The organism is Streptomyces sp. NPDC051041 (assembly GCF_044456065.1).
Taxonomy (GTDB): domain Bacteria; phylum Actinomycetota; class Actinomycetes; order Streptomycetales; family Streptomycetaceae; genus Streptomyces; species Streptomyces glaucus.
Genome location: NZ_JBITFM010000018.1, coordinates 85,872 through 133,547, shown reverse-complemented (window position 1 = coordinate 133,547; position 47,676 = coordinate 85,872). Strand labels below are relative to the sequence as shown.

The 47,676-nt window shown below is 73.3% G+C and carries 34 protein-coding genes, 6 tRNA genes and 1 riboswitch (1 of these 41 cut by a window edge); of the genes, 15 read left to right on the top strand and 25 right to left on the bottom strand.

Translation table 11 applies throughout. The features are described from left to right. Positions 1–365: 365 nt before the first annotated feature. Positions 366–914, bottom strand: coding sequence for a MarR family transcriptional regulator (locus ACIBAI_RS24220; RefSeq protein WP_344607777.1), 549 nt, complete (start codon positions 912–914; stop codon positions 366–368). 145 nt (positions 915–1,059) lie between these two features. On the opposite strand from ACIBAI_RS24220, the gene ACIBAI_RS24215 reads away from it, so the two are divergent. Then, the gene (locus tag ACIBAI_RS24215; protein ID WP_399037320.1) at positions 1,060–2,337 is read left to right on the top strand and encodes an MFS transporter; all 1,278 of its coding nucleotides are present in this window, start codon (positions 1,060–1,062) and stop codon (positions 2,335–2,337) included. A 33-nt stretch (positions 2,338–2,370) separates the two neighbouring features. Here the strand turns inward: ACIBAI_RS24215 and ACIBAI_RS24210 are convergent, their stop codons facing one another. Both ACIBAI_RS24210 and ACIBAI_RS24205 read right to left on the bottom strand, forming a co-directional pair. After that, on the bottom strand, positions 2,371–4,020 hold the full coding sequence (locus tag ACIBAI_RS24210) for a SpoIIE family protein phosphatase (RefSeq protein ID WP_399037304.1): 1,650 nt from the start codon (positions 4,018–4,020) through the stop codon (positions 2,371–2,373). Positions 4,021–4,182: 162 nt separating this feature from the next. After that, the gene (locus ACIBAI_RS24205; protein WP_399037302.1) at positions 4,183–5,562 is read right to left on the bottom strand and encodes an NAD(P)/FAD-dependent oxidoreductase; all 1,380 of its coding nucleotides are present in this window, start codon (positions 5,560–5,562) and stop codon (positions 4,183–4,185) included. 375 nt (positions 5,563–5,937) lie between these two features. Here ACIBAI_RS24205 and ACIBAI_RS24200 point away from each other — a divergent pair, with 375 nt between their 5' ends. Further along, on the top strand, positions 5,938–6,699 hold the full coding sequence (locus ACIBAI_RS24200; protein WP_399037300.1) for a TetR/AcrR family transcriptional regulator: 762 nt from the start codon (positions 5,938–5,940) through the stop codon (positions 6,697–6,699). Between the two features lie 732 nt (positions 6,700–7,431). On the opposite strand, the gene ACIBAI_RS24195 is transcribed toward ACIBAI_RS24200, so the two are convergent. Further along, complete coding sequence (locus ACIBAI_RS24195) at positions 7,432–9,519, bottom strand: asparagine synthase-related protein (protein ID WP_399037298.1); 2,088 nt, start codon at positions 9,517–9,519, stop codon at positions 7,432–7,434. A 681-nt stretch (positions 9,520–10,200) separates the two neighbouring features. Here ACIBAI_RS24195 and ACIBAI_RS24190 point away from each other — a divergent pair. From ACIBAI_RS24190 to ACIBAI_RS24175, 4 genes are all read left to right on the top strand, one after another. Then, positions 10,201–11,625 (top strand): MFS transporter, encoded by a 1,425-nt coding sequence (locus ACIBAI_RS24190; RefSeq protein ID WP_344607768.1) that lies wholly within the window; start codon positions 10,201–10,203, stop codon positions 11,623–11,625. 91 nt (positions 11,626–11,716) lie between these two features. Beyond that, positions 11,717–12,919 carry an L-2-hydroxyglutarate oxidase gene (lhgO, locus tag ACIBAI_RS24185; protein ID WP_399037296.1) on the top strand — a complete coding sequence of 401 codons (1,203 nt, stop codon included), beginning with the start codon at positions 11,717–11,719 and terminating at the stop codon, positions 12,917–12,919. A 168-nt stretch (positions 12,920–13,087) separates the two neighbouring features. Further along, on the top strand, positions 13,088–13,921 hold the full coding sequence (trmB, locus tag ACIBAI_RS24180; RefSeq protein WP_399037294.1) for a tRNA (guanosine(46)-N7)-methyltransferase TrmB: 834 nt from the start codon (positions 13,088–13,090) through the stop codon (positions 13,919–13,921). A 182-nt stretch (positions 13,922–14,103) separates the two neighbouring features. Further along, positions 14,104–15,432 (top strand): PrsW family intramembrane metalloprotease, encoded by a 1,329-nt coding sequence (locus ACIBAI_RS24175; protein ID WP_399037292.1) that lies wholly within the window; start codon positions 14,104–14,106, stop codon positions 15,430–15,432. A 7-nt stretch (positions 15,433–15,439) separates the two neighbouring features. Here the strand turns inward: ACIBAI_RS24175 and ACIBAI_RS24170 are convergent, their stop codons facing one another. The 9 genes from ACIBAI_RS24170 to ACIBAI_RS24130 form a co-directional block, all read right to left on the bottom strand. Then, positions 15,440–16,384, bottom strand: coding sequence for an aldo/keto reductase (locus tag ACIBAI_RS24170; RefSeq protein WP_399037291.1), 945 nt, complete (start codon positions 16,382–16,384; stop codon positions 15,440–15,442). 97 nt (positions 16,385–16,481) lie between these two features. Next, complete coding sequence (locus ACIBAI_RS24165) at positions 16,482–17,519, bottom strand: M23 family metallopeptidase (protein WP_399037289.1); 1,038 nt, start codon at positions 17,517–17,519, stop codon at positions 16,482–16,484. 12 nt (positions 17,520–17,531) lie between these two features. Continuing rightward, positions 17,532–17,689: riboswitch (cyclic di-AMP (ydaO/yuaA leader) on the bottom strand. Between the two features lie 482 nt (positions 17,690–18,171). Then, positions 18,172–18,245, bottom strand: a tRNA-Met gene (locus ACIBAI_RS24160). Between the two features lie 317 nt (positions 18,246–18,562). Further along, entirely contained in the window at positions 18,563–19,693 is a 1,131-nt protein-coding gene (locus ACIBAI_RS24155; RefSeq protein ID WP_399037287.1) for a dihydrofolate reductase family protein, read from the bottom strand. Positions 19,694–20,161: 468 nt separating this feature from the next. Continuing rightward, a tRNA-Lys gene (locus ACIBAI_RS24150) sits at positions 20,162–20,234 on the bottom strand. 152 nt (positions 20,235–20,386) lie between these two features. Continuing rightward, positions 20,387–21,922, bottom strand: a complete 1,536-nt coding sequence (locus ACIBAI_RS24145) for an amino acid permease (RefSeq protein ID WP_399037285.1) — start codon at positions 21,920–21,922, stop codon at positions 20,387–20,389. 355 nt (positions 21,923–22,277) lie between these two features. Then, a complete protein-coding gene (locus ACIBAI_RS24140; protein ID WP_399037283.1) occupies positions 22,278–24,425 on the bottom strand; it encodes a DEAD/DEAH box helicase in 2,148 nt (715 codons plus the stop codon). Positions 24,426–24,686: 261 nt separating this feature from the next. Next, a complete protein-coding gene (locus ACIBAI_RS24135; protein ID WP_399037281.1) occupies positions 24,687–25,244 on the bottom strand; it encodes a hypothetical protein in 558 nt (185 codons plus the stop codon). 113 nt (positions 25,245–25,357) lie between these two features. Beyond that, a complete protein-coding gene (locus tag ACIBAI_RS24130; RefSeq protein ID WP_399037279.1) occupies positions 25,358–25,708 on the bottom strand; it encodes a metallopeptidase family protein in 351 nt (116 codons plus the stop codon). 84 nt (positions 25,709–25,792) lie between these two features. On the opposite strand from ACIBAI_RS24130, the gene ACIBAI_RS24125 reads away from it, so the two are divergent. From ACIBAI_RS24125 to ACIBAI_RS24110, 4 genes are all read left to right on the top strand, one after another. Further along, a complete protein-coding gene (locus tag ACIBAI_RS24125; RefSeq protein WP_399037277.1) occupies positions 25,793–27,373 on the top strand; it encodes a metallophosphoesterase in 1,581 nt (526 codons plus the stop codon). Positions 27,374–27,453: 80 nt separating this feature from the next. Further along, positions 27,454–27,526 (top strand) — tRNA-Glu (locus tag ACIBAI_RS24120). 52 nt (positions 27,527–27,578) lie between these two features. Next, positions 27,579–27,653: transfer RNA gene (locus ACIBAI_RS24115), tRNA-Asp, on the top strand. Between the two features lie 24 nt (positions 27,654–27,677). Beyond that, positions 27,678–27,754: transfer RNA gene (locus tag ACIBAI_RS24110), tRNA-Phe, on the top strand. A gap of 56 nt (positions 27,755–27,810) precedes the next feature. Here ACIBAI_RS24110 and ACIBAI_RS24105 read toward each other — a convergent pair. Next, entirely contained in the window at positions 27,811–28,845 is a 1,035-nt protein-coding gene (locus ACIBAI_RS24105) for an ABC transporter permease (RefSeq protein WP_399037275.1), read from the bottom strand. Between the two features lie 75 nt (positions 28,846–28,920). Here ACIBAI_RS24105 and hrpA point away from each other — a divergent pair, with 75 nt between their 5' ends. The 3 genes from hrpA to ACIBAI_RS24090 all read left to right on the top strand — a co-directional run bounded on the left by hrpA (position 28,921) and on the right by ACIBAI_RS24090 (position 33,590). Beyond that, entirely contained in the window at positions 28,921–32,874 is a 3,954-nt protein-coding gene (gene hrpA, locus ACIBAI_RS24100) for an ATP-dependent RNA helicase HrpA (RefSeq protein ID WP_399037274.1), read from the top strand. A gap of 93 nt (positions 32,875–32,967) precedes the next feature. Continuing rightward, positions 32,968–33,042 (top strand) — tRNA-Asp (locus tag ACIBAI_RS24095). A 356-nt stretch (positions 33,043–33,398) separates the two neighbouring features. Further along, entirely contained in the window at positions 33,399–33,590 is a 192-nt protein-coding gene (locus ACIBAI_RS24090) for a DUF6274 family protein (RefSeq protein ID WP_399037272.1), read from the top strand. Between the two features lie 490 nt (positions 33,591–34,080). Here the strand turns inward: ACIBAI_RS24090 and bldC are convergent, their stop codons facing one another. Both bldC and ACIBAI_RS24080 read right to left on the bottom strand, forming a co-directional pair. Beyond that, positions 34,081–34,287: a developmental transcriptional regulator BldC gene (gene bldC, locus ACIBAI_RS24085; RefSeq protein WP_003949541.1), complete on the bottom strand. Its 207-nt coding sequence runs from the start codon at positions 34,285–34,287 to the stop codon at positions 34,081–34,083. A gap of 559 nt (positions 34,288–34,846) precedes the next feature. Then, positions 34,847–35,698: a hypothetical protein gene (locus ACIBAI_RS24080; RefSeq protein WP_399037270.1), complete on the bottom strand. Its 852-nt coding sequence runs from the start codon at positions 35,696–35,698 to the stop codon at positions 34,847–34,849. A 237-nt stretch (positions 35,699–35,935) separates the two neighbouring features. Between ACIBAI_RS24080 and ACIBAI_RS24075 the strand changes: the two genes are divergently transcribed. Together ACIBAI_RS24075 and ACIBAI_RS24070 are read left to right on the top strand one after the other, a co-directional pair. Then, positions 35,936–37,024, top strand: a complete 1,089-nt coding sequence (locus ACIBAI_RS24075; RefSeq protein ID WP_399037268.1) for a Leu/Phe/Val dehydrogenase — start codon at positions 35,936–35,938, stop codon at positions 37,022–37,024. Between the two features lie 301 nt (positions 37,025–37,325). Then, positions 37,326–37,574 carry a DUF3073 domain-containing protein gene (locus ACIBAI_RS24070; RefSeq protein ID WP_344607738.1) on the top strand — a complete coding sequence of 83 codons (249 nt, stop codon included), beginning with the start codon at positions 37,326–37,328 and terminating at the stop codon, positions 37,572–37,574. Between the two features lie 69 nt (positions 37,575–37,643). Here the strand turns inward: ACIBAI_RS24070 and purM are convergent, their stop codons facing one another. The 9 genes from purM to purS form a co-directional block, all read right to left on the bottom strand. Continuing rightward, positions 37,644–38,726, bottom strand: coding sequence for a phosphoribosylformylglycinamidine cyclo-ligase (gene purM / locus ACIBAI_RS24065; protein ID WP_399037266.1), 1,083 nt, complete (start codon positions 38,724–38,726; stop codon positions 37,644–37,646). Positions 38,727–38,770: 44 nt separating this feature from the next. Next, the gene (purF, locus tag ACIBAI_RS24060) at positions 38,771–40,300 is read right to left on the bottom strand and encodes an amidophosphoribosyltransferase (RefSeq protein WP_399037264.1); all 1,530 of its coding nucleotides are present in this window, start codon (positions 40,298–40,300) and stop codon (positions 38,771–38,773) included. Positions 40,301–40,362: 62 nt separating this feature from the next. Then, positions 40,363–41,133, bottom strand: a complete 771-nt coding sequence (locus ACIBAI_RS24055; protein WP_399037262.1) for an META domain-containing protein — start codon at positions 41,131–41,133, stop codon at positions 40,363–40,365. 36 nt (positions 41,134–41,169) lie between these two features. Further along, the gene (locus ACIBAI_RS24050) at positions 41,170–41,967 is read right to left on the bottom strand and encodes a sterol carrier family protein (RefSeq protein WP_399037260.1); all 798 of its coding nucleotides are present in this window, start codon (positions 41,965–41,967) and stop codon (positions 41,170–41,172) included. A 90-nt stretch (positions 41,968–42,057) separates the two neighbouring features. Next, complete coding sequence (locus ACIBAI_RS24045; protein WP_399037258.1) at positions 42,058–44,085, bottom strand: esterase-like activity of phytase family protein; 2,028 nt, start codon at positions 44,083–44,085, stop codon at positions 42,058–42,060. Beyond that, a complete protein-coding gene (locus ACIBAI_RS24040) occupies positions 44,082–44,510 on the bottom strand; it encodes a hypothetical protein (RefSeq protein ID WP_399037256.1) in 429 nt (142 codons plus the stop codon). Before ACIBAI_RS24040 ends, ACIBAI_RS24045 begins: the two co-directional genes overlap by 4 nt. Positions 44,511–44,694: 184 nt before the next feature. Then, on the bottom strand, positions 44,695–46,953 hold the full coding sequence (purL, locus tag ACIBAI_RS24035; protein ID WP_399037255.1) for a phosphoribosylformylglycinamidine synthase subunit PurL: 2,259 nt from the start codon (positions 46,951–46,953) through the stop codon (positions 44,695–44,697). Beyond that, entirely contained in the window at positions 46,950–47,630 is a 681-nt protein-coding gene (purQ, locus tag ACIBAI_RS24030) for a phosphoribosylformylglycinamidine synthase subunit PurQ (protein ID WP_344607722.1), read from the bottom strand. The genes purL and purQ overlap by 4 nt, the downstream gene beginning before the upstream one ends. Next, on the bottom strand, positions 47,627–47,676 hold the 3' end of the coding sequence (gene purS / locus ACIBAI_RS24025) for a phosphoribosylformylglycinamidine synthase subunit PurS (protein WP_006133353.1). It continues 214 nt past the right edge of the window; only the last 50 of its 264 coding nucleotides appear in the window; its start codon lies beyond the right edge, outside the window; its stop codon occupies positions 47,627–47,629. Before purS ends, purQ begins: the two co-directional genes overlap by 4 nt.

Here is a 47,676-nt window from a genome sequence, read left to right as displayed (position 1 = left end):
TTTCCCTTTCCGGCGGTTCCGACTTTATCAGATCCTTCCGGGCCTGACCCCCAGTCAGCGGGGTTCGTCCTCGCGGCCGTTGGGCCGTTCCGACGTCTCCAACCTTAGCGCGTCCTCTCGGCGATTCCAAAATCGGAGCCGGCCCCGAAGACCGAGTCCCGACGGAAATTGAATTCGGGCATGCCGAAATCGACCCCGTCAGGAGATCTTGCTGATGGTTGGTTGCCGCTCGTGCGGCGGAAGGCGCTGTCGCAGAACCGTTACGGCTCCGCGGCAACCCGAAGAACTTTACGGATCCGGCAGGGGGCTGTCAAGCGATCCTTGTCAAGATCTTTTGCGGTCCGTGCGGGCCCGCCCCGGCGGCCTCAGTCGAGGTCGCTGAGCCGGCCCCCGGCGTCCGGCTGGGCGTGTTCCACCCGGCGCAGGAGGCGGGTGAGGACCTCGCCCAGGGCCGTCCGCTCCTCGGGGGACAGGTCCTGGAGGAGGTCCTCCTCGAAGACCGAGGCGAGGCGCATGGCCGCCAGCCACTTCTCGCGGCCCTCGGCGGTGAGCTCGACGATGACGCGTACGCGGTTGGACTCGTCGCGTTCCCGGGTCACCAGCCCCTCGGCGACCATGCGGTCGATCCGGTGGGTCATCGCGGCCGGGGTGAGACCCAGGCGCTTGGCGAGGTCGCCGGGGCCCATGCGGTAGGGGGCGCCGGAGAGGACGAGGGCCTTGAGCACCTCCCACTCGGCGTTGCTGATGCCGAGGGCGGCGGTCTGGCGGCCGTAGGCGACGTTCATGCGGCGGTTCAGACGGGACAGCGCCGACACGATCTTCTCGACCTGGGGGTCCAGGTCCTGGAACTCGCGCTGGTAGGCGGCGATCTGTTCTTCGAGTGTCGGCTCGCTGAGGCCGGGGGTGTCGCCCATGCGGCGAAGTATCGCACGGGGCGGCTTTGCCTTGAAGTCCTTCACCATGTACTCTTTAGCTTCGAATTTTAGTTTCGAAGTCTTCACTCCTAACTTCGATCCCGGCTGACACGGAGAACAGAGAGAGGTGAACGTGACCAGGGCGATGGGCGCAGCGATGCGCCGGATCCACGTGGGCAACGCGCTCAGCGCGTTCGGGCTCGGCTTCACCGTCCCCTACCTGTACGTCTATGTGGCGCAGGTGCGGGGGCTGGGTGCCGTGACGGCGGGTCTCGTACTCGCCGTCTTCGCCGTGGCCGCGCTGGTGGTGCTGCCGTTCGCCGGGCGGGCCATCGTCCGGCGGGGGCCACTGCCGGTGTTGCTCGCCGCTCTGGTCACGGCCGCGCTGGGGGCGCTGAGCCTGGGGGTCGCGAGCGGGGCGGCGGCCGTACTGCTGTCGGCGTCGGCGCTCGGGGCCGGGCAGGCCGTGATGCAGCCGGCGCTCGCGACGATGATCGTGGACTGCTCGTCGGCGGAGACGCGGTCGCGGGCGTTCGCCATGCAGTTCTTCCTGCAGAACCTCGGGCTCGGTGTCGGCGGGCTCATCGGGGGGCATCTGGTCGACACGTCGGACGCCGCGTCGTTCACGCTGCTGTTCGCGATCGAGGCGGCGATGTTCCTGCTGCTGGTCGTGGTGATGGCGACGGTGCGGATGCCGCACGCGCCGCGGCTGGAGCAGACGCCGGGGCGGTCGGACCGGGGCAGCTGGAAGCAGCTGCTGGGCAACCGGGCCATGGTGCAGCTGTGCGTGCTGGGGTTCGTGCTGTTCTTCGCCTGCTACGGGCAGTTCGAGTCCGGACTGAGCGCGTACGGGGTCGAGGCCGCCGGCATCTCGACGTCCGCGCTGGGGACGGCGCTGGCGGCGAACACGATGATGATCGTGGTCGCGCAGTTCGCGGTGCTGAGGTTCGTCGAGCGGCGGCGGCGGTCGCGGGTAATCGCGGCCGTGGGGCTGGTCTGGGCCGTGGCGTGGGCCGTGGCCGGGTACGCCGGGCTGGGGCACGGGAGCCAGGCCATGGCGACGGCCGCGTTCGTGTCGACGTACGCGCTGTTCGGGCTCGGGGAGGCGATGCTGTCGCCCACGGTCGCGCCGCTGGTGGCCGATCTGGCACCGGAGGGCATGGCCGGGCAGTACAACTCGGCCTTCGCGCTGGTGAAGCAGTTGGCGCTGGCCGTCGGGCCGGCGGTGGGCGGGCCGCTGGGGGCCTCGCTGCACGCGCCGTACATCGTGGCGTTCCTGTTGTTCTCGCTGGGGGTCACGGTGCTGGCGCTGCGGCTCGGGCGGCAGCTCACGGAGGTGCAGGACCGGCCGTGGCTGGCGCGCAGCCGGGTGGTGGCGCAGGGGGGCGCCTCGTCGACGGGGCAGGCGCGGGCGCGCGCCTGACGCGTACGCCCGGGGGATCGCCCTGCCGGCGGGTCATCTCGCCGCCGGCAGGGCGAACTCGCACCACACCGCCTTGCCGCCGCCCGGGGTGCGTCTGCAGCCCCAGTTCGAGGCGATGGTGGCGACGATGGCGATGCCCCGGCCCGACTCGTCCGCCGGTTCCGCGCGGCGGCGGCGCGGGAGGTGGTCGTCGCCGTCCGTCACCTCGACGATCAGGCGGCGGTCGGTGCGGCGCAGGCGCAGCCGCATGGGGGGCGTGCCGTGCCGGAGGGAGTTGGCGACCAGCTCGCTGGCGGCGAGGACGCCCAGGTCGTGCAGTTCGGCGGGGAAGCGCCAGCTGGTCAGGACGCCCGAGGCGAAGGCACGCGCGCGGGGGGCCGCCTCCGTCCCGCCGAGGAGCTCCAGGGCGGCGTTGCGGAAGAGCTCGCTCTCCGGGCCGGTGCGGGCCGGGTGCTGGAGGACCAGGACCGCCACGTCGTCGTCGTGGCCCGCCGTCACGCCCGCCGAGCGGACCAGGCGGTCGCAGACGACCTGGGGGGTGCCGGTGGCGCCGGCCAGGGCGCGTTCCAGGGCCGCGATGCCCTCGTCCAGGTCCTCGCCCCGGCGCTCCACCAGGCCGTCCGTGTAGAGGACGGCGGTGGAGCCGGGGCTCAGGGGCACCGAACCCGAGGTGTACATCCAGCCGCCGGTGCCCAGCGGCGGGCCGGTCGGCCCGTCGGCGCGCAGGACCTCGCCGTTCCCGTCCCGGACCAGGACGGGCAGGTGGCCGGCGGAGGCGTACACCAGCCGGCCCTCGTTCGGGTCGTGGACGGCGTACACGCAGGTGGCGATCTGGTGGGGGTCGATCTCGACGGCCAGGCCGTCGAGGAGCTGGAGCACCTCGTGCGGGGGCAGGTCGAGGCGGGCGTAGGCCCGGACCGCCGTGCGGAGCTGGCCCATGACGGCCGCGGCGCGCACGCCCCGGCCCATGACGTCGCCGATGACCAGGGCGGTGCGGCCGCCGCCGAGGGTGATCACGTCGTACCAGTCGCCGCCGACCGCGGTCTCGGTGCCGCCGGGCCGGTAGGTGGCGGCGATCCGCAGGTCGTCGGGTTGTTCGAGTTCCTGGGGGAGGAGGGAGCGCTGGAGGGTGACGGCGGTCTCGCGTTGGCTGCGTTCGCTGGCGCGCAGGCGTGCGGCGGCCTCGGCGTGGTCGGTGACGTCCGTCGCGAAGACGAGGACGCCGGGGCCGCTGTCCCTGCCCTGGGTGACCGGGGTGCAGGTGAAGGTGTAGGAGCGGCCGTCGGGGGTCTTGCGGGACTTGACCGTGCGGGGCCTGCCGCTGCGCAGGACCTGGTCCAGGAGCGGGAACAGGCCGAGTTGGTCGAGTTCCGGGAGGGCTTCGCGGGCGCGTTCGCCGAGCGGGCGTGCGCCGAAGGCCGTCGTGTAGGCGTCGTTGACGTAGGCGATGCGGTGGTCGGGGCCGTGAACGAGGGCGACGAGGGCCGGGACGCGGTCCAGGACGTCTCTGGCCGCCAGTTCGTCGACGGCGGACACCGGGGGCGGTTCGTCGGTCGGTTGCTCGGCGCGGGCCGCGGGCACGGATCCTTCTCCCCGCCGGTCCGGCGCCACCGTCGTGTCGGTCCGTGCCGCGGCGCGGCGCTGTGTTCCGGGGAGTCGGTGGCTCCAGCGCGTGAAGTTCACGAATCCTTGCCTCGTGTAGTCGTCGGCGGCCGGTGCGGGACCGGCCGGAGCCGCGCGGGGGTGAGCGGTGGCCCGCCCCTGGTGGTGGACCAGTCTGGCAGTGCGCCGACCGGGCCGGCATCCGTCAGACGCCGGGCCGGCCGGTGGAGTTCCTGGGTCCGGTCAGGACGACCCCTTCGGGTCCCCGGGAGGCTCCTGAGAAGGTTTTCCCCCGGCCGCGAGTTCGAACTCCGCCCTGGGGTGTTCGAGTGACCCCAGGGAGACGATCTCCCGTTTGAAGAGCCCGGAGAGGGTCCATTCGGCGAGTACGCGTGCCTTGCGGTTGACGGTGGGGATCCGGCTGAGGTGGTAGGCGCGGTGCATGAACCAGGCGGGGTAGCCCTTGAGCCGGTGTCCGTAGACCTGGGCGACGCCCTTGTGGAGGCCGAGGGAGGCGACGGAGCCGGCGTACCGGTGCGCGTACGTCCGGAGCGGTTCGCCGCGCAGGGCGTGCACGATGTTGTCGCCGAGGGCCCGGGCCTGGCGCAGGGCGTGCTGGGCGTTGGGGGCGCACTCCGCGCCGGGTTCCGCGGCGGTGACGTCGGGGACGGCGGCGGCGTCGCCCGCGGCCCACGCGTGCGGGGTGCCGTCGATCGTCAGCTGGGGGGTGCACTTCAGCCGTCCGCGCGCGGTGCGGGGCAGGTCGGTGGCGGCGACGAGCGGATGGGGCCGGACGCCGGCCGTCCACACGACCGTACGGGTGGGGAAGCGGGCGCCGTCGCTGAGGTGCGCCACCCGGCCGGCGCAGGACTCCAGGCGGGTCCCGAGGCGTACGTCGATGTTGCGGCGGCGCAGTTCGGTGACCGTGTAGCGGCCCAGTTCCTCGCCGACCTCGGGCAGGATGCGGTCCGTGGCCTCGACGAGGATCCACTTCATGTCGTCGGGCCGGACGTTGTGGTAGTAGCGCGTGGCGTAGCGGGCCATGTCCTCCAGCTCGCCGAGGGCCTCCACGCCGGCGTAGCCGCCGCCGACGAAGACGAAGGTGAGGGCGGCGTCGCGCAGGGCGGGGTCGCGGGTGGAGGAGGCGATGTCCATCTGCTCGATGACGTGGTTGCGCAGGCCGATGGCCTCCTCGACGGTCCTGAAGCCGATGCCGTGGTCGGCGAGACCGGGGACGGGCAGGGTGCGCGAGACGGATCCGGGGGCGAGGACGAGTTCGTCGTACGACAGCCGCCGCGCGCCCGCGCCCTCCTCCTCGGTGGCGAGGGTGGTGACGGTGACGGTGCGCCGCGCGTGGTCGACGGCCTCGGCCTCACCGATGATCACGTGGCACCGGTCGAGGACCCGGCGCAGCGGCACGACGACGTGGCGGGGGGAGAGGGAGCCGGCGGCGGCCTCGGGGAGGAACGGCTGGTACGTCATGTACGGGTCGGGCGTGACGACCGTGATCTCGGCCTCGCCCCGGTTCAGTTCCCGTTTCAGCTTCCGTTGCAGACGCAGTGCCGTGTACATCCCGACGTAGCCGCCGCCGACAACGAGAATGCGCGCACGTTCCTTCACCATCCCATGACGCACCCGGCGCTTGCGTTTGTCCACAGGCCCGGCGATTCGTATGACCGGGGACCGGGGGTGCGCAGGGTTGGCCGAATTACCGAGCCGGGAGGAATCAGCGCAGGTCAGCACGTGTGCTCCGGGAGGCGGCAGCGGGCGCATTCGGGACGTATGCGACCCGTGCTCCGATCGAGGGGCGCTCCGTGCGGAACCTGCCCCTTCTGAATTGACCCGGCCTCAACTATGTTCGTGTTCCTACGGGGTGTAGGGGGATGCGCTCTTCGGGCCCGCGACGGGCGGGGCCGGCAGCCGGGCCCGTTCCGCTCGCCCCGATCTCGATGGCGGGGAGAGTCTCCGGGGGGAGACGTCATTACCGGGGGAATGCATATGCATGTTCAGGGCTCTCATTGGTCGTCCGCGTCCGCCGTCACAGCGGGCGGCGCGACGATGAGCGCGGCGGCGGGCGGCGGGCGCGGGGACGGAGCGCGGACGACGCCGCTGCGGGTGGACGCACAGCGCAATCTGGAGCACGTGCTGCGTGCGGCGCGCGAGGTCTTCGGCGAGCTCGGGTACGGGGCGCCGATGGAGGACGTCGCGCGGCGCGCGCGGGTCGGCGTCGGCACGGTGTACCGGCGCTTCCCGAGCAAGGACGTCCTGGTGCGGCGGATAGCCGAGGAGGAGACCTCCCGGCTGACCGACCAGGCGCGGGCCGCGCTCGGCCAGGAGGACGAGCCGTGGTCGGCGCTCTCGCGCTTCCTGCGCACGTCGGTGGCCTCCGGCGCCGGGCGGCTGCTGCCGCCGCAGGTGCTGCGCGTGGGGGTGGCCGAGGAGGCCGCCGGATCCGGGGAGGGGCGGGTGCCGCACCAGCGGACGCAGTCCGGCCCCGGTGAACTGCGGCTGGTGTCCGAGGAGACCTCGCCCGGCGCGGCGGAGGACGACACCGGGGCGGCGGCGCTGCTGGAGGTCGTGGGCCAGCTCGTGGAGCGGGCGCGCGCGGCCGGCGAGCTGCGGCCGGACGTGTCGGTGTCGGACGTACTGCTGGTGATCGCCACGGCGGCGCCCTCGCTGCCGGACGCGGCCCAGCAGGCGGCCGCGTCGGCGCGGCTGCTGGACATCCTGCTGGAAGGGCTGCGGTCGCGGCCGGTGTGAGGAGGCGGGCCGCGGGGCTCGGACCGGATCCGCACGCCGGGCCGGTTCGCGTCCCGGGCCGGCCGCCGTGAGGCGTGGGCGCTGTGCCGTCCGCGGGCCGGGATCGCTGTTCCACCGTCCGCGGGCCGGGTGCGGCCGTCCGCGGGCCGGGTGCGACCGTCCGTGGGCCGGATGCGCGCGGGCTCCGTGGCGGACACGGCCGGGAGGGAGCGACCGGTCATTGCGGCCGGACCGATCATCCTCCGCCGGCCGCGGGGAAGTCGAGCCCTCCCGGCGGTTGCCGGGCGTCATCCGGCGCGTTGTCGATCCTTCCCCGGCGGGGAGCCGGACCTCTCCCTGCGGGGCGGCCGGGCCTTCCCGACAGGGTGACGGCGACCGCTGCCCCGCGGCGGGTGCCCGCGGGTGGGTGAGGGTCCGTCCCGCGAGATCCCGGTCGGGGGAAGCATGCGGCGGAGTTCGTCCGTCCCCGGGGGCGGCCGCCGGTGCCCGGGTACGCGCGGCGGACCGGTCGCGGGCCGCCCCCGCCCGGTTCGTCCAGGACCTCCCGGGCGGCGCGGCCCGCGCCCCCGGTGCGTTCCGGCGTGAGCCGCCCGGCGTCGGGGGCCGCCCGGGCGGCGGTCCCCGTGGCCCGGCGCCGGCGTGCTCCGGCGCGGGACGCGGACGGTCACCGCGGTCCGGGTCCAGGCCGCGGCCGACCGCGGCGCCCCACCGTCCCGCGCGCCGAAGGTCCCGTCACCTGCGGGCCGTCCCCAACGCCCCGCGCTGGGGCGCGATCCCCGCCGGCACCGCCCGCTGCCGCGCCGGCGTCCCCGTCCAGCACGTGCCGCGCCGCGCCAGCAGCCGCCGCAGCCACAGTTCCAGGGAGACCAGGTCCGCCAGCCCGTCCACCGGCAGCGGCTCCCCCGCCGCCGCGTCCCGCAGCGCCCTGCGCACCACCCGCGCCTCGACCAGTCCCGCCTCCGCCAGCAGCGGCGTGTCGAACAACGTCAGCAGCGTGTCGGCCGCCACCCGCAGCCCGGCACGCGACGCGGCGGCCGCCACCCCCTGCGTCGGCGCCCCCCATCCGGGCGGCAGGTCGCTGACCCCCGCCCCCTCCAGCACCGTCCGCAGGATCGCCGCCCGCGCCCCCGGCCGCACTCGCAGCGCCTCGGGCAGCGCCCGGCAGGCGCGTACCACCTGGTTGTCGAGGAACGGCGCGTGCAGGCGCTGGAAGCGGATCTCGGCGGCCTGCTCCAGCACCCGTACGTCCGCCGCGTACCGGGCCAGTGCCGCACGCGCGCGGAAGTCCCCCGGCCGCTGCCCGGGCCCGACCCCGGACCGGTACGTCGACGCCTGCAGGCGAACCGATACTTCAGCCAGCGCCTCCCCCGTCAGCCACCGCGCCGCCGGTCCGGGCCCGCCCCAGGTCAGCGCGGCGAGCGAGGCCTCCACCGCCCCGCCGGGCTCGTCGAAGCGCCGGTGCAGCAGCCGCTCGGCCAGCGACTCCAGCCCCGTCCGGTACGGCGTACGCGCGAGCCGCCGGGCCGCGGCGTACACCCGCGCGGAGACCATGACGGAGCCGTCCGCCTTGGCGAGGGCGACGACGGGCCGCACCAGGTGGCGCCGTTTGCGGTCCATCAGCAGGTCGGCGAGCCGGGCGGGATGCGCGTCCAGGACCTGCCGCGCGCCGTACCCGGTGAAGTGGTCCGCGCTGCCGGCGGCCAGCCGAGCCCGGTGCCGCGCCGCCGTCACCAGGCTCGGCCCCGGTTCGTCCGTCAGCGGTCCGTCCAGGTCGGCGTACGGCAGGGTCTCCTCTCCGCCGGCGACCACCACATGGTGCAGCCGGGGGTCGGCCGCGAGGACCCCGGCCCGCTCCAGTTCGGCCTCCCGCCCGTTCGCGGTCAGGTCGTTGAAGGTCACGGCCAGCAGCCGTTCCCCCGCGCCCGTGCCGTGGCCCAGCACGGTGCCCGGCGTCCCCGGCAGCCCCGCCGCCAGCAGGGCCAGCGTCCCGGAGGCCGGCCCGCCGGACAGGTCGGCGCCGATCCCCGGGACCGGCGTCCCGCGCGCGGCGCGCCGCTCGGCGGGCCCCATGCCGGGCACGGGACCGGGGTCGATGCCGGCGCCGGGGACGTGCCGGGGCGCCGCCAGGCGGGTGCGTACGGCTTCGACGAGCGCGTCCCGCACGGCGTCGACCGCGCGGTCCGGATCGGCGGGCGGCGCCGCCACCGCGAGGGAGGCGACCGGCTCGTAGCCCGCGACCTCCCGCGCCCCGGCGCGCAGGATCAGCGCGTGCCCCGGCGGAACCCTCCGCACGCCGTCGTACGGGGTGGAGTCGTGCAGCGCGGCCGGCACGTCGGGCGCGGCCAGCAGCGCGGCGAGGTGTCCGAAGTCGAGATTGGCCTCGACGAGGTCGGCGAGCGGGAGGGCGGCCGTCGCATAGGCCGTACCGCCCGCCCAGGGGGTGTAGAACACCGGCCGGGCACCGGCGAGATCGCCGCAGACGGTGAGCCGGCGCCCCACCTGGACGACGGCGGTGTAGCTGCCGGGCCACGCCGTCAGATGCCGGAGCGCCCCTCCGCGCGCGGTGAACAGTCCGAGCCGCAGCTCCTCGTCGGAGGCGCCGCACGTGCCGAGGACCGCGATCCGGGACCGGTCGTCGGCGTGGACGACGCGCACCTCGTCGGGGCGCCAGTCGCCGACCGCCCACAGGGGATCGGGGCCGCCCCACAGGAGCTGGGAGCCGACGGGGTGCACGGCCTCGCCGTCGTAGCCGGTGGCTCCCGCCGGTCCGGGTCCGACGGCACCCGCGGCGGCGCTGCTCCATCCCACCAACCACCGCATCGACGCCTCCACGGGCTGTGGACCACCAGTGCACCGCACGAACTGGCTCCCCATGCTGCCATGAAGGACGGGCCCCGGAGGGGCGGCGCAGCCGCGTGTGCTCCCGTGAGTGCGCCCCCGCGGTCACCCCGCCGGCCGCTCGGGCGCCCGGGCGGCGCGGGAACACCGCGACGCGAATGCGCCCCTCAATGCGCCCCGAAGGCACCCAGCGCGCCCTCAAGTGCCGTGGTGAGAGCAGTGATTGACCAGAAAAAGCGTGATCGATTTTCAGCCAAATTGGCGATGGGGGTGCGCGCGTGAACACGCTCCGTACATGCTCTGCGCACCACCCGGGAGGGCGCGGTCCGGGAGGCGGAGCGCGCCTCCCGGACCGTTCCGCCGCCCGCGGGGATGGAGGCGGCGGTGTCCCCCAGCCCACTGGATCCAGTGCAGCGGGCCGACCCACGCACGAGCCATGGAAGCGCTCCCGAGGTGGCCGGAGAAGAGCGCACGGACGGGCGCACGGCCACACACCGGGAGCACGTCGCAACTGACCGTACATGCCGCGCACTTGAGCACGGACCACATTCCCGCCAACCGGAACAATGCCCCTTAACGCTTGGGATGCGGCGAACTACGCTGGGTTTACGAATGCCGCGTGGTTATGCCAGCGCGGCAGCCGTCTGTGTCGAGGGGTGGCGCATGTCCAGGGAGCAACGCGGGCCGAACGAAAAACTCGGCGCCGTTCTCGCCCTCGCGGGAATCTCCAACGCAGGACTCGCACGGCGTGTCAACGACCTTGGCGCGCAGCGCGGGTTGACGCTTCGCTACGACAAGACGTCGGTGGCGCGCTGGGTGTCGAAGGGGATGGTGCCGCAGGGCGCTGCGCCGCACCTGATCGCCGCCGCCATCGGCCAGAAGCTCGGCCGCCCGGTGCCGCTGCACGAGATCGGCCTGGCGGACGCGGATCCCGCGCCCGAAGTGGGTCTCGCCTTCCCCAGGGACGTCGGGCAGGCCGTGAAGTCCGCGACGGAGCTCTACCGCCTCGATCTCGCCGGACGCCGGGCCGGCTCCGGCGGCATCTGGCAGTCGCTGGCCGGCTCCTTCGCGGTGAGCGCATACGCGACGCCCGCCTCGCGCTGGCTGATAACCCCGGCCGACAGCTCGGTGGCGCGCGAGGCGAACCCGGCGGAAGGCTCCGGCGCACCGATCAAAGTCGGCCACAGCGATGTGCAGAAGCTGCGGGAGGCCGCCGAGGACGCCAGGCGCTGGGACTCCAAGTACGGAGGCGGCGACTGGCGTTCGTCCATGGTCCCGGAGTGCCTGCGGGTGGAGGCGGCTCCCCTGCTGCTCGGTTCGTACTCCGACGAGGTCGGCCGCGCCCTGTTCGGCGCCGCGGCCGAACTGACCCGCCTGGCGGGCTGGATGGCCTTCGACACCGGCCAGCAGGAGGCGGCCCAGCGCTACTACATCCAGGCCCTGCGCCTGGCCCGGGCCGCCGCGGACGTCCCCCTGGGGGGCTATGTGCTGGCCTCCATGTCCCTGCAGGCCACCTACCGCGGCTTCGGCGACGAGGGCGTGGACCTCGCCCAGGCCGCCCTGGAACGCAACCGGGGCCTGGCCACGGCCCGCACCATGAGCTTCTTCCGCCTGGTCGAGGCCAGGGCGCACGCGCGCGCGGGGGACGCGCAGGCGGCCGGCGCGGCCCTGAGGGCGGCCGAGAGCTGGCTGGAGCGCGCCCGCCCCGGCGACAACGACCCGAGCTGGCTCGGCTTCTACTCGTACGACCGTTTCGCCGCGGACGCCGCCGAGTGCTACCGCGACCTGAAGGCCCCGCGCCAGGTCCGCCGCTTCACCGAGCAGGCCCTGTCCCGGCCGACGGAGGAGTTCGTCCGCTCGCACGGCCTGCGCCTGGTCGTCTCCGCGGTCGCCGAGCTGGAGTCGGGCAACCTGGACGCGGCCTGCGAGCAGGGCGTGCGGGCGGTGGAGGTGGCCGGGCGGATCTCCTCGGCCCGCACCACGGAGTACGTGAAGGACCTCCTGCACCGCCTGGAGCCGTACGGCGACGAGCCGCGCGTGGTCGAGCTCCGCGAGCGGGCGCGCCCGCTGCTCATGGCGCCGGCCTGAGGGCGCCGCCCACCGGCCGCCCTCCGGGTTTGAGCGCGTTGTCGGTGGCGCAGTGCACTATCGAAGCCGGGAGGTGGAGCAGGTGCGGCCCATGAGCGCATACGACTGTGACGTGCTGGTGGTCGGCGGCGGGATCGTCGGCCTGTCGACGGCGTACGCGCTCACCCGCGCCGCGCCGGGCACCCGCGTGACGGTGCTGGAGAAGGAGCCGGGCCCGGCCCGCCACCAGACGGGCCGCAACAGCGGCGTGGTCCACAGCGGCATCTACTACCGCCCCGGCTCCCTCAAGGCCCGCTACGCCGTCCGCGGCGCCGACGAGATGATCAAGTTCTGCGCCGAGTACGGCATCGCGCACGCCGTCACCGGCAAGCTGATCGTCGCCACCGCCCGCGCGGAGCTCCCCCGGCTGCACGCGCTGGTGCAGCGCGGCCGGCACAACGGCATCCCGGTGCGCGAACTGGGCGCCGCCCAGATCGCGGAGTACGAGCCGGAGGTGCGCGGCCTCGCCGCGATACACGTCGGCACGACCGGGATCTGCGACTACACGGCCGTCGCGCACCGGCTGGCCGAGGCGTCCGGGGCGGAGATCCGCTACGGCGCGGAAGCGGTCCGCATCGACCGCCGCCCGGCCCTGGGCGTCGCGGTCCGCACCGCCTCCGGGGACGTCGTGCGCGGCCGGGTCCTGGTGAACTGCGCCGGGCTGCACTGCGACGGGATCGCCCGGATGACCGGCGACGAACCGAACATGCGGATCGTGCCGTTCCGAGGGGAGTACTACGAGCTGGCCCGGCCGGAGCTGGTGCGGGGACTGGTGTATCCGGTGCCGGATCCGGCGTTCCCGTTCCTCGGGGTGCATCTGACCCGCGGCATCGACGGCGGTGTGCACGTCGGCCCCAACGCCGTGCCGGCCCTGGCCCGCGAGGGCTACCACCGGGGCGTCCTGCGCCCGCGCGAGCTGGCGGCGACCCTGGCCTGGCCCGGTTTCTGGCGCATGGCCCGGCGGCACTGGCGGTACGGGGCGGGTGAGCTGCGCCGCTCGATGTCGAAGGAGGCGTTCACGACGGCGGTACGCAGGCTGCTGCCGGCCGTGGCGCCGGCGGACCTGCTGCCCGCGGCGGCCGGGGTGCGGGCACAGGCCGTCCTGCGCGACGGCACGCTGGTGGACGACTTCCTCATCCAGGAGGGCGCCCGAGCGGTACACGTCCTGAACGCCCCGTCCCCCGCGGCCACGGCGTCCCTCCCCATCGGCCGCGAGGTGGCGTCCCGGGCGCTGACCGCCCTCGCCCGGGCCTGACCCGCCGGACCACCGAAAACCGCAGGTGGGCCTACCGGGCCACCGGAAACGGCGACCGGACCCGCCGGACCACCGGAATCGGCGGGCGGCCCGCTGAACCGCCGGACCGGCGGGCGAACCCCCGCACCCCCGCGGTCGCGCCCGTCCCCCCGTAAAATCGACCCCATTGTGTCTGATTCCCGCAACGCCCCCGAAGCCCCCCGGCCCACCGCTCCGGCCCCCGCCCCCGGCGCCTCCGCGCGCCGTACCCGGGCCAAGGGCGAGCCGCGTTTCCCGGACGGGCCCAAGCCCGATCCCGCCGGGTCCCACTTCGAGCGGCGGATCCGCAGCTTCCAGCCGCGGCGGAGCCGGGTGACCGCCGGGCAGGCGGACGCGTTGCAGCGGCTGTGGCCCAAGTGGGGCCTGGACATCGACGGGCAGCGCGTCATCGACCTGGCCGAGCTGTTCGGGAACGACAACCCGGTCGTGCTGGAGATCGGTTTCGGCATGGGCGAGGCGACCGTCCGGATGGCCGCCGCCGACCCGGACACCAACATCCTCGCCGTGGACGTCCACACCCCCGGCCAGGGCAACCTGCTGAACCTCGCCGACCACCGCGGCCTGTCCAACGTCCGCGTCGGCAACGGCGACGCCATCATCCTGCTGCGCGAGATGCTCGCCCCCGACTCCCTCGACGGCGTGCGCGTCTACTTCCCCGACCCCTGGCCCAAGAAGCGGCACCACAAGCGCCGCCTGATCCAGCCGGAGTTCCTCACGCTCGCCGCGTCCCGGATGCGGCCCGGCGCGGTCCTGCACTGCGCGACCGACTGGGAACCGTACGCCGAGCACATGCTCGACGTCCTCACCGCGCACCCGGACTTCGAGAACACCCAGCCCGACGGCGGTTTCGCACCACGTCCCGCCTTCCGGCCGCTGACCCGTTTCGAGAGCCAGGGTCTGGACAAGGGACACGTCGTGAACGACCTGCTCTTCCGCCGCGTACCGCACCGCGTGCGCCCGTGAGCGCACCGCAGCCCCGCGAGCACCGCGCACGCCCGTAGGCACCCCGCACGCCCGTAGGCACCGCGCACGACCGCGAGCACCCCGCGCCGCCGCGAGCGCCCCCGCGGCGGCAGGCGTCCCGTGCCGCGTTCGAGCGTCGGGCGCCGTCGTGGTCGGCGGCCTCCCTCGTTAGGGTCATTGCCGTGGCGACCTGTCCCCCGTACCCGATGCCCCCCGCCCCTCCCCCCGACGGCACGCGACGGCACGCGCACTGGTGGCAGCACGGCTGGGTGCGGCACGGCGCGCTGATCGCCCTGCTCGCGCTCTCCGGCCTCGTCATCCTGGCCCTCGTCCGCGAGCAGACCGGCACGGAGGGCTTCCTGGTCGGGCTCGGACTCGCGGTCCTGCCCGTGCCGCTGCTCGTGGCCGCCTTCCGCTGGCTGGACCGGGTGGCGCCGGGCCCCTGGCAGAACCTGCTGTTCTCCTTCGCCTGGGGCGCCTGCGCGGCGGCGCTGATGGCGATCGTCGCCAACAGCGCCGCGACCAGGTGGATAGCGACCGCGACAGCGGATCCGGCCGGCGCCGACACGCTCGGCGCGACCGTCATAGCGCCGGTCGTCGAGGAGTCCGCGAAGGCCGCCGCGGTCCTGCTGGTGTTCCTCTTCCGCAGACGGGACTTCACCGGGATCCTCGACGGGGTGGTGATAGCCGGGGTCACCGCCACCGGCTTCGCGTTCACCGAGAACATCCTCTACCTCGGCACCGCCTTCGGCACCGACCAGCTGACCGGGGACAGCGGCGTCGCCTCCGTGACGGCGGCGACGTTCTTCGTGCGCGTCGTCATGTCGCCGTTCGCGCACCCCTTGTTCACCGTCCTCACCGGCATCGGCTTCGGCGTCTGCGCGCTCCCGGCGGGACGCCGGCGGGCACGGCGGGTCCTCCCGCCGCTCTGCGGGCTGCTGCTCGCGATGGGCATGCACGCGATGTGGAACGGCTCGTCGACGCTGGGCGAGTACGGCTTCTTCGCGGTGTACGCGGTGTTCATGGTGCCGGCGTTCGGCCTGCTGACCTGGCTGGTGGTCTGGACCCGCCAGCGCGAGCTGAGGACCGTGCGGGATGAGCTGCCCGTGTACGCGGCGGCCGGGTGGCTGACGCCGGCCGAGCCGTTCGCGCTCGGCTCGATGCGGGCGCGGCGCCTCGCCCGGCGGTACGCCCGCCGCCACGCCGGGAGGGCGGCGGCGCGGGCGGTGGCGCAGTACGAGGCGTACGCGACGTCCCTGGCCTTCCTGCGGCACCGGGGGCGCCGTGGCCGCGCGGGCGCGGACTTCGTCGTACGGGAGCGGGAGCTGCTGGCCGAGCTGTGGCGGCGGCGGGACGTGGCGCGTCCCGCGCTGGACCACGCGGCGAGGGCGACGGCGCCTCCGGTGCGGGGGGCCGCGCCGCCGTGGCCGACGTACGGGTACGGGTACGGGTACGGCCACCCGGCGTATCCGTACGCCGGGTCCCGTCCGTACAACCCCTACCGCTCGTAGCGGTCGATCAGGCGGACGCCGCCGTCAGCCTCGCCAGTTCCTCCTGGGTGAGCCGCAGTTCGCCCACCCCCAGCAGCGCCGGGAGCTGCTCCACCGTGCGGGCCGAGGCGATCGGGGCCGCCACCGTCGGCTGGGCCGCCAGCCAGGCCAGGGCGACCGTGGCCACCGCCACCCCGTGGGCCTCGGCGGTCTCGTCCAGGGCCGCGAGGACCTTCCGGCCCCGCTCGGTCCGGAGGTGCTCCGCCGCGGCGCCCGCCCGCGGGCTGTCGACGTCGGCGCCGGGCCGGTACTTGCCGGTGAGGAAGCCGGACGCGAGGGCGTAGTAGGGGACGGCGGCCAGGCCGCTGCGCTCGGCGAGGTCCCGCAGCTCGCCCTCGTAGGTGTCGCGCGAGACCAGGTTGTAGTGCGGCTGGAGCGCCACGTACCGGGCGAGGCCCTCCCGGTCGGAGAACTCCAGCGAGGCCCGCAGCCGGTCGGCGGAGATGTTGGAGGCGGCGATGTACCGCACCTTGCCCGCCCTCACCAGCTCGTCGAGCGCGCCGATGATCTCCTCCACCGGCACCTCGGGCTTGTCGAAGTGGGTGTAGTAGAGGTCGATGTAGTCGGTGTCCAGGCGGCGCAGCGAGGCGTCGGCGGCGGCCTTGATGTTCGCGGCCGTCAGGCCCGGGTACTCCGGGTGCTGGCTGACCTTGGTGGCGATCACGACGTCCGACCGGTTGCCGCGCGCCTTGATCCACTTGCCGATGATGGTCTCGGACTCGCCGCCCCGGTTGCCCTCGACCCATGCCGAGTAGGAGTCGGCGGTGTCGACGAAGTTGCCGCCCGCGGCCGTGTAGGCGTCGAGGACGGCGAAGGAGGCGGCCTCGTCGGCGGTCCAGCCGAAGACGTTGCCGCCGAGGGAGAGCGGGAAGATTTCGAGGTCGGACGAGCCGAGTGTGCGCAGAACAGTCATGTCCTACGTCAACCCTCCCGGCGGACGATCGCATTCCGCATCGTCCGCCCCGGCACGTCCGAGACCTCGCCCGACCGCGCGCCCCGCGGCCCGGGGCTTACGGGTTCAGCCCCTTGCTCCGCAGCCAGGCCAGCGGGTCGATCCCGGAGCCGCCGCTCCCGGAGTGCACCTCCAGGTGGAGGTGGGCGCCGGTGACGTTGCCGGTGGCGCCCACGCGGCCGATGACGTCGCCGGTGGTGACCTTCTGGCCGACGCTGACGCTGATGGAGGACTGGTGGGCGTACCAGATCTCGGTTCCGTCGTCGAGGGTGAGCACCGTCTTGTAGCCGTAGGAGCCGTCCCAGCCGGCCGCGGTGATCGTGCCGCTGTGCACCGCCTTGATCAGCGTGCCCGTCGGCGCGGCGAAGTCGAGGCCGGTGTGGTAGCCGGAGGACCAGTAGGGACCGGCCTGCCCGAAGGTGGAGGTGAGGGTGTACGAGGAGGTGGGCAGCGCGTACTGCTTGGCCAGCGCGGCCAGCCGCTCCGCCTCGGCCTTCTTCCTCGCCTCCTCCTCCGCCTTCTTCTTCGCGGCGGCGGCCTTGGCCTCGGCCTCCTTCTCCGCCTCGGCGGCGGCCTCCGCGGCGGCCTTCGCGGCGGCGGCCTCGGCCTCGGCGGCGGCCTTGCTCGCGATCTGGTCCTGCTGCTGCTCGGCCTGCGCCATGATCCGGGCCCGCAGCGCCTCGCCGGCGTCGGAGGCGCCCTGCGGGGTGTCGGCGGAGTCGGCGCCGAGGGTGCTGAGGGGGGTGGAGGCCTCGGGGACCTCCTCCTGCTCGTCGTCGTCGGAGATCAGCGAGCCGACGGAGGGCAGGTCGGGCATGGAGATGGACACCGGGGGCTTGCCGGTGTTGGCGCTGGCCATGCCGCCCGCGCCGACGGCCGCGATGACGCCGACGCCGAGGACGGTGGAGCTGCGGGCGAGGCCGCCGCGCTGCTTGGCGACGCGGTGCCGGCCGCGTACCGGGCGGACGGACTCCTCGGTGGGGTTCCACTCCTCCCACGGGCCCTCGTCGGTGCGGGGGCCGCCGTAGCCGAAGACCTCGATGTCACGCTGGCCCGGCACGGGCGGGACTTGCGTAGCAGACCGGTTGGACGCCACGTGGGCGCGCTCCTTTCCTTCCGTCTCCGCCTACCGGGTTAGCTGACGGGTTCGGAGCGGGAAGGTCTCCTACGCGCGTATACCGACCGTGTCTCCACGGCGGCATCCGCTCGATTCACCCCAAGGTGGTGGTTCCCCGGTTCCCTCGCGGGATTCGGCGCGTGCGCACGGAGCCGCCTTCTGTGACGGCTGGGACGACCGCGCTGCGTTATCGAACGTTAATAGACGGGGGGTGCGGATTCCAAGCCGTTCCCCTTGATCGTTCAGGATTTCGTCAGGGAATTATCGCCCACGACCGGCGAAAACCGGGCGAGTTGACCGCACATCGGTAAACCTCTGAAGGGACCATCAGATCTGACGTTGTGTCAGTTGTTATGCGGAGGGCTGCCGCCCGGTCACGGGACGTGACAGCGGTCGAAGGCCTCCGCGGGACCGGCGGGCGCCCTGTCGTCCCTCCCGCCGCCCCGGAGTGCCGCGCCGCCCGGTTCCGCGTACGCCCGCCCGCCGGCCGGCCCGGTCCGTCCGGCCTTCCCGGCCGGGGCGCTCGCAGGGAGGGCCGTGAAGCCGGCCGGATGCTCGCGGGTCGGGCGGGCCGGACGGGTGAACGCGCCGAAGGCCGGGATCCTTGAGGATCCCGGCCTTCGGCCTTCAGTAGCGGGGACAGGATTTGAACCTGCGACCTCTGGGTTATGAGCCCAGCGAGCTACCGAGCTGCTCCACCCCGCGTCGTTGTGTCTCCAGTGTACGCCATGCGCAGGACAGGAAGCACACGCGTTCCCGGCCCCGCTTCCCACCAGCGGTTTCCGGCCGTCCGCCGGGGGCGGCCCGCGCGGGCCGGGGCTTCCGGACGAGGCGGGGGGGAAGGCGGTGCGCGGCACGTGCTCGAACCCGCCGTACGCGGTCGGCGGGCCGCCCCTCGTCCGGGCGCGCCGCCCGGCCTCCGCGGCCCGTGCCGGGGCGGCCCGGCCGTTCCGGCCGGTGTGCCGGGGCGGCGTGGCGGCCGGGCCGCCGGTCCCTCGGGGCGTGCCGCGGCCCGGCGGTCCTCAGCCCAGCAGGTGGCGGTTCGGGGCCTTGGCCCGGTCCTCGTACTCCGGGAGGACGAGGACCTGCGCGCCGTGCGCCGTCAGCACCCCGGTGCCGTCGGCGTCCGGGACGAACGTGTCCGGCTCCCGCCAGGCCGTGACCACCCGCCGTACCCCCGCGTCGAGGATCAGCCGGGCGCAGGGCGCGGGCCGGGACGCGCGGCGGGCGCAGGGCTCCAGGCTGGAGTACACCGTGGCGGTGGCGAGCCGCGGGTCCGTCGGGTCGAGCTTCGCCAGCGCGGCCTCCTCGGCGTGCGCCACCGCGTCCCCGCCCTCCCGCGAGTGGCCGCGGGCGAGTTCCGTGCCGTCGGCGGCCACGACGACCGCGCCGACGCTGAACGCCGTCCGCGACGGCGGGCACCGGTCGGCCAGTTCGCAGGCGAGCGCCAGCCAGTGCCGGTCGGCGGCGGACACCGTCGCGCCGGTGCCGGGCGCGGTGGGTTCGTAGCGCATGAGGACGACGTCCTCGATCCGCCGTGCCTCCACCAGCCGCAGGCGTCCGCGCTGGTAGGCGCCGGGCCCGAACAGCCGGGGCGCGTCCGGGTCGCCCACCAGCAGCGGGGCCAGCACCAGCTGGAGTTCGTCGGCGAGGCCCTGGGTGAGCAACTGGGTGTGGACCTGCCCGCCGCCCTCGGCCATGAGCCGCCGCACCCCGCGTTCGTCGTGCAGGTGGCTCAGCAGCCGCCGCCAGTCGAGTGCGGGGCCGAGCGGGACGACGTCGGCCGCGATGCCGAGCGCCCGGGCCCGTTCGGCGCCCTGATCGGTCGTGTAGAGGATCTTCTCGCCGCCGGTGTGCCAGAACTGCGCGGCCGGGTCGAGGTCGCCGGAGCCGCTGACGGCGACCTTGAGCGGGTGGGCGGGCCTGCCCTCGGCGACCCGGGCGGCGCGCCGCTCGGGCGAGTTGACCAGCAGGCGGGGGTTGTCGGCGCGGATCGTGCCGGCGCCGACCAGGATCGCGTCGACGGACGCCCGCACCTCGTCGACCCGGTCGAGGTCGGCCGGGCCGGACAGCAGCAGCCGCTCGGGGCCGGCGTCGTCGAGGTGGCCGTCGAGGGAGACGGCGGCGGACAGCAGGACGTACGGGTGGGGCATCGAGGCGCCCTCTCTCCTCTGTTCGGAACTCCGAGCGGACTTGCACCGGCGGTACGGCGGCCCGCCCCGGAAAGCGGCGCGCCGGGCGCGCGCCCCGCCGCCCGGCGCCCGGGGGACGCACCGGGCCGGCGGCTCCGGCGGGCGGCGGGCACGCCGCGCCTGCACCGCTCCATCCTCCCCGCCCGGTCCGGGGCGCCGGAACACCGGCCGCGGACGACCGGTCCCGCCGAACGGCCGGGGATCACCGCGGCCGTGACGTACGGGGCGGCGCGCCGGGCAGGACGGGCCGGGGCGGCGCGAGGATCGTCCGCCGGACCGGTGGGGCGGAGGCGCCCGGCGCAGCGGGCCGCGGGCGGCTGCCGGAGGGAGCGGCACGGCGGGCCGGCGCCCTGGCGGGCCGGCCGTCACCGCAGCGCCGGAACAAGCCGAGCCCCCACGTCAGCGGTGTGCGGCGTGGGGGCTCTCCGGTAGGCCCTGTGGGACTCGAACCCACAACCAATGGATTAAAAGTCCACTGCTCTGCCAATTGAGCTAAGGGCCCAGGCGATGTCGCCACCCCGAGCATAGCCGGATGCGGCCGTCTCTCCGATCGGGTATCGGAGACACGGCCGCGCCGGGCGGACGGAACAGGCCCGGACCGCCCGCCCCGAGGGCACGCGACGGGCCGCGGCGACGCCGGGCGGCCCGCCCCGCCTACGGGCCCGCCTCCCCGGCGGCCGCCGTCCGCCCCGCCTCCCGCGCCCGCGTCCGCTCGTGCTCCGGGTTGAGGAACCAGTGCCGCGCCGACGCCGCCCACCACGTGGCGGCGAAGCCGAGGACGACCAGGACGGCGACCGGCGCGTAGTTGAAGGTCTCCCGGGTGACCGGCGAGACCTGGGGCAGCATGAACAGGACCGTGATGACCCCGACCCAGGTCACCGCCACCACGCCGATCACCCGTGACCAGCGGCCCAGGTGCCACGGCCCCCGCTCGAACGCCGCTCCCCGGCGCAGCCGCAGCAGCGTCGGGACGGCGTAGGCGATGTAGAGGCCGATCACGGCGATGGACGTCACCGCCGCGTACGCCGTGACATTGATCAGGTAGGGCAGGCCCAGCACCAGCGCCCCGCCCGCCGCCAGCCACACCGCCGCCACCGGCGTGCGGGTGCGGGGGCTGACCGTGTGCCACACCGCGGAGAACGGCAGTGCCCCGTCCCGCGAGAAGGCGTAGATCATGCGGCTGTTGGCCGTCACCGACGCCATGCCGCAGAACAGCTGCGCCCCGATCACCACGAGCAGCAGCAGCTTGCCGGCGGTCGCGCCCAGCGCGTCCAGCAGGATCTGCGCGGGCGGCGCGCCCGTCGGGGACGACAGCGCGCCCTCGTAGGACTGGATGGCGAAGGTGAAGCCCAGCAGGAGCGCGAACCCGGCGATCCACGACGTCCAGATGGAGCGGACGATGCCCCGCGGGCCCGCCGTGGACGCGTCGCGCGTCTCCTCCGTCATGTGGGCGGAGGCGTCGTAGCCCGTGAAGGTGTACTGGGCCATCAGGAGTCCCAGCAGCACCACGTACGCCTCGCTGCCCCACCCGGTGTGGTTGACGAACGCGCCGAAGACGAAGGACGCCGGCTGGTGCCGGTCCGGTACGAGGGCCAGCGCGCCGACGATCACCGTCACGCCCAGGACGTGCCACCACACGCTCACGCTGTTCAGCAGGCCGACGACGCGCACGCCGAAGGTGTTCAGCAGGCCGTGCAGCACCAGGATCGCGGCGAACAGCAGCATCGTCCGGCCCGGCGTCACCTCGAAGCCGAACTGGAGGTTCAGGTAGGCGCCCAGGAAGGACGCCGCGCCGAAGTCGATGCCCGCGGTCACCGCCACCTGGCCGAGCACGTTGAACCAGCCCGTGAACCAGGCCCAGGCGGCCGCCGTGCGGGCGGGCGCCAGCCGGTGCGCCCAGAAGTACAGCCCCGCCGACGTGGGGTACGCCGAGCAGATCTCGGCCATCGCCAGGCCGACGAAGAGCGTCATCAGGCCGACCGCGACCCAGCCCCAGGTGATCACGGCCGGGCCGCCCGTGTTCATCCCGAAGAGGTACAGCGTCAGGCAGCCGGACAGCACCGAGATGATCGTGAAGGAGACCGCGTAGTTGGAGAACGCCGACATGCGGCGGGCCAGCACCTGCGGGTAGCCGAGCTGGGCCAGCCGTTCCTCGTCCGACGGTCCGCTCGCCCTGGCGTCATCTGTCATGCCCCCAGCGATTCCCTCACCGAGGGCGTGACATGCGTCACAGGCCGGCTGGGCGGGAAGCGGGCGCGGCCGGACAACGCCCCCGCGGTCCCGCCGGCCCGGCGGTGGAGGCCGCCCGCGGCGCCCCGTGTCCCGCACGGCCGGGCCGTCCCCGCCGTCGCCGGTGAGGTCACCGTCCACCGCGTCGCAGGACCCGCCCCGGCCGGGGAAGACCTCATGGAAAAGCGCCGTGGCCCACCGGGATCGGTGGAGCCACGGCGCCTGCCGCAGGCCGGGACGCCGGCCGTCGTCCGTCGGGACGCCGGCCGCGTCAGCCGGTGTCCGTCAAGGACGCCGGCCGGTGTCCGCCGGAGTGTCAGCCGTTGCGCTTCCAGCGCGGCTTGTCCTCGCGCCGGCCGAAGGAGCCGGTGCCGCGGTGGTCGTCGCGACGGCCGTACGGGCGGTCGTGACCGGCGGAGCGGTAGCCGGGGCGGTCGCCCTGGCGGTCGCGGTTGAACGGGCGGTCGCTGCCCCGGTGGCCGCCGCGCTCGTCGCGCCGGAAGCCACCGCGGTCGCCCCGGTCACCGCGCTCGTCCCGGCGGAAGCCGCCCCGGTCGTCGCGGCGCTCGAAGGAACGCCCGCCGCGGTCCCGGTCGAAGGAACGGCCGCCCCGGTCGTCCCGGCGCTCGTCCCGGCGGAAGCCGCCCCGCTCGCCGTCCCGGCGCTCGAAGGAACGGCCACCGCGGTCCCGGTCGAAGGAACGGCCGCCCCGGTCGTCCCGGCGCTCGTCCCGGCGGAAGCCGCCCCGCTCGCCGTCCCGGCGGTCGTAGCCGCGGTCGCGGTCCCGGTCGCGGTTGAAGCCGCCCCGGTCGTCGCGGCGCTCGAAGGAACGCCCGTCGCGGTCCCGGTCGAAGGAACGGCCGCCCCGGTCACCCCGGTCGTCCCGGCCGAGGCCGCCCCGCTCCTCCCGGCGCTCGCGCCGCTCGTACGCCGGAGCCTCGTCGCGCTCCCCGCGCTCGCCCCGCTCGACGTCCCGCGCGGTCGGCTGCTCCGGCAGCGACACCTCGGCGACCGGCGACTCGGCGGCCGCGGCGTCCCGCGCCCCGTCCAGGACCGTCTCCGGGTTCTCGCCGCGCTCCCGCGCGACCCTGGCCAGCAGCCGGTCCGCCTCCTCGCGCAGCTCGGTCGCGCGCCGCTGCGCCCGCTCCAGTTCCTTGGTGAGCTGGGCGACCTCGCGCTCGGCCTGCTGCGCCGCGTTGCCCGCGGACTCGGCCTGGACCTCGGTCATCGACCGGGCTCCGGTGATCTCGGCGACCTCCGGGTCGAAGGCCGCGCCGCCCTGGATGACGTGGCGCGTGGCGTCGACGCCCGCGTCCTCCATCAGCCGGAAGATCTGCCGCCGCTGGTGCGGCAGGGAGAGGGACACCACGGTGCCGGTGCGGCCCGCCCGCGCCGTACGGCCGGCCCGGTGCAGGTAGTCCTTGTGGTCACCGGCCGGGTCGACGTTCAGCACCAGGTCGATGCCGTCGACGTGGATGCCGCGCGCCGCGACGTCGGTCGCGACCAGCACGTTCACGTACCCGTCCTTGAAGTCCGCCAGGGTCCGCGTCCGCGCGCCCTGCGTCATGCCGCCGTGCAGCGCCTCGGCCTTCACCCCGGCGTCGCGCAGCTGCTCGGCGACCCGGTCGGCGCCCAGCTGGGTCCGCACGAAGATGATCGTCCGCCCCTTGCGGGAGGCGATGGCCGCGGTGACCGGCGCCTTGTCCTTGGGCTTCACGATGAGGATGTGGTGCGACATGGTCGTCACCGCGCCCTGCGCCGCGTCCACCTCGTGCGAGACCGGGTCGTTCAGGTACCGGTCGACGAGGGTCTTGATCTCGTTCTCCATCGTGGCGGAGAACAGCATCCGCTGGCCGCCCGCCGGAACCTGGTCGAGCAGTTCGGTGACCTCGGGCAGGAAGCCCAGGTCGGACATCTGGTCGGCCTCGTCGAGGACGGCGATCTCGACGTTCTCCAGGGAGCAGGCGCCGCGGTTGATGATGTCGCGCAGCCGGCCCGGGGTGGCGACCAGCACGTCGACGCCCTTCTCCAGGGCGTAGATCTGGTTGCCCATGGACGTGCCGCCGCAGACGACCTTCATCTTCAGCCCGAGGACGTCCCCGTACGGCTGGAGCGCGTCGGCGACCTGCATGGCGAGCTCACGCGTCGGCGTGAGGATGACGGCCCGCGGCTTGTGCTTCTCGGTGCGGCCGCCGGCCAGCTGGGCCAGGGTCGGCAGACCGAAGGATAGGGTCTTGCCGGAACCGGTGCGGCCGCGGCCGAGGATGTCCTTGCCGGCCAGGGCGTCCGGGATGGTCGCGGCCTGGATCGGGAAGGGGGTGGTCACGCCGTTCTGCGCGAGCTTGCGCACGACGCCCTCGGGCAGCCCGAGGTCCGCGAAGGTGATCTCGGGGGCCTGGGGGGTGTCCTCGGTGCCTTCGTGGTTCTCGGGCACGACGACGTGGTCAGTACTGATGATGGACATGCGAATGCGAAACCTTCCGGAGTCTCGTCGGCACGCGCCCGTCAACTCCGTGATTCGCAATTCGCAATTACGACCGCCTCGATGCGGTCCACCACGGCATAAGGGAGTACGCGCCACACGGCGCGCTCTACGGTGGCGCCGGGCAAATGGGATCAAACGATCTGCCACCATACGCACTCGCGGGCCTCGAAGGCAAACCGAGCCGCACGACAGCAGATGGGACAGTCTCCCACACCAACACGTCCGGACGCCCGCGCATTCCTACACCGGCGCTCCGGCTTCCGGCGCCGGCTCCCGCTGGGCCAGCTGCGGCCCCGGCGGCTCGTGCGCCGACGACGACGGCTCCGCCTGTGTCGGCTCCGGCGAGGTGGTCGGCTCGGGCGGCGGCGGGGTCGGCGCCGGTTCGGCCGGGCGCGTGGGAGCCGGCGGCTCCGTGCGCGGCGGGGTCGGTCCGGCGGGGCCGCCCGGCAGGTCCGGCGCCGGCGCGGAGCCGCTCGCCGCGGCGGAGGGTTCCGCGCCGGGAGCCGCCGGCCCGCCCGCTCCGCCCTTCTTCCCGCCTGCGCCCTTGCCCTTGCCTCTTCCCCTGCCCTTGCCCCTGCCGTGCCCGTGCGCGCCGTCGGCCGCCGCGGCGCCGTGCCCGGCGCCACCGCCCGACACCGCCGTCCCGCCGTCGGGCGTCTGCCCGCCCTGCCGGCCGGCGGAGTGCGACGGTTCGGCGCGTCCGCCGGCGCCGCCGTCCCCCACGCTCATGCAGCCGGCGGCGGCGGCGACGGCGACGACCGTGGCGGCCAGGCGGACGGGTACGGGCAAGGGGCGCACGGGCGGCCACCTCCGGGACGGGGCGGGGAAGGAGTCGACCTGCCCAACTCCCCCCGCCCGCGGGAGGACACGCGTCCGGCGGTCCGGACCCCGGCGTGTCCCGGCGGCCGGGCTCAGCCGTATCCGAGGGCGTGCAGCCGCGCGTCGTCGATCCCGAAGTGGTGCGCGATCTCGTGCACGACGGTCACCTCGGTCTCGGCGACGACCTCCTCACGGGTCGCGCACATCCGCAGCGTCGGCCCCCGGTAGATCGTGATCCGGTCCGGCAGCACACCGGCGTACCACTCGCCGCGCTCGGTCAGCGGGGTCCCCTCGTACAGCCCGAGCAGCTCGGGATCGTCCGCCGGGGGCTCGTCCTCGACGAACACCGCGACGTTGTCCATCAGTCGCATCAGCTCCGGCGGGATCCGGTCGAGCGCCTCGGCGACCAGTTCCTCGAACTCCTCGCGCGTCATCTCCAGCACAGGCCCATTGTCGGGTACGTCACCCTCGCGCGAGACCCCTGATCGTCCCGCATATCCGGCCTCCGACTTGGGCATACGGGACCAATGGTCCGCGTCCCCTCCGCAGTCCCGGACATTCCGAACACCATGCACCTCATGCGAAGGCTTCCGCGCGTCCTGACCCGCCGCCGTTCCGCGCGCCGCGCGCCCGCCGCCGGGCTCGCTCCCCGTCCGCGTCCCTGGGCCCGCGCCCTCGGCCTCGTCGCCGTCGTCCTCCTCGGCGCCTGGCTGGGCCTGCTGGTCGTGGGCAACGTACGGGTCCCGGTCGGCCCCATGGACACGACGATGACCCTGCGTCCGTCCCTCACCGGCGGCACGAAGATCAACGTCTCGCCGCTGGGCGCCCTCCAGTTCGACAGCCACAGCGCCCCCGTCCGCCTGGACGTCAACGTCGACCAGCTCGACCCGGCCCGCTCCCAGGCCCTGGTCGACCGCCCCGAGCGCCTCTCCGGTCTCCAGGAGGAGGTCACCCGCGACGTCGCCCACGGCGCGCTGGACCTGGCCGCGCGCTCCTGCGTCGCGGTCGTCACGGGCGCCACGGCGCTCGGCCTCGTGGTCTACCGCCGCCCCCGCCGCGCCCTGGCCGCCGGCGGCCTGGCCCTGACCCTCCTGGCCGCGTCCGGCGGAACCGCCTACGCCACCTGGAACCCCGAGTCGGTCCTGGAGCCGAGGTTCTCCGGCCTGCTCTCCTCCGCCCCCTCCCTGGTCGGCAACGCGCGCAGCATCGTCACCGAGTTCGACGTCTACCAGAAGGAGCTGGCCCGGCTGGTGACGAACGTGACCAAGCTGTACGACGCCACCTCCACCCTCCCCGCCTACGCCCCCGACCCCACCACCATCCGGGTCCTGCACGTCTCGGACATCCATCTGAACCCGGCGAGCTGGAAGATCATCGCCTCGCTGGTGGAGCAGTACGACGTGGACGTGATCGTCGACTCCGGCGACACGATGGACCACGGCACGGCCGCCGAGAACGGCTTCCTCGACCCGATCGAGGACCTGGGCGCCCCCTACGTCTGGGTCCGCGGCAACCACGACTCCCCGACCACCCAGCGCTACCTGGAAGGCCTGAGGAACGTGCACGTCCTGGACGACGGCCGCGCCGAGACCGTCGCGGGCCTGCGCTTCGCCGGCATCGGCGACCCGCAGTTCACCCCCGACCGCTCCAAGCGGCCCGGGGCCGAGGCGTCCCAGGAACTGGCGGGCGCCCGCCTGGCCTCGGCGCTGCGCGACCAGCGGGCCGCCGGCCGGCCCGTCGACGTCGCCGTCGCCCACGAACCGGCCGCGGCCCGCCAGGTGGACGGCGAGGTGCCGCTGGTCCTGGCCGGCCACATCCACCACGCGGAGACGGAGGTCATGAAGTACGGCACGCGGCTGCGCGTCGAGGGCTCGACCGGCGGCAGCGGGCTGCGCGCGGTGGAGGGCAGGTACCCGGACCCGATCCAGGCGTCGGTCCTCTACTTCGACCGCGACACACGCCGCCTCCAGGCCTGGGACGCGATCGAACTGGGCGGTCTGGGCCAGGCGACGGCCGAGGTCAGCCGCCATCTCGCGGAGGAGAACCAGCCGGGCGCCACGCCCTCGCCGAGCGGTTCCTCCCCCGCCCCCGCGACAAGCGCCCCGTAAACCGTTTTGGCGATCCCTCCCGCCATCCCATATGCTTCTCACGTCCCCGACGCGCTGAGAAGCGCCCAGGCGGGCCGATAGCCCTCATCGTCTAGCGGCCTAGGACGCCGCCCTTTCAAGGCGGTAGCACGGGTTCGAATCCCGTTGGGGGCACGCAGTACAGTGTGCGACACTTACCTTCGTCGGTTCGCACGCAACCACACCTGGTCCTGTGGAGCAGTTTGGAGTGCTCGCCACCCTGTCAAGGTGGAGGCCGCGGGTTCAAATCCCGTCAGGACCGCTGAGGTTTCACGTGAAACCTCGTGGCTGGGTAGCTCAGTTGGTACGAGCGTCCGCCTGAAAAGCGGAAGGTCGCCGGTTCGACCCCGGCCCCAGCCACCAGCCGAAGGCCCCGTTCATCGAACGGGGCCTTCGTCGTGTCGGGCCGCTCTGCTCCTCTACCGGCCGCCGGGATGGCGGTGGCGCCAGGTCCAGAAGACCGCGCAGGAGAGCACCGCCCAGCCGGCCAGCACCAGGAACGGGAAGACGTGCTGGTGGCCGGGGAAGTAGACGGCGGTGTGCTGGGCGTTGACCGAGGCGCCGGGCGGCAGCCACTGGCCGATCACACCGAGCGGGGACGGCAGCAGCGGCCAGGAGACCGCGCCGCCCGAGGACGGGTTGCCGAGCAGCACCATCAGACCCCAGGTCGGGAGCATCGCCCAGCGCCCGACCAGGGCGTTGAACATCGTGAAGACCATGCCGGACGTGAACATCGTCAGCGCCAGGATCATCCAGGACTGCACGAACGGCAGGTCCAGCGCGCCCAGCACCCAGTCCACCGCGGCGGCGATCGCGAACCCGCCGAGCAGGGCGTAGGCGGCGGTGTAGGCGATCCGTTCCAGGGGATTGAGGTCGCGGGCGTTCACACTGAGCTGGATCGCGCCGACGAAGCCGATGATCACGGCCGCGAGCGAGATGTAGAAGATCGCCAAGCCGCGCGGGTCGCCCTCCTGCAACGGCCTGAGGTCCCTCACCTCGACCGTGACCCCGGTGGCCCTGCCCACCTTCTGCGCCGCCTGTCCCAGGACCTCCGCGACCGACGCCCCGGACGCCCCGGAGAGGTCCAGCGTGACCGCGTCACCGCCCGCGGGGACGTCGAGCACGGCGAACACCTGCTGTTCGTCCACCGCCGCCACGGCCGCGCTCCGGCTGTCGTAGGGGTGCAGCTTCACCGAGGCGTCCAGGGCCTCCTCCAGACCGGCGATGAAGCGGCGGCCGGGATCCTCGCGGTAGGCGCCGACCACCGCCGTGGGGACGGTGCGCGGGGTCGGGTCGGCCATGGCGTACGTATAGGAACCGGCGAAGAGGCCGGCCGCGGCGGCGAGGATCAGCGTCAGCACGGTCGCGGGCAGGAACGGCGACTCCCGGAAGGCGGTCCAGCGGTCCGTCCGGGTGGGTGGGCGTTCCCGGGCACCGCGCGCAGAATCGGACATACGACCCAAGCTAGATCATCGGCGGGACAAATCCAGTCGCCACGAATTTCCCGGAGGTGAGATCCTGGATCGCGTATGTCTACGCACCCCGCTCCCGCCCTCGGCTCCCTCGCCCCCCGCCTGACCGAGCTCTCCCTGCGCGACGCGCACCGCCTCGGCCGCAGGCTCGAAGGCGCGCGCAGGATCCGCAAGCCCGAGGCCCGCGCCGCGGTCCTCACCGAGATCGAGGCCGAGGTCGCCAGGGCCGAGGCACGCATGGCCGAGCGGCGGGCCCGCGTCCCCGCGGTCACGTACCCCGAACAGCTCCCCGTCAGCCAGAAGAAGAACGAGATCGCCGACGCCATCCGCGACCACCAGGTCGTGATCGTCGCCGGTGAGACCGGCTCCGGCAAGACCACCCAGATCCCCAAGATCTGCCTGGAGCTCGGCCGCGGTGTGCGCGGCATGATCGGGCACACCCAGCCCCGCCGTATCGCCGCCCGCACGGTCGCCGAGCGCGTGGCCGAGGAGCTCGACACCCCCCTCGGCGAGGCCGTCGGCTGGAAGGTCCGCTTCACCGACCAGGTGAACCCGGACGCCACCTTCATCAAGCTGATGACCGACGGCATCCTGCTCGCCGAGATCCAGACCGACCGCGAGCTGCGCGCCTACGACACGATCATCATCGACGAGGCCCACGAGCGGTCCCTCAACATCGACTTCCTGCTCGGCTACCTCGCCCAGCTGCTCCCGAAGCGCCCCGACCTCAAGGTCGTCATCACCTCGGCCACCATCGACCCCGAGCGCTTCTCGCGGCACTTCGACGACGCCCCGATCATCGAGGTCAGCGGCCGCACCTACCCCGTCGAGGTGCGCTACCGCCCCCTGCTGGAGGAGGACTCCGACGACGCCGACCGCGACCAGATCACGGCGATCACGGACGCGGTCGAGGAGCTGATGGCCGAGGGGCCCGGCGACATCCTCGTCTTCCTGTCCGGCGAGCGCGAGATCCGCGACACCGCCGACGCGCTCGCGAAGAAGCAGTACCGGTCCACCGAGATCCTGCCGCTGTACGCCCGGCTCTCCCACGCCGAGCAGCACCGCGTCTTCCAGCCGCACACCGGCCGCCGGATCGTCCTGGCCACCAACGTCGCCGAGACGTCCCTGACCGTCCCGGGCATCAAGTACGTCATCGACCCGGGCTTCGCCCGCATCTCCCGCTACAGCCACCGCACCAAGGTGCAGCGGCTGCCCATCGAGCCGATCTCGCAGGCCAGCGCCAACCAGCGCAAGGGCCGCTGCGGCCGCACCTCCGACGGCATCTGCATCCGCCTCTACTCCGAGGAGGACTTCGACGCCCGCCCGGAGTTCACCGACGCGGAGATCCTGCGGACCAACCTCGCCTCCGTCATCCTGCAGATGACCGCGGCCGGCCTCGGCGACATCGAGAAGTTCCCCTTCATCGACCCGCCGGACCACCGCAACATCCGCGACGGCGTCCAGCTCCTGCAGGAGCTCGGCGCCCTGGACCCGACCCAGAAGGACCCCCGCAAGCGCCTCACGGAGACCGGCCGCAAACTCGCCCAGCTGCCGGTCGACCCGCGCCTGGCCCGCATGGTCCTGGAGGCCGACAAGAACGGCTGCGTCCGCGAGGTCATGGTGATCGCGGCCGCCCTGTCCATCCAGGACCCGCGCGAGCGCCCCGCCGACAAGCAGACCCAGGCCGATCAGCAGCACGCCCGCTTCAAGGACGAGACCAGCGACTTCCTCGCCTACCTCAACCTCTGGCGGTACATCCGCGAACAGCAGAAGGAGCGCGGCTCGTCCTCCTTCCGCCGCATGTGCAAGCAGGAGTACCTGAACTTCCTGCGCATCCGCGAGTGGCAGGACATCTACACCCAGCTGCGCACGGTCGCGAAGCAGATGGGCATCCACCTCAACGACCAGGACGCCCCCGCCGACCGCATCCATGTCTCCCTCCTCGCCGGCCTGCTGTCCCACGTCGGCATGAAGGACGTCAAGGACGGCAACAAGAACGAGTACCTGGGCGCGCGCAACGCCAAGTTCGCGATCTTCCCGGGGTCGGCCCTGTTCCGGAAGCAGCCCCGCTTCGTGATGTCGGCCGAACTCGTCGAGACCTCCCGCCTGTGGGCCCGGGTCAACGCGAAGATCGAGCCCGAGTGGGTCGAGCCCCTCGCCGGCCACCTCCTCAAGCGCACCTACAGCGAACCGCACTGGGAGAAGGACCAGGCCGCGGTGATGGCGTACGAGCGGGTCACGCTGTACGGCGTCCCGATCGTCGCCCAGCGCAAGGTCAACTACGGCCGGATCGACCCGGAGGTCAGCCGGGAGCTGTTCATCCGGCACGCCCTGGTCGAGGGCGACTGGCGCACGCACCACAAGTTCTTCGCCGACAACCGCAGACTCCTCACCGAGGTCGAGGAGCTGGAGCACCGCGCCCGGCGCCGGGACATCCTGGTCGACGACGAGACGCTGTTCGACTTCTACGACCAGCGGATCCCCGAACACGTCGTCTCCGGCGCGCACTTCGACTCGTGGTGGAAGCGCAAGCGGCACGAGCAGCCCGACTTCCTCGACTTCGAGCGCGAGATGCTCATCAACGAGAAGGCGGGCGCGGTCACCAAGGCCGACTACCCGGACTCCTGGCGCCAGGGGAACCTCAAGTTCCGTGTCACCTACCAGTTCGAGCCGGGCGCGGACGCGGACGGCGTGACCGTGCACATCCCGCTCCAGGTGCTCAACCAGGTCACGGACGAGGGCTTCGACTGGCAGATCCCGGGGCTGCGGGAGGAACTCGTCACGGAGCTCATCCGGTCCCTGCCCAAGCCGATCCGCCGCAACTACGTGCCCGCGCCCAACTACGCGAAGGCGTTCCTGGAGCGGGCCGTCCCGTTGCAGGAGCCGCTGACGGCGACCATGGCGCGCGAGCTGAAGCGCATGGTCGGCGTCCCCTTCGAGGCGGACGACTTCGACTGGTCCAAGGTCCCCGACCACCTGAAGATCACTTTCCGGATCGTCGACGAGCGGCGCCGCAAGCTCGCCGAGGACAAGGACCTCGAAGCGCTGAAGCTGAGGCTGAAGCCGAAGGCGCGCAAGGCCCTCTCCCAGGCCGCGGCGGCCACCGCCTCCCGGCAGGGCGGGGAGTCCCTGGAGCGCGGGGGCCTGACCGACTGGACGATCGGCACGCTCACCCGCGTCTTCGAGACCCGCCGGGCGGGGCAGCCGGTGAAGGCGTACCCGGCGCTGGTCGACGACGGGCCGGCGGCGAACACCGTCTCGGTGCGCCTCTTCGACACCGAGGCCGAGCAGGCCGAGGCGATGTGGAAGGGCACGCGGCGGCTGATCCTGCGCAACATCCCGGTCAACCCCGCGAAGTTCGCATCCGAGAAGCTGACGAACGCTCAGAAGCTCGCGCTGTCCGCGAATCCGCACGGCTCCGTCCAGGCCCTGTTCGACGACTGCGCGACGGCCGCGGCCGACAAGCTGATCGCGGACTTCGGCGGACCGGCCTGGGACGAGGAGTCGTACCGGAAGCTGTACGACAAGGTGCGCTCCGAGATCGTCGACACGACCGTCCGCACCGTGGAGCAGGTGCGGCAGGTGCTGGCCGCCTGGCAGGCCTGTGAGCGCCGCCTGAAGGCCGTGCGCAGCCCCGCGCTGCTGCCGAACCTCCAGGACGTGCGGGGACAGCTGGACGCCCTCGTGAAGCCCGGCTTCGTGACGGAGACGGGCCTGCGACGGCTGCCGGACCTCGTGCGCTACCTGGTCGCCGCCGACCGCCGGCTGCAGCAGATGCCGACCAACGTCCAGCGGGACACCACGCGCATGGAGAAGGTCCGCGAGATGCAGGACGAGTACGCGTGGCTGCTGGAGCAGATGCCGCAGGGGCGCCCGGTGCCCCAGCAGGTCCTGGACGTCCGCTGGATGATCGAGGAGCTGCGGGTGAGCTACTTCGCCCATGCGCTGGGCACGGCGTACCCCGTCTCCGACAAGCGCATCGTGAAGGCGATCGACGCGCTGGCGCCGTGACACCCCGTGCACGGTGGGTGAGTTCGACCAAGGGGCTCACCCTCCTGTACAGTCCTTCTCGCAGCGCAACGCAGAACAAGCGCCGCGAAACCTGGTCCTGTGGAGCAGTTTGGAGTGCTCGCCACCCTGTCAAGGTGGAGGCCGCGGGTTCAAATCCCGTCAGGACCGCAGAACGATCGAGGCCCGCGCCGACACGGCGACGGGCCTCGGTCGTGTTTCCGGCATTCCCGGACCCTCGTCGTCGCGCCGACCCGGCGGCCGCGCCGCGGCCGGGCACCCCGGGTCCGCCAGGACACCTTCGGCCCGCCAGGACGCGCACCGGTCGCGCCGCGCCGACGGGGTCGGCGGATCCTCGGTCACGTCCCCGGGGCCCGCAGGCCCCGCCAACGCCCCCGGCCGCGCCCGCCGCCCCGCACAGGCGCGCGGTGTCCCCGGGAAGCGCCACGCCGTCTTGACGCCGTCACATTCGCTCGGTACCCCGGAAGCAGGGCCACCTCCCGCGCGGCCCGCCCCGGAGGTGGCGTATGGCGGCATCGGCCCGGCACGAGATACGGGCACTGCTCCGCGCGCATCTGTCGGCCGCGTCGTCGTACGGCCACCTGACCCGCCACTGCCCGATCTGCCACCGCCTGCTGCGGCTGGCGATGGAGTCCCCTCCCCGGTCCGCGGAACGCCCCGAGGGGACCGCCGAGGACGAGAGCCCCTCCCCCGCGTGACCCCGCCGGCGTGACCCCGCCCGCGGGCCCGCATCGCCGGCAGCGGCGTCAACTCCCCCTTCTCCACGGAAGATACGGAAGCGGCGCTTCCTCTACCGCACGCGGGCGGGGGACGACAAGCACCCCGGAGTGTGACGGGAGTCACCGCATGAGTTTTTGGAACCGCGGTATTTACGCCCCGCCTACAACTGGTCAATTTAATATGTGCAATTGCACTGCTCCCGGTCCGCCCCGGAGGGCTCGCGCACAGGGGCCCCGATCCCCCCGCCCAAGCCCCGCCCAGACTCCGGCAAGGCCGCTCACAGCCCGTCCCCGCGAGGCCGGCCGGCACACAAAAAGATCGCGCTGGACCCGGCGGAGTCCAGCGCGATCGACGACGCACCCGGTGGGCCGGGAGCCTGTTGGGGCAGGCCCCCACGTCGTGTGGAGCTGTGGTGTCAGGCGCCTCGGCCAGTTGGGGGACCGACCGGCTCGCCCGGTTGCGCGGCTGTCAGGCCTCGCTGCGCTGCTGCGGGATGCCCGCGAGCAGAGCGCGGACCTCGGCCTCGCGGTAGCGGCGGTGCCCGCCGAGCGTACGGATCGACGTGAGCTTGCCGGCCTTCGCCCAGCGCGTGACCGTCTTCGGGTCGACGCGGAACATGGTGGCGACCTCAGCCGGGGTCAGCAGCGGCTCGGCATCAGGGGTGCGAGCGGTCATGAGCGGCCTCCTCGGGAGAACCGAACCTTCTCGGTTCTTTCCTCTAAATTCTGCACCTTGACCCGCGTTGCCCGAAATGGCGGACGCGAGTCGAGTCGGTTATAGGACGAACGGCTTGTCCTCGGCACTACAACTACACCATCTGTCCAGCCGCCACGGCCAAACCGATGGAATTGCCCTCCCAGGTGTCCATCAGCGACGGAAGCCGATGGACCATGCCATAGCGGACAGTCACGCCACTGTGACGATCAGTCACAGGACGACCAGGAGCCACAAGACCCCCCAAAGCGTGCAATGCAGAGATTCCGCCCACATCGGGACGGAGGAGCCCTCGCCGGACTCCTTGTCCTATTTTGGCATGAGGAGGGGCAAGGGGCGCAAGGGCGATGTACGTGCGGTCCGTCACGCTTGACGCAAAAGCCCGGATAGGCCTCGACGTCTCTTGTGCGCCCGGTCGGCCCCGCGTTGACGACACCTCAGATCGAGGACGAAACCTCAAAACGAGCGCCAGGTCAAACGTCTGTTCCCCGGCGGCGGGCCGCCGGCGCCTGATCCGGCGTCAGTTCGCCGACCGCCGGTCCCGCACGGACCGCCACCGCTCCACGAGCCGCCCGTACGCCGCCCCCGCGGCCGCCTCGTCGCCGCGCCGCAGCGCCTCGATGCCCTCGGCCACGTCCGCCGCCGAGTGGTCGGCCTCCAGCTCGCCGGCCGGCAGGGCGTGCACCAGCCCGCCGTAGTCCAGCTCCACGTACGAGCGCGGGTGGAACTCCTCCAGCCAGCGCCCCACGTCCACCAGGCCGTCGATCAGCGGCCCCTCGTCGACGGCCTCCCTGAGCGCCCTGAGCCCCCGTGCCACCCGTCGCCGGGCCTGCACCATCGGCGTGCGGTAGCGCAGCACCGGCGGCGCCCCGCCCGGGGTGTCCGAGCCCCGGTCGTACTCCCGCTCCTCGTCGGAGACCAGCACGAACCAGTTCAGCGGCACCTGCCAGGTCGCCGTGCGGATCCAGGGGCGGGCGTCCGGGTTGCGGACCAGCCAGCGCTCGTAGTCCTGGGCGGCCTGGCGGCGGACCACCGGGGGCAGCACCGCGTCCAGGACCGGCGGGGGCAGCTCCTCGTCGAGCTCGGCGAGGGCCTGCCAGCCGCGCAGCCGGGTCCGCCAGGGGCAGACGCAGACCACGCCGCCGACCTCGATCACGAACGCGTCGTCGGACTCGTGCACCGGCACCGGCACCGGCGGGGTGGGCAGCAGGTCGGTCAGGGAACGGCGCAGCTCGTCCTGGTAGGAGGGGCGGTCGGGGCGGCGGGCGTAGCGCGTCCAGTGGCCGCGCTCCGGCTCCGGGAAGGCGGCCAGCGGCTCGTACACGCGCAGGTAGGTCGTGTACGGGACGATCACCGAGGACACCTTGGGCACGCCTGCTCCCTCCCCCGCGCACCGCCGTGAAAACCTGCGGGATCCACTCACGGACACGCGGGAAACCCATGCAAATCGTCGCACGGACGTACTCCATGGGGAGGTGATCCGGAACACGGTGCACCCGACGGGCGCCGCAGGCTCTAATCTCGTGCTCACGGTCCCCGCCCCCGGCCAAAAGCGGGGGGTCCCCCGGGGAACCCGCCTCCACCCGCCGCCGACTCAGGAGTCACCACAGTGACCGACGTGACCAACGGCGTCCTGCACACCCTGTTCCACTCGGACCAGGGGGGTCATGAGCAAGTCGTGCTCTGCCAGGACCGCGCCAGCGGCCTCAAGGCCGTCATCGCCATCCACTCCACCGCCCTGGGCCCCGCCCTCGGCGGTACGCGCTTCTACCCGTACGCGAACGAGGAGGAGGCCGTCGCCGACGCGCTGAACCTCGCGCGCGGGATGTCGTACAAGAACGCCATGGCCGGTCTCGACCACGGCGGCGGCAAGGCCGTGATCATCGGCGACCCGGAGAAGGACAAGAGCGAGGAGCTGCTGCTCGCCTACGGCCGCTTCGTCGCCTCGCTCGGCGGCCGGTACGTCACCGCCTGCGACGTCGGCACGTACGTCGCCGACATGGACGTCGTGGCCCGCGAGTGCCGCTGGACCACCGGCCGCTCCCCTGAGAACGGCGGCGCGGGCGACTCCTCGGTGCTCACCGCGTTCGGCGTCTACCAGGGCATGCGGGCCTCGGCCCAGCACCTGTGGGGCGACCCGGCGCTGCGCGGCCGCAGGGTGGGCGTCGCGGGCGTCGGCAAGGTCGGCCGTCACCTGGTGGACCACCTGCGGGCCGAGGGCGCCGAGGTCGTCGTCACGGACGTGCGCGAGGAGGCCGTGCGGCAGGTCCTCGACCGGCACCCCGAGGGCGTGACGGCCGTCGCGGACACCGCGGCGCTGATCCGCGTCGAGGGCCTGGACGTCTACGCACCCTGCGCGCTCGGCGGGGCGCTGGACGACGACACCGTGCCGGTGCTGACCGCCAAGGTGGTCTGCGGCGCCGCCAACAACCAGCTCGCCCACCCGGGCGTGGAGAAGGACCTCGCCGACCGCGGGATCCTCTACGCGCCGGACTACGTGGTGAACGCCGGCGGGGTCATCCAGGTCGCCGACGAACTGCACGGCTTCGACTTCGAGCGGTGCAGGACGAAGGCCGCCGGGATCTACGACACCACGCTCGCCATATTCGCACGTGCGAAGGAGGACGGGATTCCGCCGGCTGCCGCGGCCGACCGGATCGCCGAGCAGCGCATGGCGGAGGCACGCGGCAGGCGGTGATCCCGGGCGGCCGCGCCCGGGGTACGGCCGGTACCCGCCGGCGGGCACGTGGAGAGAACTCTCACTTCCACCGGCGGGTCGATCGTCCATAAGTGGTTAAAATCGCGGTTGACCAGCGAGGACGGGGCTCCTCGGAGGTTCTGGGCGCGGGCGCGTCCGGTGGGCGGCGTACCGTATGGGCGTGGGCTCAGGTACCGTGGAAGCCCTACGGATCGGCCTCTCCATGGAGAGTCCGTTCTGGACCATGAACGCGTGTCAAGACTCTGGGGCCGTCGAGCCCCGTCGTTGAGGGGGTCGAGCCATGGGGCGCGGCCGGGCCAAGGCCAAGCAGACGAAGGTCGCCCGCCAGCTGAAGTACAACAGCGGTGGGACGGACCTCGCACGCCTGGCCGAGGAGCTGGGCGCATCGACGTCGAACACGTCGCCGAACGGCGACCGCTTCGAGGACGATGAGCACGACGACGACCTGTACGCACGGTACGCCGACCTCTACGAGGACGACGACGAGGACGAGGACGACCAGTCCCCGCAACACCGTCGCGGCGCTTGACCTTGCACTGAGCACTCACCCGGTCGGTGACCGATGGTCACCGACCGGGTTCTGTGCTGCCCGCGGGTCTCAGTTCGCGTAGTCACCGACCAGGGCGGCACCGGTGGTGTGCTCACCCCTGTCCGTGATCTCGCCGGCCACCCAGGCGTCCACGCCGCGGTCGGCCAGGGTCGCCAGGGCCACGTCCACGGACTCCTCCGGCACGATCGCGATCATGCCGACGCCCATGTTCAGGGTCTTCTCCAGCTCCAGCCGCTCGACGGAGCCGGTCCTGCCGACGAGGTCGAAGACCGGGGCCGGGGTCCAGGTGGAGCGGTCGACGACCGCGTGCAGGGTGTCGGGGATCACACGGGCCAGGTTGGCGGCGAGTCCGCCGCCGGTGACGTGGCTGAAGGCGTGCACGTCGGTGGTGCGGGTCAGGGCCAGGCAGTCCAGCGAGTAGATCTTCGTGGGCTCCAGCAGCTCCTCGCCGAGGGTGCGCCCGAGCTCGTCCACATGGGCGCCGAGGTCCATGCCGGCCTGGTTCAGCAGGACGTGGCGGACCAGCGAATACCCGTTCGAGTGAAGTCCGGAGGCCGCCATGGCGACGACGGCGTCACCCTCGCGGATACGGTCCGGACCGAGCAGCCGGTCGGCCTCCACGACGCCCGTGCCGGCGCCGGCGACGTCGAAGTCGTCCTCGCCCAGCAGGCCGGGGTGCTCGGCCGTCTCACCGCCCACCAGGGCGCAGCCGGCCAGCACACAGCCCTCGGCGATGCCCTTGACGATGGCGGCGACGCGCTCGGGGTGGACCTTGCCGACGCAGATGTAGTCGGTCATGAACAGCGGCTCGGCGCCGCACACCACGATGTCGTCCATGACCATGGCGACCAGGTCGTGGCCGATGGTGTCGTAGACGCCGAGCTGCCGGGCGATGTCGACCTTCGTGCCGACGCCGTCGGTGGCGGAGGCGAGCAGCGGGCGCTCGTAGCGCTTCAGGGCGGAGGCGTCGAAGAGGCCGGCGAAGCCGCCGAGGCCGCCGAGGACCTCGGGGCGCTGCGTCTTCTTCACCCACTCCTTCATCAGCTCGACGGCGCGGTCGCCCGCTTCGATGTCGACACCCGCTGTCTTGTAGGACGCAGCTGCGTGGCTGGCACCAGTTGTCTCAGGCATGACGAGGAGAACCTTCGTGTCGTACGGCAGGTGGTGCGGGCGCCCTACGGGCGGCGGATGGCGTCGGCGGCGGCCGTGGCGGCGGGCCCGGCGGCCAGCTCGGTCTCCAGAAGCTGCTTGCCGAGGAGCTCGGGGTCGGGCAGCTCCATCGGGTACTCGCCGTCGAAGCAGGCGCGGCACAGGTTCGGCTTGGCGATGGTGGTCGCCTCGATCATGCCGTCGATGGAGATGTACGCCAGGGAGTCGGCGCCGAGCGAGGTGCCGATCTCCTCGATGGTCATGCCGTTGGCGATGAGCTCGGCGCGGGTGGCGAAGTCGATGCCGAAGAAGCAGGGCCACTTCACGGGCGGGGAGGAGATCCGGATGTGGACCTCGGCGGCGCCCGCCTCGCGCAACATGCGGACCAGGGCCCGCTGGGTGTTGCCGCGGACGATGGAGTCGTCGACGACGACCAGCCGCTTGCCCTTGATGACTTCCTTCAGCGGGTTCAGCTTCAGGCGGATGCCGAGCTGGCGGATGGTCTGCGAGGGCTGGATGAAGGTCCGGCCGACGTAGGCGTTCTTCACCAGGCCGGCGCCGAAGGGGATGCCGGAGGCCTCCGCGTAGCCGATGGCGGCCGGCGTGCCGGACTCCGGGGTCGCTATGACCAGGTCGGCCTCGACGGGGGCCTCCTTCGCCAGGCGGCGGCCCATCTCGACGCGGGAGAGGTACACGTTCCGGCCCGCGATGTCGGTGTCCGGGCGGGCCAGGTACACGTACTCGAAGACACAGCCCTTGGGCTTCGCTTCCGCGAATCGGGAGGTGCGCAGGCCGTTCTCGTCGATGGCGACGAACTCGCCGGGCTCGATCTCGCGGACGAAGCTGGCGCCGGTGATGTCCAGGGCGGCGGTCTCGGAGGCGACGACCCAGCCGCGCTCCAGCCGGCCGAGGACCAGCGGGCGGATGCCCTGCGGGTCGCGGGCGGCGTACAGGGTGTGCTCGTCCATGAAGACGAGGGAGAAGGCGCCGCGCACCTGGGGCAGGACCTGACCGGCCGCCTCCTCGATGGTCAGCGGCTTGCCGTCCTCGTCGACCTGGGCCGCCAGCAGCGCGGTGAGCAGGTCGGTGTCGTTGGTGGCCGCCACGCGGGGGCTGCGGCCGCCCTCCTGCTTGGGCAGGTCGGCGACCATCTCGGCGAGCCGGGCGGTGTTGACGAGGTTGCCGTTGTGGCCGAGCGCGATGGAGCCGTGCGCGGTGGCGCGGAACGTCGGCTGGGCGTTCTCCCACACGGAGGCGCCGGTGGTCGAGTAGCGGGCGTGACCGACCGCGATGTGACCCTGGAGCGACCCGAGCGAGGTCTCGTCGAAGACCTGGGAGACCAGGCCCATGTCCTTGAAGACGAGGATCTGGGAGCCGTTGCTGACCGCGATACCCGCGGATTCCTGGCCCCGATGCTGGAGGGCGTAGAGCCCGAAGTACGTGAGTTTTGCGACCTCTTCGCCCGGAGCCCAGACACCGAAGACGCCGCACGCGTCCTGGGGGCCTTTCTCACCGGGGAGCAGATCGTGATTGAGTCGACCGTCACCACGTGGCACGCCACCGAGTGTAGGCGAGATCGACCACTGGTCCGAATTGGGGATGCGCCCGCTGAAGTGGATCACCGGTCCGCGACGGCCCGGACGCTGGTTCCGTCCTCGCTGGTCAGCGTGAGTGTCCGGTGCTCCACTCGGTAGCCGGGCCGGCCGTCGAAGAGGCGCAGCAGCGTCTTCTCGACGGCCATGAGTGAGTCTTCGCACATCATCCGGGTGGTGGATGGAGCGCCGAGGGTGATATGGCCGTCGCGGACCGCGGCCCGGGCGTGCACGCGGTTGCAGCCGAGGCTGCCGGAGACGGTGCCCTTCTCCCCGTCGAAGACGAGGTGGGCGCGGCCGCCGCCGTCCGGGCCGGTGACGGTCCACTTCGTGCCGTGGAGCGGGGCGTCGCGCCGCTCGGTCAGGCGGACGGTGTCGCCGGCGACGGTGGTGAGCGTGAGGCGGTCGTCCCGTGCCCGGGCCCTGAGCTCGCCGTCGGCGAGAGTGCGGGCGAGGACGCGTTCGAAGGCCATGGGCCGTTCGCCGCAGGCCGTTTCGGTGGCCGTGACGCCGCTGAGCCGGACGCGGTCGCCGTCGACGGCGGCCCGGGCGCTGAAGCGGTTGCAGCCGTAGACGCCCTCGGCCCGCCCGCCGTCGTCGATCGTCAGGTGGGCGGCGATGGGCGCGCGGTGCGTGGTGCCGTCCACGGTGACGCTGTCGACGCTCCAGCGGACGCCGGTCACGGGCCGTCCGGTGTCCGCCGCGCCGCTGTCCGCCCGCTCGTCGCCGCAGGCCGCCGCGAGCGGGAGGAGCAGGACGGCGGCCGCCAGGATCAGGTGCTGCCTCTGTCGGTGCATGCCGGTTCGACGGGCGGCCGGGGCGGCCGGTTCCGGTCAGGCCAGGAGCGGGAGGTACGGCTCCAGGTCCGCCCGTTCCCCGCTCGCGCGGACCTCGGCGGCGGCGAGGGCGTCCCGCCACGCCGTCCGCCCGGTCGCGAGCCGGACCCAGGTCAGCGGATCGGTCTCGACGACGTTGGGCGGGGTGCCGCGGGTGTGCCGCGGCCCCTCCACGCACTGCACGACGGCGTACGGCGGGATCCGCACCTCGGTCGTGCCGCCGGGCGCCCTGACGGCCAGCGCGTCGGCGAGCAGCCGGACGCAGGCGGCGAGGGCCTGGCGGTCGTACGGGACGCCGAGGCCGGGGACGGCGGCGTTCAGGTCGTCGGTGTGGACGACGAGTTCGACGGTGCGGGTGACCAGGTAGTCGGCCAGCGGCAGGGCGCCCGCGCCGGTGGGGAGGAGCCGGGTGCCGGGGTGCGCGTCGAGCCGCGCGGTGAGGTCCCGTTCGATGCCGGCGAGGTGGGCGTCGAGGTCCGGGTGCCGCTCGGCGAGCAGGCGGGCCCGGTCCGCGATCGCCGCGGAGTCGGCCGAGGTCGCGAACGGCCAGTCGAGCAGCCGGGCGTTCTGCCGGGCGGGCTCCGGCCGGTCCAGCAGCCGGGACACGGCCGACAGCGCCATGCCCGTGTGCGCGATCAGCTCGCGCACGGTCCAGTCGCCCAGCCGGGTGGGCAGCGCGAGCTGCCTGTCGTCGAGCCCGCGCACCGCCTCCCGCAGGTTTCCCCACTGCCCGAACACGGCCGCGCGGATCCTGGCGGGGTCGTAGCTGCGGATTCGCTTCTTCGTCGGGGGCATGGCGGTGAGCCTAGTCGGCGCGGGGGCGGCGGTTTCCGGGGAGTTCCCGGCGCGGCCCGCACCGGCGCGGGCCGCGCCGGTGCGCGCCCGCTACGGCTCCAGGCGCACCGCGAACGAGTACAGGCGGGTGATCTGGTCGCCGCTGCCGTTGTCGTCGGAGATCAGGTACAGCGGGCGCCAGCCCCGGTAGGGGCCGGTGGTCCACTCCTTGCCGAGGGCCATGCCCTCGGCGTTGTCCAGCAGGGGGTTGCGCGGGTTCGAGCCGGGCGTGGCGACCGCTCCGGGGCCGCCCGCCGGGCAGTCGGCGAGGTCGAAGACGGGGGTCTCCTCGGCGAAGACGTCCGCGGGCAGGTCGTAGAGGGAGTCCTCGTCGGTCACGTCGCGGGCCCCGTCCAGGGAGAGCTGGACGACCCGGACGGCCGTGCCGAGACCGGCCGTGTACTCCCGTTCCAGGGCGAGGAGTCCCCCCTTGTCGTCGAGGGCGACCAGCTCCACCAGGTGCATGCCGTCCCCGGCGAGATAGGCGTACTGCCGGTCCGGGGTGTAGGCGCCGCCGGGCTCGCCCGTGTAGCGCTGGATGCGGATGACGGCCCGGCCTCGCTGGTCGCCGTCCTTGGCCAGCGGCGCCTCCCAGCCCGCGTAGAGGTGTCTTCCGTTCGGCGAGAGGGCGAGGGACTCGATGCTGCGGCCGGCCTGCGCGCTGCCGTGGGGCCAGTACCGCAGCTCCTCGGGGACGGGGAAGTCCCGGCCGATCTGGGTGCCGCCGGCGATGTCGAAGCGGCGGATGGCCGGGCCGGTCTCGGAGCCGATCAGCGCCGTCCTGCCGCCCGGTTCGAGGACCAGCGCCTCGCCGTCGTACCACCGGAACTCGTCGCCGTTCGCGCGGCGCAGCGTGTGCGCGGTGTCGGCGACGGGGTCGAGGTCGAAGGGGGTTCCCAGGTCCAGCGGGAACAGCAGGCCGGGCGAGTTGTCGGCGAGCGCGAGCGCCTCGACGCCGTCCGGGCCCTGGGAGACCAGCGCGAGGGAGGAGAGGCCCTCGAGCGGCTCGTAGTCGACGTTCCTCTTGTTCAGGGCGTCCGAGTGGTCGAGGAGCACCGCCCGGGGCGCCGTGTCGTCGGCCGGCTGCCCGCCGCAGGCGCCGGTCGCGGGCGCGGGGCGGGCCCGCTCCCACCAGTCGGCGGCCAGGGGCGCGCCGAGACCGAGGGCGAGGCCCGCCGCTCCGGCCGTCAGCGACCACACGAGGGTGCGCAGGCGGCTGTGGCGCGGCGGGCCGGCGGCGGGCTCGGCGGGAGGGAACAGCGGCGGGAGGACGGCCACGTTGCGGACGAAGTCCAGCCCGCCGACCCCGTTGCGGTCCTCGTCCTGCGGCTCCTGCGGCATCTCGGGCCGCATGGCCGTGATGCGCGCCTTGACCGCCTGGAAGAGGGTGTGCAGCCCCAGCATCCCGGGCCCGTCCGGCAGCCCCTGCCGCATGACGTCCACGAGCGCCCCGGTGAAGACCGTGCAGCGCCTGGGGTCGGGGGCGTGCGAGGGCCGGTCGCGCGGGGCGGAGGTCATGACGTACGAGCCCTCGACCCCGCGCAGCGTCTCCACGGCCACCTGACCGCCCTGCCGGCCGCGGTCGGCCCCGGCCATCTCGGTGAGCACCTGGCCGCTGAAGCAGCAGTCGAGGATCAGTACGCGGCGCAGCGCGCTGCCGGTGTCGCGGATGGCCCGGCGGACGTCGCCGGCCCGCACGCAGGTGTCCGGCTGGCCCTCCGCCGAACCGGGCAGGGTGAGCAGCAGCTGCCGCTCGTGGCGGTCGAGGAGGCCGTGCCCCGCGTAGTAGACGATCAGCGTGTCCTCGGCGAGGAGCCCGGCCTGACGGATCGGACCGACCAGGTCGGCCGGGGCCGCCGGATTGGCGACCGTGACGATCCGGTCCTCGGGGATCCCCCAGATCTCCTCGTCCGTGAGCACGGCCCGCAGTTCGACGAGGTTGTGGCGGACGCTGCGCAGCGAATCGAGGAGCGTGTAGTCGTCCACTCCGATCAGCACGCAGGCGGAGCGGCGGGGGTCGATCCGGGCGGAGTGGTCGCCGGCCGGCGCGGCTCTCGCGGCGCCGCGGGGCGCGGTCACGGCCGGTCCCCGCCCGCGCCGCCGTCCCCTCCGGCGTCGCCCGCCTCACCGGCGTCTCCCGGGCCGGCGCCGTCGTCGGGGGCGTCGCCCGCGGGGGTGCCGCGAAGCCTGCGCAGCAGTGCCTCGGCCTCGGCGGGGTCCGCGCCGACGACGTGGACGGTGACGGGGGGCGTGCGGTGTCCGCGGCCGTGCCGCCAGGCGAGATACGACAGCGGGAGCTGGGCCAGCCCGGTCGCCGTGGAGATCACCGCCAGGACCGTCTCGAGGTCCGGCCCCATGCGCCCGGGGACGTCGGCGGCGATCCGCTCCAGGCGGACGTGGCCGCGCAGCGACCGGTCGTCCGTGAACCAGTCGAGCAGCGAACGGAGTTCTTGCCCGGCATCCGGTCCGGCCGCCTCGAACCTGACCTGTAACCGGCTGCCCATCGGTCCTGACCCGGGGGCCCGTGACTCACTCACGTCTTCAGGTTGGCACAACCACCCCACCGGTCAAGGGCGTTCGGGAAACTCCGCCGGCAACGACCCGGCGTGGGGTACGGCCGGACGGCGGGCCGCCGCCCCAGGCACGCGGCGCGGACCTGGAGCGGCGGCCCGGACACCCGGGGCGGCGTCACGCCAGCAGCGCCGGGATCGTTCCCTCGTGCGCCTCGCGCAGCTCGGCCAGGGTGAGCGTGAACTCGCCCTGGACCTCGACCGTGTCGCCGTCCACGACACCGATGCGGGTCGCGGGCAGGCCGCGCGCACCGCACATGTCGGTGAAGCGGAGCTCCTCCGAGCGCGGCACGGCGACGATCGCGCGGCCGGCCGACTCGGAGAACAGGAAGGTGAAGGCGTCCAGCCCGTCCGGTACGACCAGACGCGCGCCCTTCCCGCCGAGCAGCGCCGACTCGACCACGGCCTGGACCAGGCCGCCGTCGGACAGGTCGTGCGCGGAGTCGATCATGCCGTCGCGGGAGGCGGCGATCAGGATCTCGGCGAGCAGCCGCTCGCGCTCCAGGTCGACCTCGGGCGGCAGGCCGCCCAGGTGGTCGTGGATCACCTGCGACCAGGCCGAGCCGCCGAACTCCTCGCGGGTGTCGCCGAGGAGGTAGAGCAGCTGGCCCTCCTCCTGGAAGGCGACGGGCGTGCGGCGGGCCACGTCGTCGATCACGCCGAGGACGGCGACGACCGGCGTCGGGTGGATGGCGGCCTCGCCCGTCTGGTTGTAGAGCGAGACGTTGCCGCCGGTCACCGGGGTGCCGAGCTGCCGGCAGGCGTCCGCCAGGCCGCGCACGGCCTCGGCGAACTGCCACATGACGGCCGGGTCCTCGGGCGAGCCGAAGTTCAGGCAGTCGGAGACGGCGAGCGGCCTGGCGCCGGTGGTGGCGACGTTGCGGTAGGCCTCCGCCAGGGCCAGCTGCGCGCCCGTGTACGGGTCCAGCTTGGCGTACCGGCCGTTGCCGTCGGTGGCGATGGCGACGCCGAGACCGGTCTCCTCGTCGATGCGGATCATGCCGGAGTCCTCGGGCTGGGCGAGGACGGTGTTGCCCTGCACGAACCGGTCGTACTGGGAGGTGATCCAGGACTTGGAGGCCTGGTTGGGGGACGCGACCAGCTTCAGGACCTGGTCCTTCAGCTCCTCGGCCGTCCGCGGGCGCGGCAGCTTGTTCGCGTCGTCCGCCTGGAGGGCGTCCTGCCAGTCCGGGCGGGCGTACGGGCGCTCGTACTCCGGGCCCTCGTGGGCCACGGTCCGCGGGTCGACGTCGACGATCTTCTCGCCGTGCCAGAAGATCTCCAGGCGGTCGCCGTCGGTGACCTCGCCGATGACGGTGGCGATGACGTCCCACTTGTCGCAGATCTGAAGGAAGCGGTCGACCTTGTCCGGCTCGACCACCGCGCACATGCGCTCCTGCGACTCGCTCATGAGGATCTCCTCGGGCGAGAGCGTGGAGTCGCGCAGGGGGACGTCGTCCAGCGTCACGCGCATGCCGCCGGAGCCGTTGGAGGCCAGCTCGCTGGTGGCGCAGGACAGGCCGGCCGCGCCCAGGTCCTGGATGCCGACGACCAGCTTCTCGGCGAACGCCTCCAGGGTGCACTCGATGAGGAGCTTCTCCTGGAAGGGGTCGCCGACCTGGACGGCGGGGCGCTTGGACGGCTTGGCGTCGTCGAAGGTCTCCGAGGCCAGGATCGACGCGCCGCCGATGCCGTCGCCGCCGGTGCGGGCGCCGTACAGGATGACCTTGTTGCCCGCGCCGGACGCCTTGGCGAGGTGGATGTCCTCGTGCCGCATCACGCCGATGCAGCCGGCGTTGACCAGCGGGTTGCCCTGGTAGCAGGCGTCGAAGACGACCTCGCCGCCGATGTTGGGCAGGCCCAGGCAGTTGCCGTAGCCGCCGATGCCGGCGACGACGCCCGGCAGCACCCGCTTGGTGTCGGGGTGGTCGGCGGCGCCGAAGCGCAGCGGGTCGACGACGGCGACCGGGCGCGCGCCCATGGCGATGATGTCGCGGACGATGCCGCCGACGCCCGTGGCCGCGCCCTGGTAGGGCTCGACGTAGGAGGGGTGGTTGTGCGACTCGACCTTGAAGGTGACCGCGTAGCCCTGGCCGACGTCGACGACGCCGGCGTTCTCGCCGATGCCGACGAGCAGGGCGTCGCTCTCGGGGGCCTTCTCGCCGAACTGGCGCAGGTGGACCTTGGAGGACTTGTACGAGCAGTGCTCGGACCACATCACCGAGTACATGGCGAGTTCGGCGCCGGTGGGCCGGCGGCCGAGGATCTCGACGATCCGCTCGTACTCGTCCTTCTTCAGGCCGAGTTCGGCCCAGGGCAGCTCGACGTCGGGGGTCGCGGCCGCGTGCTCGACCGTGTCCAGGGGGGTCTTGCTCATGCGGTGACCAGCCTCTTGAGGATCGAGGTGAAGAACGGGAGGCCGTCGGTGCGGCCGGTGCCGATCAGCGGCTCCACGGCGTGCTCCGGGTGCGGCATCAGACCGACGACGTTGCCGGCCTCGTTGGTGATGCCGGCGATGTCGTTGAGCGAGCCGTTGGGGTTGAAGTCCAGGTAGCGGAACGCGACCCGGCCCTCGGCCTCCAGCTTGTCCAGCGTGTACCGGTCGGCCACGTAGCGGCCGTCCATGTTCTTCAGCGGGATGTGGATCTCCTGGCCGGCCGCGTAGTCGGCCGTCCAGGCGGTGTCCGCGTTCTCCACCCGCAGCTTCTGGTCGCGGCAGATGAAGTGCAGGTGGTCGTTGCCGAGCATGCCGCCGGGCAGCAGGTGTGCCTCGGTGAGGATCTGGAAGCCGTTGCAGATGCCGAGGACCGGCAGTCCGGCCTTCGCCTGCTCGATGATCGTGTCCATCACCGGGGAGAAGCGGGCGATGGCACCGGCGCGCAGATAGTCGCCGTAGGAGAAACCACCGCACAGGACCACCGCGTCGACCTGCTTCAGGTCCTTGTCCTTGTGCCACAGGGCGACGGGTTCGGCACCCGCGAGACGGATCGCGCGCTGCGTGTCCCGGTCGTCGAGACTGCCCGGGAAAGTGACGACGCCGATACGAGCGGTCACTTCGCGGCCTCCGCGACTTCCTCGACCCGGACGGTGAAGTCCTCGA

Coding starts and splice junctions, on each gene's coding strand:
- ACIBAI_RS24050 (WP_399037260.1), bottom strand. CDS start 41,967: ATGCCCCCGACGAAGAAGCGAATCCGCAGCTACGACCCCGCCAGGATC.
- ACIBAI_RS24145 (WP_399037285.1), bottom strand. CDS start 21,922: ATGACAGATGACGCCAGGGCGAGCGGACCGTCGGACGAGGAACGGCTG.
- ACIBAI_RS24190 (WP_344607768.1), top strand. CDS start 10,201: ATGTCCAGGGAGCAACGCGGGCCGAACGAAAAACTCGGCGCCGTTCTC.
- ACIBAI_RS24105 (WP_399037275.1), bottom strand. CDS start 28,845: ATGTCCGATTCTGCGCGCGGTGCCCGGGAACGCCCACCCACCCGGACG.
- hrpA (WP_399037274.1), top strand. CDS start 28,921: ATGTCTACGCACCCCGCTCCCGCCCTCGGCTCCCTCGCCCCCCGCCTG.
- ACIBAI_RS24140 (WP_399037283.1), bottom strand. CDS start 24,425: ATGTCCATCATCAGTACTGACCACGTCGTCGTGCCCGAGAACCACGAA.
- ACIBAI_RS24215 (WP_399037320.1), top strand. CDS start 1,060: ATGGGCGCAGCGATGCGCCGGATCCACGTGGGCAACGCGCTCAGCGCG.
- ACIBAI_RS24195 (WP_399037298.1), bottom strand. CDS start 9,519: ATGCGGTGGTTGGTGGGATGGAGCAGCGCCGCCGCGGGTGCCGTCGGA.
- bldC (WP_003949541.1), bottom strand. CDS start 34,287: ATGACCGCTCGCACCCCTGATGCCGAGCCGCTGCTGACCCCGGCTGAG.
- lhgO (WP_399037296.1), top strand. CDS start 11,717: ATGAGCGCATACGACTGTGACGTGCTGGTGGTCGGCGGCGGGATCGTC.
- ACIBAI_RS24055 (WP_399037262.1), bottom strand. CDS start 41,133: ATGCACCGACAGAGGCAGCACCTGATCCTGGCGGCCGCCGTCCTGCTC.
- ACIBAI_RS24155 (WP_399037287.1), bottom strand. CDS start 19,693: ATGCCCCACCCGTACGTCCTGCTGTCCGCCGCCGTCTCCCTCGACGGC.
- ACIBAI_RS24125 (WP_399037277.1), top strand. CDS start 25,793: ATGGTCCGCGTCCCCTCCGCAGTCCCGGACATTCCGAACACCATGCAC.
- ACIBAI_RS24070 (WP_344607738.1), top strand. CDS start 37,326: ATGGGGCGCGGCCGGGCCAAGGCCAAGCAGACGAAGGTCGCCCGCCAG.
- ACIBAI_RS24205 (WP_399037302.1), bottom strand. CDS start 5,562: ATGGTGAAGGAACGTGCGCGCATTCTCGTTGTCGGCGGCGGCTACGTC.
- ACIBAI_RS24040 (WP_399037256.1), bottom strand. CDS start 44,510: ATGGGCAGCCGGTTACAGGTCAGGTTCGAGGCGGCCGGACCGGATGCC.
- ACIBAI_RS24090 (WP_399037272.1), top strand. CDS start 33,399: ATGGCGGCATCGGCCCGGCACGAGATACGGGCACTGCTCCGCGCGCAT.
- ACIBAI_RS24200 (WP_399037300.1), top strand. CDS start 5,938: ATGCATGTTCAGGGCTCTCATTGGTCGTCCGCGTCCGCCGTCACAGCG.
- ACIBAI_RS24220 (WP_344607777.1), bottom strand. CDS start 914: ATGGGCGACACCCCCGGCCTCAGCGAGCCGACACTCGAAGAACAGATC.
- purL (WP_399037255.1), bottom strand. CDS start 46,953: ATGAGCAAGACCCCCCTGGACACGGTCGAGCACGCGGCCGCGACCCCC.
- purM (WP_399037266.1), bottom strand. CDS start 38,726: ATGCCTGAGACAACTGGTGCCAGCCACGCAGCTGCGTCCTACAAGACA.
- ACIBAI_RS24170 (WP_399037291.1), bottom strand. CDS start 16,384: ATGACTGTTCTGCGCACACTCGGCTCGTCCGACCTCGAAATCTTCCCG.